Genomic DNA, 57671 nt, shown 5'->3' with positions numbered 1-57671 from the left:
TCAATCCGCTGCAGTCGCGGACGCTGTCCGAGGTGGCGGCGCGGCTGGAGGCCACGCCGATGCAGGTGGCGCTGGCGTGGCTGCTGGCCCGGTCGCCCAACATCCTGCTGATCCCCGGCACGTCGTCAGTCGCCCATCTGCGGGAGAACCTGGCTGCGGCCGGCCTGCGGCTGGGCGATGAGGTGATGGCCGAACTGGATGGCATCGGTCGGGGCTGATCGGTTTCCGGCCTTGCCGCGTCATGCGGGCGAAGGCGCCGTGACCTCGCGTCGCGGCGCTAGCGGTTGTCCGGATCGGACTTCACCGCCAGGTTCAGCAGCTTTCCCTTCGCGTCCAGTTCCACCAGCATGATCCGCGTATCGCCTTCCGGGCCCACGCGATACACCGAGCGCACGGCGCCGTCGTGTTCGCCACGCTTGATCAGCCGCAGCGGCGCGGCGTCCCACTTCGCGGGCAACTGGCTGCGCATGTCGATCGCGTCGTTGGGATCGAAGGCGTAGCCGGCGTCGGGGGCGAACTCGCTGGCGAGGTTCTTGCCGGCCAGCATGCGTAGCAGCACGTCGCGGGCGTGGGCGGCGATCTCGGGCTTGTCGTCCTTGCTGGCGGGATTCGGCTTCGGCATCAGCGCCGGTTCCACCAGGCCGGCGATGACGTGGGACATGTAGACGGGGCTGGCGTGAGCGGCGTCCAGGTTGGTCAGCACCACCACGGTCAGCTTGTCGTCGACGTAGCGGTTGATGGTGCAGGTGAAGCCCTGCCATGCGCCGCTGTGCTGGACCACCCGATGGCCGTTCATGCTGTCGCTGGCCCAGCCGAAGCCGTAGTGGCTGGCGTTGGGCTGGCCGTCGTTGAGCACGAAGGGCGTCCACATCGTGTCCAGCGATTTCTTGCTGAGCAGGCGGGTACCGTACAGCGCGCGGTCCCACTTCTCCAGGTCGACCACGTTGAAGTAGAGCGTGCCGTCCGCGGTGGAGTTGAGGCTGGGCGACACCCAGGCCTGGTTCTTCAGCTGGCTACCGACGATCTGGTAACCGGCTGCGCGGCCGGGGATGATGTCGCGCTCGGAGATGCCGCGGGTGGAGACCATGCCCAGCGGCGCGAAGATCCGCTGATGCATGAAGTCGCGGTAGTCCTGGCCGGTGACCTTGTGGATCAGCACGCCGAGCAGGGCGTAGTTGGTGTTGCGGTAGTCCCAGCGCTCGCCCGGCTTGAACTCGATCGGCAGGGTTTCGATCTTCTTCACCAGCTCGTCTTCGGTGAAATCCTTGCGCGGGTCGAACAGGCCGCCGGGCTGCATGCGCGAGGGATCTTCGTACTCGGCCAGGCCGGAGGTGTGCGACAGCAGGTTCTTCACCCTGATCGGCTTCCAGCTCGCCGGCGCATCGGTGAAGTATCGGGTGATGCTGTCGTCCAGGCTCACCTTGCCCTGTTCCACCAGCATCATCACCGCGGTGGCGGCGAACTGCTTGCCGACCGAGCCGGACTGCATCAGCGTGGTCGGCGTGACCGGCGCCTGCCATTCGATGTTGGCCAGACCGTAGCCTTTCACCAGCAGCGCGTGGCCATCGCGATAGACGCCCACTTCGGCACCGGGAACATGCTGGCGCGCCATCTCGGCGGTGACATAGCGATCGATGGCCGCGATCTGAGCGGGCTTCAGCTCGGCCGCGGGTGTAGGTGCCGGCGTCGTGGCGCCGAGGATCAGTGCGGCAAGCAGCAGGTTGCGCGTCAGGGACATGGTGGGTGCTCGTCGCCGGAGGTCTGAAAGGTTCGCATTCTGACCGAAAGCGGGCGCGCCCGGTGGTCGTCCAGCGGCTTGCCGCTGCCGTCGGGTTGCGCCAACGGATAGACCTTTCGCCGAATGGAAAGCCCGCCGATGGGCGGGCTTCCGGGCTTACCTGCCGTGCACCGGAGGTGACGGAGCGGGCGAGTTGCGCGTGGTGTTGCTGATGGGTGGCGTCGGCGATACGTGCTGGCTGCGCTGATAGGCGGGCTGATAGCGATCGTGGTGGTAGAAGCGCGGTGACCGGCGGAAAAGGGGGTCACGTTCGGCCAGGGCGAGTCGATGGCCATCGATGTGCACCCAGTACCAGGAGCCCGCCGGCACGGGTGCGGTCGACAGGTAGGTGAAGTGCGCGTTGTAGTTGCCGTTGTCCAGCGGCGATGCCTGCAGGACCAGGTTGATCACGAACTGACTGGAAACCGGGCGCCCGTGCTTGTCGACCGCGGGTTTGGTGATCATCTCGTCCAGGTTCGCGCGGAGCAGTCGGTTGACCTTGGGCGAGAGTTCGATGGCCGGCGAGGCGCCAGTGACCTTGCCGTGCGAATTCACCTGCACCAGCACCGGCATCACCTTGGGCGGAAACTCGTTGAGCGAGGCGGACCCGGCGGTGGCCACGCCGGAGCAGGCCAGCAGGGCGCCAAAAACGGCGGATCGTGGTATCGATTTCATGGTGCCCTCGCTGAAGCAGCCTGGTGCTGCTTCTGTTGTCATCGCGACGGTGCCCCCGGCGCCGGAAAGAGTCAAGCTTCGGGGCGTGACGACAACGGCAACCCGGCTACTTCGGCAGCGACGCCAGCCACGCGAGCACGGCTTTCGAAAGTTCGATGCGCCGGTCGGAATAGGCGTGGTCGGTGGAAAGGTGCACGGTGGTGACGTGGCTGTCGCCGGCCTTGCGCAGATCCGCGGCGAACGCCTGGTTGTCCGGGGCGAGACCGTCGTCGGAGGTCACGATGAGGGCAGTGCGGTTCTTCAGGGCGGCGACTTTCGCGGGGAAGACCCAGCCCGCTGCGTGATCGACCAGTTCGCGCGCCAGGCCGTCCGGGGTGCAGCCGCTCAGCGGCGCCATGCCTTCGTTGGCGAGGCCGCTGGCCATGGCCTTGAGGCCCGCGCTTTCGCCGTCCTTGCCCACGAGCCGGGTGGCGTGCCCCGCCATGTCCGCTGCGGAAAGTGTGGCGAAGGCCTTGATCGCGGGATCGGCCGCGGCGGCCTGCACCGTCATGAAGCCGCCCATGCTGTGGCCGATCAGCACGACGCGCGCGGGATCGAGCCGCAGCTTCCTGGCCACCTCGGGCTGGCGCAGGTAAGCCAGCGCCGCGGCGGTGTCCTCGATGCCGTGCGAAAACGAGAAGTCGCCCGGCGTGCCCCAGGAGCCGCGGTAGTTGAAGTAGAGAACGTCCCAACCGGCGCGGCGCATGTCCTGCGCCAGGTCGAGGTTGCGTTCGTTGCCGGGGAAGCCGTGCAGCAGGATCACCGCCGGATGCGGGCCGGTACCGGAGGCGACGTAGACCAGCGCATTCATCAGGGCGCCGTGGCTGGGGATCTGCATCGTCTCCATCGTCGCCCGCGTGTTGGCTGGCGCGGCGGATTCCAGCGGGGTGTCGGCGTGCTTTGGGGCAGCCTGTGCGTGGCACGGGCTCCATGCCACGCCAGCGACAAGGCAGGCGGCCAGCAACGTATGGATCGAGCGGCTGTTCATGCGTTTTTCCCCGGGTGGATGCAGCGGTTCGCGAAGCGTATTCCTTTCGCGGGCGATACGGAGCACCCCCGCGCCCTGCGGCGGTGAAGAGGTGTCACGGAGGCGGGCATCTGGCGTTACCCTTCGACTTCCCCAAGGCCAGTCACGGAGACCCCCCATGTCACAGCACGCCACCACCTTCCGCCAGATGCATGGCGGCCCCGGACTCCTGCGCTTTCCCAATGCCTGGGATGCCGGCAGCGCCCGCCTGTTCGAGAGCCTCGGCGCACGGGCCATCGCCACCGCCAGTGCGGGCGTGGCGTGGGCGCTGGGCTACCCCGATGGCGGAAAGATGCCGGCCGATGCGGCGATCGGCGCCGCCGTCAACATCGCGCGGGTATTGCGCGTGCCGTTGTCGGTCGACATGGAAAACGGTTATGCGGACGACGCAAAGACGGTGGGTGAAACCGTCCGCCGCCTGATCGACGCGGGCATTGCCGGCATCAACATCGAGGACGGCCGCGATGCGCCGGCGAAGCTTGCCGCGAAGATCGAGGCCATCCGGAACGCTGCCGCGAACGCCGGCGCGGACATCTTCATCAATGCCCGCACGGACGTGTTCCTGGCCAGCCTGGTCGACGCGCCGCAGCGGGTCGGGGAAACGCTGTCGCGTGGCGCGACCTATCGCGCGGCCGGCGCCGACAGCCTGTTCGTGCCGGGTCTTCGTGATGCCGGCGAGATCGCCGCCGTGGTGGAAGGCGCCGGCTTGCCGGTCAACCTGATGGCGTACCCGGGGCTGGCGCCGGCGGCCGAGCTGGAGCGGTTGGGCGTGCGGCGATTGAGCGCGGGCTCGGGCATTGCGCAGATGCTGTGGGGGCAGGCGGGGAAGCTGGCGCAGGATTTCCTCGACAGCGGCCGCTCCGAATCAATGGCCGAAGGCGCGATGCCGTACCCGCAGTTGCAAGCCCTGTTCGCCGGCAGGTGACAGCGGACGAAACGATGCTCCGCGCCGCTGGTCGTGCTGATCGCGGCGTTTCCCTGTACTCGCTGCCGAGCCGCCTGCGCTGCATCCATCTCGGGCTGGTCGTCATCGGCGCGAGCCTGATCGTGCAGGCATTCATCCGGGGCGAGTGCACGGAAGCCGCTCTCGACTAGCGAAGCGCAGCCTGTCGACGTTTCCGGATGAACCCGTCGACCGACCAGGGGCCGGAGCCCCCCAGTACCAGCGCGGCCAGTCCGGCCAGGTACAGCAGGTCGCACTCGTATCCCGGTTGGCCGAAATGCGCGCCCGTCGCGGTGACCGCCAGCAGCTTGATCGAGCTGAAGCCGTACGGCAGGTGCACGGTAAAGATGGCCACCAGCAGCACCACCGCCATCGGCAGGCTTGCCAGCGCCACGAAGGCGCCAAGGAGGATCGCCAGGCCGCCGAACACTTCGACCAGGATCGTGAGCCATGCCATCAGGTGCGGTGCCGGCACGCCCAGCGCCTGCAGGATGGCGGCGAATCCCGCCGGACCGTGGATGATCTTGGCGAACCCGTGCTCCATGAATCCGTAGCCGACGATCAGGCGTAGCGGAAGGGGCGCCCAGCGGGCGATCAGCGGGTTGTTCATGGTCCGGATTCCGGGCAGATGCTCGCTAGAGCAGCAGGCTTCCACCGGAATTCGCTGCGGAACCCGTCCCGGTTACCCGTGCGTGCCGAGCAGGTCGATGATTTCGCCGGTGCTGCCAATTTCACCCAACCTCGGGAAGATGCGGGCGATGCTGTTGGCGTGGGCCTCGGCACTCATGTCGGTCATCGCGTCGACGGCGAGGGTGACGTGGTAACCCAGTTCGTGCGCCTGGCGCGCGGTGGATTCGACCCCGATGCTGGTGGCGATGCCGGCGAGCACGATCTGGGTGACGCCCTGCGCTTTCAGGTACGTGTCGAGGCCGGTGCCGGTGAATGCGCCCCAGGTGTGCTTGGTCACCACGTGATCCTGCGGCTGCCGACCCAGTTCGGGCACCAGCTCGGCCCAGTCGGCGGGCAGATCATCCAGGTTGCGCGGGCGTTCGGTCCGCCCCGGCGCGCCGCCGCTCACGTTGACCAGGATCACCGGCAGGCGGTGGCGGCGAAACGCCTCGGCGAGCGCGCCGGCATGGGTCACCACCTCGGCGGCCGGATGGGCGGTGGGATAGGCGACGATGCCTTTCTGCAAGTCGATGACGATCAGCGCGGTGATCGGGTCGAGCGTGGTGATGGCCATGAGGGCGTCCTTGGGGGAGGCGGGCTTACTTTTCGCGGAGGGGAGATGTGCCGCGGCCTTGCCGTCACGGCTCGACGAGACGCTTGAGCAGGGCGACGGCGCGGACAAGCCGGGCCTGCTCCTTCGGCGCCAGCCGGGTCTGGATGGCGTGGAACAACCAGTCCTCCCGCGCCGCGCGGCTGGCCTTGATCAGCTTGCGGCAGGCGGGGGTCAGCGACAGCAGGGTTCGCCGCCCGTCGTCGGGATCGGGCGTGCCGCGCACCAGCCCGGCTTCCAGCAATGCCGCAACGTTTGCACCCATGGATTGCGGGCGCATGCCTTCGGCGTGGGCGAGCGCGGTGATGGTGGCGGGCCCGTCGCGCTCCAGGTGCCCGATCACCGACACCTGCGACCACGGCAGGCCGCCCAGGTTGATCTGTTCGCGCAGGCGCCGCCGCAGCTTGCCCACCAGCACCCGCAACTCGACGGCCGTCGCCATGGCATCGGCCGCCGCCGGATTGACGGATGGCTTGTTCATCCGCGCAGTCTGTCAGATGGAAAGCCAAACTACAAAGGCAAACTTCATGAATGAATGGCGGTCGATCGACCGGTTCGCGCCGCCGTGGATGACCCTGGCCATCGGTGCCGGGCAGGTGGCGACAAGCCGTTTTGATATGAAAATATCATTGACACGGTGATGTTAATGGAATAACACTGTGGATCGTGGGCTGTCCACGCGACCATCTCGGGGGAGAGAGTCATGGATTTTCGCTATCTGCAGCATGCTCGTCGGGGAATCTGCGTTGCCATCGCGGTGGCCCTGTGGTCGCCGCTGGGCATCGCGGCCCAGCCATCGTCGCCGGATGGTTCCGATGCCGGCGCGCCCGCGTCCGGCAGCACCCCGCCGGAGGATGCCTCGGGCGCCGGGGCGGGTCAGCAATCGTCACCGGCCTCCGCCAGTTCCGCACCCACCGACCTGGGCACGGTCATCGTGACCGCGAACAAGCGCAGCGAACGCTTGCAGGATGTGCCGATGGCGGTGTCGGCGCTGCAGGGCCTGCAGCTCGAACGCGAGAGCGCGGTCAACTTTGCCGACTACGCCACGCGAGTGCCCGGGCTCAACGTGATTTCCAGCGGGCAGGGCAGGACCCAGCTGGTGCTGCGCGGCATCACCTCCGGCAGCGGCCAGCCGAACTCGACGGTGGGCACCTACATCGACGACGTGCCGTTCGGCTCCAGCACCGTGTACGCCGCCGGCAGCGTGCTGACGCCGGACATCGATCCGGCCGACCTGGAGCGCGTCGAGGTTTTGCGCGGGCCGCAGGGCACGCTGTATGGATCGAACACGCTGGGCGGGCTGGTCAAGTTCGTCACCACGCCGCCGGACGCCACCCGCGCCTACGGTCGCCTGCGTGCCGGCGTCAGCAGCGTCGAGGATGGCGGCACCGGTTCGGACGTGCATGCGATGTTCAACGTGCCGCTGGCTGCGGACAAGCTGGCCTTGCGGATCAACGCGTACGAACGCCACGATCCCGGCTATGTCGACAACGTCCTCACCGGCAAGCACGACGTCAACCGCGCCAAGGTGAGCGGCACGCGCGCGCAGTTGTTGTGGACGCCGAGCGACACGGTTTCGCTGCGCCTGTCGGCGCTGGCGCAGAACCTGGCCAGCGACGGTGCCGGCCTGGTCGATGGCGGCGTCGACGTCGATGCGCTGACGCTGAAGCCGATCCACGGCGACCTGCAGCAGGTGCGCTCGCCGGGCACCGGCCAGTTCCGGCTGAAGTACCGGCTCTACGACGCGTCGCTCAACGCCGACTTCGGCGGGGCGAAACTGTTTTCGTCGACCAGCTACGGCACGCTGGACATGAACTCCAACGCCGACATCACGGCGGCTTACGGGCCGTTGCTGAATCCGCTGTTCGGCCTGCCCAACGGTGGCTATTCGCTGGTCAACCCGATGACGCTGGACAAGTTCACCCAGGAATTGCGGCTGCAGTCGCCGGAGACGCAGACCGTGGAATGGCGCGCCGGCGTGTTCTACACGCGCGAAAAGACCACCGCCCACCAGAACATCCTGAGCTTCGACGCCAGCACCGGTGAACCGATCGCGCTGCCGACGCTGGCCGACCTGTCGATGGGTCCGGCGATCTTCACCGAGTGGGCCGCCTATGGCGATGTGACCTGGCACGCCACCTCGCGTTTCAGCGTGCTGGTGGGTGCGCGCTACAGCAGCGACCGCACCACCTACGCGCAGACCGGCGATGGGCTGATCCTCGGGCCCACGCAATTCACCATCCGCGGATCGGACAACCCGACCACGTACCTGCTCAATCCCAGTTTCCGCTTCAGCGACGACCTGATGGTCTATGGGCGCATCGCCTCCGGCTTCCGTCCGGGCGGCCCGAATGTCGGCGTGCCGCCGGGGCTGGGCGCGCCGCTGACGTTCGGTCCGGACAAGCTGGTGAGCTACGAGCTGGGCCTGAAGGCCACCACGATGCAGCGGCGCATGACCTTCGACGTGTCGGCCTTCTACATCGACTGGAGCCAGATCCAGCTCACCGTCGTCTCCGGCGGCATCGGCTTCATGGGCAATGGCGGCAAGGCCAGCAGCCAGGGCCTCGAGGCGGCCTGGCAGTACGCACCGGTGCGGGGCCTGCTGCTGTCGGCCAATGCCAGCTGGACCGACGCGAAGCTGGACGCGGACACGCCGCCGGGCCTGTTCGGCTACAAGGGCGATCGGCTGCCCTACGTGCCGAAGTGGAACGCCAGCGTCGGCGTGGATTACGACTTTCCGCTGGCCAGCGGCTGGTCCGGCTTCGTCGGCGCGGGCTATCGCTACGTGGGCGAGCGCAAGACCGATTTCGTCGCCGCGCCTGGTCCGCGCCGCGACGTGCCCGACTACGACGGCATCGACCTGCGCGCCGGCGTCAACTTCGGCAACTGGACGGTCAAGGCCTACGTCAAGAACCTGACCAACGAACGCGGCATCACCTCGCTGGCGTCGGAAACCACCGATCCCCACGCCAGTCCGTTCGCCGCCGTCTACGTGATGCCGCGCACGGTGGGCCTGTCCGCCAGCGTCGATTTCTGAGCATGCCCTTCCACCGAACCGTATCCGGAGTGCGTCCATGAACCGCTATGCGAAATTCGCCGCGGCATTAGCGATCACCTGTGCCGTCGGCATCGCGATGGCGCAGGTGCCGTCGTCGCCGAACCCCGCACCCGCCAGCTCGATCCTGCCGGTGCCGGCCGTGCCCGTCGCCGCCGTGCCAGCCGCGGCGCTGGCGCCGCCGGTTGGCGTCGCGCATGCATTGACCGCCGACGACCTGGCCACCTTTCTCGACGGCATGGTGCCGTACATGATCCAGCGCGGCGATGTCGCCGGCGGGGTGATCTCGGTGGTCAAGGACGGCCAGCTGCTGTTCGCCCGCGGCTACGGTTACGCCGACCTGGCCAGGCGGACGCCGGTGTCGCCCGAGACCACGCTGTTCCGTCCCGGCTCGACCTCCAAGCTGTTCACCTGGACGGCGGTGATGCAGCAGGTGGAGCAGGGCAAGCTGGACCTCGACCACGACGTCAACGAATACCTCGACTTCACCATCCCGGCGCGCGACGGCAAGCCGGTGACGCTGCGCCAGCTGATGACGCACACCGCCGGCTTCGAGGACACCGCCCGCGGGCTGCTGCCGACGAAGCCCGAGGACGTCGATCTGGAGCGCTACCTGAAGACGCACATCCCCGCGCGGATCTATCCGCCGGGCGAGATCGTGGCGTACTCCAACTACGGTTGCGGACTTGCCGGCTACATCGTGCAGCGCGTCTCCGGCGAGCGCTTCGAGGATTACATCCGGCAGCACATCCTCGACCCGCTGGATATGCATCATTCGAGCTTCGCGATGCCGCTGCCGCCGCAGCTGGCACCGCTGATGGCCAAGGGCTACAAGAGCGCATCCGACGGCGAGCCGCAGCCGTTCGAACTGGTCGATCCCGCGCCGGCCGGCGCGCTGAGCAGCAGCGCGACCGACATGGCGAACTTCATGATCGCCCAGCTGCAGGGCGGCCGTTTCGGCGACACCCGCATCCTCAAGCAGGCCACCGCCGAGTTGATGCACAGCCCGCAGTACACCGCGGCGCCGGGCTTGAACGGCTTCGACCTGGGCTTCTACCAGGAGGATCGCAACGGCCAGCGCATCATCGGCCACGGCGGCGACACCATGGTGTTCCACAGCGACCTGCATCTGCTGCTGGATGCGAACGTCGGCATCTTCATGTCGTTCAACAGCGCCGGCGATGCGGGCAGCGTGCACGTGATCCGCAAGGCGATCTTCCAGGCCTTCCTCGACCGCTATTTCCCCAAGGAAGCACCGGCACCCGCAACGGTGGCCACGGCGAAGGCTGATGCCGCGCGCGTGGCCGGCTGGTACCAGGCCAGCCGCCGCAACGACAGCGCGCTGCGCATGCTGTACTTGTTCGGCCAGGTCAACGTGGCGGCGAAACCCGACGGCACGCTGGCGGTGTCGATGCTCACCGACTACGCGGGCAAGCCGCTGCAGTGGCACGAGACCGGGCCGCTGCACTACCGCGAAGTGAACGGCAAGTCGCAACTGGCCTTTGTTGCCGACGCGAACGGCGGCATCCGTTATTGGGCTACCGATGCCGAGGTGCCGGTGTTCCTGTTCCAGCGCGTGTCCGCGGCTCGCAGCCTGGGCACGGTCGGCCCGCTGCTGGGCGCGTCGGTGGCGATCCTGCTGGCAACGCTGCTGAGCTGGTTCGTCGGCGGCTGGGTGCGCCGGCATTACCGGCGGCCGCTGCAGCTGACGGCGCTCCAGTTGCGCACGCGCCTGCTGTCGCATCTCGGCGTGCTGGCGTTGCTGGTGGTGGTGCTGGGCTGGCTGACCTTCATCGCGGTGACCTCGGCGGACGAGTCGAAGCTGCTGGACGGCTCGGGCACGGGGTGGCTCTACCTGCTTTACGTACTCGGCGTGTTCGGCCTGCTCGGTGCGCTGGCGGTGCTGGTGCATGCGGTGCGTGCCTGGATGGCACCGCGGCGCGGCCGCTGGGTGCTTGCCGGCGAAACGCTGCTGGCGCTGGCGGCGATCTACCTGGCCTGGTTCATCGTGGCGTTCGGGCTGGTCAGTTTCAACGTGAGGTTCTGACGGACCGCTGCGCATCGACATCAATCAGGCAGGAGAGATCATGGGTACCGAGGGACACGCACGGCTGCAGTTGCACACGCGGCTCGAGAAGTGGGCGTTGAAGGAGCCGTTCCACATCACCGGTTACACCTTCGACGAGTTCGAGGCGCTGGTGGTGACCCTGCACGAGGGCGACCGGTTCGGTCGTGGCGAGGCGCTGGGCGTCTACTACCGCAACGACACGCCGGCCGCGATGCAGGTGCAGGTCGAGGCGCTGCGCGAACGGATCGAGGGCGGCCTGACGCGGCAGGAGCTGCTGCAGCTCCTGCCGGCCGGCGGCGCGCGCAATGCGGTCGACTGCGCGCTGTGGGATCTGGAGGCCAAGCGCAGCGGCCGGCCGGTGTGGATGCTGGCCGGTGGCGAGGCGCCGCAGCCGCTGGTGACCACCTTCACCCTCGGCGCCGACGCGCCGACGACGATGGCCGGGATCGCGCGGGGCTTCCCCGGTGCCCGCGCGCTCAAGCTCAAGCTCACCAATGACGAGCTCAACGCCGAGCGCGTGCGTGCGGTGCGCGCGGCGTGCCCCGATGCGTGGATCATGGTCGACGCCAACCAGGGTTTCACCCGCGACTCGTTCGCGCGCCTGCTGCCGGCGCTGGTCGAGGCGCGGGTGGCGGTGGTGGAGCAGCCGTTCCCGATCGGCAATGAAGCCTGGCTCGACGGGCTGGACAGCCCGATCATGATCGCCGCCGACGAGAGCGTGCAGGATCATCACGACCTGCCGTCGCTGGTGGGCCGGGTCGGCATGATCAACATCAAGCTGGACAAGTGCGGCGGCCTCACCGAGGCGCTGGCGATGGCCGCCCAGGCACGCGAGCTGGGCTTCGAGCTGATGGTGGGCAACATGTCCGGCTCGTCGCTGGCGATGGCGCCGGCCTTCGTGCTGGGCCAGTCGTGCAAGGTGGTGGACCTGGACGGGCCGATCTACTTGCGGCGTGACCCGGCACCGTCGGCGATCTACGAGCATGGCCGCATCTGGTGCGACGATGCGATATGGGGCGGGCCGCTGGCGGCGGCCGCCTAGACCACAGGGGAGCGACATCGCACCGTGTCCGACAGCATGATTCCAGCACGCGAGAAAAACTGGTTTGGCCATCCGCGCGGCCTGAGCGTGCTGTTCCTCACCGAAATGTGGGAGATGTTCTCCTTCTTCGGCATGCGCGCGCTGCTGGTCTACTACATGACCAAGCACCTGGACCTGGACCAGCAATACGCCTCGCTGATCTACGGCGCCTACGCGGCCTTCGTGTATTTCACGCCGGTGTTCGGCGGCATGGTGGCCGACCGCTGGCTGGGCAAGCGCAACGCGGTGATGATCGGCGGCGCCACGATGGCCTTGGGTCATTTCATGATGGCCTCCGAGCCGCTGTTCTATCCGGCGCTGGCCACCATCGCGTTGGGCAACGGGTTGTTCCTGCCCAGCCTGGCCAGCCAGATCGAAGGGCTTTACCGCGATGGCGATCCGCGCAGCAAGAGTGCCTACAACATCTACTACGTGGGGGTGAACCTCGGTGCGTTCCTGGCGCCGCTGATCTGCGGCACGCTGGGCGAGGCGTACGGCTGGCACTGGGGTTTCGCCGCGGCCGGCTTCGGCATGCTGCTGTCGCTGGTGATCTACCTGGCCGGCGCCCGTTACCTGCCGCCGGAACCGAAGCGCGGCGCCGAGGCAAGGGCGGCGCGGCCGCCGGTGGATCGGGCGGTGATCGATCGTTTCGCGCTGCTGCTTGGCGTCGCCGCGATCGTGGTGGTGTTCCGCGGCGCCTACGAGCAGGTCGGCAACACCATCGCGCTGTGGATCGACCAGGGCGTGGACCGCGAGCTGGCCTCGGGCTGGGTCATCCCGATGACCTGGTTCCAGTCGATCAACTCGGTGGTGGTGTTCGCCTTCACCCCGCTGCTGGTGGCGCGCTGGGCGCGGCTGGCGCAACGCGGCGTGGAGACGCCGCTGCTCGGGCGGATGGCGTTCGGCGCCGCCATCGTGGGTGGTTCCTACCTGATGCTGGCCGTGCTGTCGGCGTGGTGCGAGGCGCACGGCGTGCGCGCGCACTGGGGCTGGCTGGCGGCCTGGTTCGTGCTGATGACCACCGGCGAGCTGTACATCCTGCCGGTGGGGCTGGCCCTGTTCGGGCGCATGGCGCCGGAGGGTTTTCGGGCCACCAGCATCGCCACCTGGTTCTTCGCGGGCTTCTTCGGCAACCTGCTGGCCGGTGCGCTGGGCACGCTGTGGAGCCAGCTCGGCCACGCCTGGTTCTTCGCCCTGATCGCGGCGGTGGCCGGCGTGTCGGCCGTGCTGTTGTATATGCTTGGCCGTCGCCTGGGCGACGTGGAAACCCATGGAACGGAAGGCGCCGCCATGGCGCTGGCCAGATAAGCGGACGACGATGACCAAGGACCTGCAAAAAAAGCTGAAGAGCCGCTGGGACAGCTTCACCACGGCCGAGCAGAAGATCGCCAGCTACCTGCTGCACAACATCAGCGGCATCCCGTTCGAGACGGCCGCGTCGCTGGGCAAGCGCGTGGGCGTGAGCGCGATGACGGTGGGCCGGTTCCTGCGCAACCTGGGTTATGCCGGAGTCGGCGACCTGAAGGAGGAACTGCGCGGCGATGCACCATGGATGCAGCTGTACAAGACCTCCGAACCGGCAGCCGACGCCGACTACATCAGCGAGAGCCTGCAGGCGGAGATCCGCAGCCTCAACGATGTCTACGCACTGGCGCGAGGCGAGGAATGGGCGCCCATCGTGAAGATGCTGGTGTCGGCCGATCGCGTGTCGGTGGCCAGCTTCCAGCACGGCTCCTTCCTGGGACTGGGCTTCGCTTCCTCGCTGCAGCACGTGCGGCCGCGAGTGTCGTTCGAATCCGGCGCCGACGGCTCCTATACCGGCATGCTGCTGGATTCCACCGAGCAGAGTTGCGTGGTGCTGATCGACATCCGCCGCTATTCGCGCCACTTCCGCCTGCTGGCCGAGGAGGTGGTCGAGCGCGGCATTCCGCTGCTGATCATCACCGACACGCAGTGCTACTGGGCGCGCCAGCTGACTCCGCACGTGCTGATGATCCCGATGCAGACCGGCCGCGCCTGGCACAGCTTCGGCACGCTCACCAGCCTGTTCAGCCTGTTGATCAACGCGGTGATCCGCGAGATGGGCGACATCCTCGGACGGGTCGGCGACATCACCGAGTTGCGCCAGAAATTCATCGGCTACGACGGGCCTTCGATGTCGGGCGAGGGCAAGCCGGCCCGTGCCGGACAGCACAAGAAGGCGAAGAAGCCGGCAAAACGGCGCTGACATGGGCGACATCATCGAGCGAGGCAAGAGCATGACCTGCAGGATTCCGCGACTGTCGCTGCGCCGTTGCCTCTCCGGGTTGCTCATCGCGCTGGTCGTCGCCGGCGCCCCGGCGCTGGCTGCCGCGCCGGCGCAGGATCTGGACGCCTTCGCCGCGCGGGCCATGAAGACCTTCGGCACACCGGGCATGGCGGTGACCATCGTCGATGGCCAGACCATCACCACGCATGGCTACGGCGTGCGCAAGCTGGGTGAGGCCGCGCGGGTCGACGCGCACACGATCTTCCCGATCGGTTCCAACACCAAGGCCTTCACCGCGGCAGCGCTGGCGATCCTGGTCGACCAGGGCAAGCTGCACTGGGACGACCGCGTGGTGGACAAGCTACCGGGCTTTCGCATGTACGACGCCTATGCGTCGGCCGAGATGACGGTGACCGACCTGCTGGTGCATCGCAGCGGGCTGGGCCTGGGCGAGGGCGACCTGATGATGTTTCCCACCAGCGACCGCACGCGCGCGGAACTGGTGCATGACATCCGCTACCTGAAACCGGTGCGCTCGTTCCGCGGCGGCTACGACTACGACAACGTGCTGTACATCGTCGCCGGGCAACTCGTCGAAGCCGTTTCCGGCCAGCGCTGGGAGGACTTCGTGCAGCAGCACATCCTCGACCCGCTGCAGATGCGCGACACGCAGACCAGCATCGATGCCCGCACCGCCGACCAGGCCGCGTTGCACGGCAAGAACACCACGCCGGTGCGCGGCGTCGGCCCCCAGCGGGTGCTGACCACGGTGATGACCGGCAGCGTGTTCGCGGCCGCCGGTGCGCTGCAGGTCAGTGCGGCCGACATGGGGCAATGGTTGCGGCTGCAGCTCGATGGCGGTCGGCGGAAGGACGCCAGGCCGATCTTCAGCGCCGCGGCCGCGAAGATGCTGTGGACGCCGCAGACGCTGATCCCGATCGCTCCGCTGCCGGCCGAGGTCGCGCTGGCGCAACCGCAATTCAACGCCTACGCACTGGGCTTCGAGGTGCAGGATTACCGCGGCCACCGGATCATCACCCATCTGGGCGGCGTGCTGGGCGGCTATTCCGCGGTGGTGATCATTCCGGAACGACACGCGGCGTTCGCCGTGATGCTCAACGCCGAAGATCCCGCCACCTTGCTGGCGATGCGCGAGCATCTGCTCGACAGCCTGCTGGGACTTCCCTCGCCGGACTGGATCGCCGGCTACGGCAGGATGTTCGAGGGGATCAGGGCGAGCGCTGCGGCGGCGCTGAAGGCTGCGGGCAGTGACACGCAGTCCCGCGGTGCTCCGTCGCTGCCGCTTTCGGCATACGCCGGCGTGTATCGCGACCCGTGGTACGGCACGGCCACCCTGCGCCAGGATGCGAACGGCGCGCTGACGATCAGCTTCGATCGCTCGCCCGGGTTGCACGGCGTACTGGAGCACGTGCGCCACGACACCTTCCGCACGCACTGGGCGATGCCCGACGTGGAGGATGCCTACGTGAGCTTCGCGCTGAACCCCGATGGCAGCATCGCGCAGATGAGGATGAAGGCGGTGTCGCCGATCGCCGATTTCAGCTGGGACTACCAGGACCTGTGCTTCGTCCCGGTGGCTGCCGGCAAGTAGCGCGCTTCGTCCGAAGACCTTGCTGCCGCGGCGACTGGCGGCCTGAGCTGGTTCCTTGCGTGTTGGCGTTGGATACTCGGCGCACTGACCGCAACGGGGCACGCCATGTTTCCACGACTTCTGCTGATGCTGCTGTGCCTGCTGCCGGTGGCGTCAATCGGCGCGACCGAGGCGCCCGCCACGCGCACCATCGTGCTGGTGCGCCACGGCTACTACCTGCCCGATGCGAAGGCTGACCCGAAGCTGGGCCCGCACCTGGCGCCGATCGGCGTGGCCCAGGCGCATCTGGCCGGCGCGCGGCTGGCCGCCTTGCCGGAGCGCTTCGATGCGATGTACGTGAGCCCGGTGCAGCGTGCGCGCGACACCGCTGCCGTCATCGCCGGCGACTTTCCGGGCCGGCATTTCGAGGTGGTCGACGACCTGGCCGAATGCACGCCGCCGACCCGTCGCACCGAAGTGACCGCCGACGAGAAACCGGCGGACCTTGCGGCCTGCGCCCGCCAATTCGATCGCCTGTTCGCGGATTACTTCAAGCCGGCGCACGGCCACGCGCAGACCGAGCTGATGGTTTGCCACGGCAACGTGATCCGCAACATGGTGGTTCGTGCACTGGGTGTCGACAGCAAGGCCTGGCTGGAAATGTCGGTGGGCAACGCCAGCATCACCCGAATCCTGGTCGAGGCCGACGGCCGCTTCAAGGTCATCTCGGTGGGCGACGTGGGGCATATCCCGCCGAGCTTGCGCACCGGTGCCACCGGCGATGCCGAACGCAGCCTGGCGATTCCGGCGTTGCCGTAGCGAACACCGGCGTTGCGATCACGCGTGATGCCGTTTCATCCCGTCAGCTCAGCACTGCACGCGGCCACCGGCCAGCTGCTTGCACGGGTGGAACACTGGTTCCTTCGGCGGCGGGCGGTGATGACCGTCGCCATCGCCGTGGTGGTCGTGATCGCGGCCCGGACGACGGTTCGGATACGGTACCCAGTACGCCGGCGGCGGGTTGTACGCCGGCTGTTGCTGCAGCTGGTCCTGGTAGGCGTCGTTCTGCTGGCGCAGGACTTCGTTCTCGCCCTGCAGGCGGTTGCGCTCGGCGGCCTCGTCGACCAGCGCCTGCTGCCGTTCCTGCTCGGCGCGCTGCTGCGCGGCGTAGGCTTCGTCGGCCTGGCGCTGTTCCTTCTCGTCCTGCGCCTGCTGGCGGGCCTCGATGCGTTGCTGGTACAGCGCTTCGAGGTGGTGCGAATCGGCATAGCTCTTCGCCAGCTTGTCCTGGCCCAGGCGGAGGTAGCGGTCGATGACTTCGGTGTCGTCGGCCTGGTGCAGCAGCTCGCCATTGCCCTGCGGGCAGGGATGGTCGGTGTAGCTGACCTGTCCGCCGACGGTGCACTTGTAGATGTTCTGCGCACCCGCGGTGCCCGCGGCGGCCAGTAGCAGGAGCGCCAGGCATGACAGGGGAATTCGGTTCGGCCGGACTTTCATGGGGACGTCCATCCTGGGTGACTAGGAGCGTGGGCGGTAGAAACCAAGCGAGCGAGGCAAAGTGGTTTGAGTCAGGTTTTTCGATCATTTGAGGCGAATAGCCGTAGCTATTCAACGAAAGTGAGGGGAAAAGCTGGCCAAAACAACGCAGCCGCAGCCGCTTGGTTTCTACCGCTCACGCTTCTAGCATCGGCTGGATGTTGCCGCCGCGCGGGTTAGGCCGCGCTGAACGCGAGGGCGACGCGCCGACGGTAGCGCGGCCGGGTCGCGCCGTTCAAGCGGTGGGCGACGCCTCGGCCGGCTGGCGGCCGGCGCCCTGCCACGCGCGCAGGCCGATCACCGCCAGCACCACGAAGCCGGCGTACAGCACCGCGGTGATCAGCAGGTGCTTGTAGACGTACTCGCCCACGTAGATCACGTCCACCGCAATCCACAGCCACCACGCGGCCACGTGCCGCCGCGCCTGCCACCACTGGGCGACCAGGCTGAAGGCGGTCAGCGCCGCGTCCAGCCAGGGCAGGGCGGCGTCGGTGAGGTGATGCATGAAGGCGCCGAGCGCGATCGCGCCGACGCCGCCGATGGCGAGGTGGATGATCGCCTGGCGCCGCGGCAGCGGCGCCACCTGGACGAGTCCGTCTTCGCCCAGGTGTTGCAGCCAGCGGTACCAGCCGTAGCCAATGAATCCCGCGAACGCCAGTTGCAGCAGTGCATCGGAATACAGCCTGGCATCGACGAACACCCAGGCGTAGATCAGCACGGACACCAGCCCGATCGGCCAGCACCATGGCTGGCGCCGGGCGGTGAGCCAGACGCCGAGCGCGCTGACGATCGCCGCGATGAGTTCGACCCAGGTCATCTTCAGAACGCGAACGTCAGCGACAGGCGTGCCAAGCGCGGCGCGCCCGGGAACAGGTAGCTGTCGCCGCCGGAGCTGCCGGTGTCGCGCCAGTAGAAGCGGTTGAACACGTTGTCGACACTGAGCCGCCAGGTCATCGCGTGGCCGTTCCACTGGCTGGCGTAGCGCAGGCCCGCATCGAACACGTGGTAGGCCGGCACCCGCGTCACGCCGTCGGGCGTGGCCACGTTGCTGCTGGCGTAGCGCCAGCCGCCGAGCAGGCTGAGCCGGTCGGCGAACGGCAGGCGATAGTCCAGGTACACCGCACTGCGCAGGCGCGGCACGTTGACCACCTGGTGGTCTTCGTAAGCGGGCGCGCCGGTGTCTTGCGCACGTGCGCGGATGAGGTTGACGCTGGCGGTGAGGCGCAGGCGATCGGTCAGCTGGCCGGCGGCGTTGAGTTCCAGTCCGGCATGCGCCTCGTTGCCCTGCTGGACGAAGGTGAAGCCCTCGGCGCTGCTGTCCGGTCGGGCGAACTGGTATGGCTGGCTGATGCGGTACAGCGCCGCGGACAGACTCAGGGCATCGCTGGCGGCGTACTTCACGCCCGCCTCGGTCTGGCGCGCCAGCAGCGGGGCCAGCGTGGTGCCCCCGTTGGCGGTCCAGTACGGCGCCTCGTTGCCCAGCGACAGGCTTTCGCTGTAGCTGAGATAAGTGGTCAGCCGCGTGGTGGGCTGGTACAGCACGGCCGCCTGCGGCAGGAACTTGCCCAGACGCGTGTCGCGTTCGGGCACGCCGTCGGAATCATTGGCGCGTTCGTGCAGGCGCACGAAGCGCCCGCCGGCCAGCAACTGCCACCGCGTGCCGAGATGCAGGCGATCCAGCGCGAACACGGAGTGCTGCCAGCTGGTCAGGCGACGCACCGAAGCGCCCGGCTGGTTCGGCGACGGCGCGAAGTACGGCGGGTCCACCTGATCGATGTTGGCGGTGCCGACGTAGTCGTACACGTCGGCGCGACGGTCGATGGTGCGGCGGAACGCGCTGGCGCCCAGGCTGATCTCGTGGCTGACCGCGCCGGTGTCGAACGCGCCCTTCAGCACCGCGCGCGCTTCGTCGTTGGCGCGGGTGTCGTCGGGGCTGCGGTAGTCGTAGACGTCGTAGTCGCCGTTGGGTGCGAAGAACCAGCCCGGCGTGGCGCCGCTGGCGCAGTCGGTCGAGTAGAAGCAGCCGTAGGCGAACGCCACGTTGTCGTCGATCACCGCGCGGCTGTGGCTGGCCGAGAGCTGGGCCGTCCAGGCATCGGCCAGGCGGTAGTCGAGGCGCAGCGTGCTGTTGCTGGCGTCGATGCCGACCGGCTGCTGCCACGGTTCGAAGCCGAGCATGCGGGTGCGGTCGGGATGCGCGGGGATCATGCGGCCGCCGAGCAACTGGTAGCCGGACACCGAACGCTGCGAGCTGGACTGGTAGTTGCTGTCCAGTTGCAGGGTCGCGTTCGGGCTGATCTTCCAGTCGGCCGCCAGCGAGACGAAGTTGCGCCGGCCATCGGCGTGGTCGACGTAGGACTGCACGCCGTCATGGGCCGCGTTGACCCGCACGCCGAACGTCGGCGACAGCCAGCCGCCCACGTCCATGGCGAGGTAGCGCGAACCGTGCGAATCGGTGCCGACGGTGGCGCTGCGCACGTCGGTCGGCCGCTTGCTGACGTAGTTGACCAGGCCGCCCGGGGCCACCACGCCCGCTTCGAGGCCGCCCAGACCCTTGAGGATTTCCACCCGCTGCTTGTCTTCCAGCGCGATCGGCTGTTCGCCGACCAAGCTCATTTCGTTGAGCTTGTAGCCGGTGGCCAGGTCGAGCGCGTAGCCGCGGATGGCGACATCCTGGTAGTAACCGACGGGCGCGTAGCTGTCGCCGAGTGCGGCGTCGCTGCGCGCCAGTTCGCTCAGCGTATGCGGCTGGCGGTCGTCGATCTGGTCGCGGGTGATCACGGTGATCGCGGCGGGCGTGTCCTGCAGCGGCGCGTTGCCGAAGCTGCCGAAGGTGTCCAGTTGCGAGTTGTCGGCGTGGTAGCCGTTGCTGCCGTTCGCGTTCACGTGGACCGGCGACAGGCGCGTGGCCTGCGGTTCGCCGGCGGTATCCGTGGCATGCACGGGAGCGATCACCGCGAGCAGGGCGAGAAGCAGGGGAGTGCGGGAAAGAAGCATCGTCATCGTCGTCGTCAAGGGAGTGCGGACGAAGCGACGGCGACCCGGCAGTCGCAAGGACGCGCCGGATCTGCAAGCTCCCTACGCCGGTACAAGCCGGATCAGGTTCCAAGGGACTCTCTCAGCCCGGCTACGCCGGGCACCCCCGCTTCAAGAACGCGTATTGAACCACGGATCGAGCGAAGCTGCTCGAGCTTCCATCGCGTGTCCGGTACATGCCCGGACGCGCCCACGCGAATCAGCTACTTGCGTGACTGCTCCGCGCCGGGCCATCCATGGCCGGACTGAGAGGTTGAAAACGCACAACCTCTCAGTCGAGGTCGCGGATGAGCTGCAGCAGGGCCTGTCCCGGCGGCGTGTGGAACCACGCGGCATGGCCGCGCAGGAAGGTGTCCCAGGCCACGTCGGCGTTGGCCGGGGACTGCGTGATGCCCTGGAAGTACTCGACTTCGGACAGCGCGAAATCCACGTGCACCAGCGGCAGCAGGCTGGCCAGCAGCTGCCGGTCGTCGCGGCTCAATGGCCGCTGCCGGTGATAGCCGTCGATCAGCGCCCGGGCGATGTCGGGGTGGGCGACGTCGTTGCGCCGATCCAGCTCCAGCCAGGCGATCGCGTTGCGCTCGATCGCGGTGGCCAGGTCGAACAGTGCGAAGTTGCGCGCACACAGGCCGAAGTCGAGCACGTCGCTGATCCGTGCGCCGACGCCGTCGTCACTCCAGTACAGGTTCGACACGTGCCAGTCGCCGTGGGTCCACAGCGGCGGCTGCCGTGCAAGCCCTGGCTGGACGGCGGCGTGCCACGGGGCCAGCAGGTCGCCCAGTTCGTCCTGCCAGTGGCGATTGCGCAGATAGGCGGCCAGCGCGGGCCGCTGCGGCAGTTGCGCGGCCAGCGTCGCGACGGGATCGACGGCGCAGATCAGTTCGCTGCGTGCGACCAGGATGTGGGTGCTGCGCTGGGCGGCGCGATAGTCGGCGGCGGCCTCGTGCAGGCTGGCCAGCATCTGTCCGGCGACCAGTGCGTGCTGGCGGTTGGACAGCGGTTCCCACGAGATCGTTTCGCGGTACAGGTCGATCCCGGCGGCACAGCGGTGCACTTCGTACACCCACTCGCCGCGTGCGGTGAACGTGCCGCCACCGGCGTGGCGCAATACCTCGGGGATCGGCGTACCGCGCTCGCGCAGGTGCGCGATGAAGCGATGTTCCTCGCCCAGCGTTTCCACGCCGCGCACGCGCTGGTGATGGCGCTTGACGAAGCACGTGCCGCGCGGGCTTTCGACCAGGCACGCCGCCGACAGCGGGCGCGGACTGTGCCAGGCAATGCGGGCCGGGTCGCCGATGGCGGGATAGTCGCGCAGCACGGCTTCGACTTCGTCCGCGCGCAGCGGTAGCCAATCCGGCGGCGTATTGTCGCCGGCCAGTCCGTGGGCGAGGTGGGTGGGGTCATTCATCGGGGCCATGGTGCCACGGGCAATCGCAAGCGGCGGATTATCGCCGACGGTTCCGCGATGGCGGCTTTCCAGTCGTGCCCGCTTCGCGTCTAATTGCCGGACTTTCCCCGCGGCACCCGTTCGATGAGTGCGATGTTGTTGCTGTTCGTCTGCCTGATTCTCGGCACCCTGGTGGCGCGCTACGCGAAGCCGCCGGCCGGCATCGTGCAGGGCATCAACTGGTGGGTGCTGAACGTGGCGCTGTCGGCGCTGGTGCTGGAACTGATCCCGAAGGTCAGCTTCGATCCCCAGCTGTGGTTCCTGGTGGCGGTGATGTGGCTGACCTTCGGCGGCGCGTGGCTGCTGTTCGGCCTGCTCGGGCCGCGGCTGGGCTGGTCGCGCCAGCGCACGGGCGCGCTGATCCTGGTGTGCGGGCTGGGCAATACCTCGTTCATGGGTTATCCGCTGATGGAGGCGCTGCACGGCAAGCAGGGGCTGGCGCTGGCCGTGGTGGCCGACCAGCTGGGCTGCTTCCCGGTGCTGGCGATCGGCGGCATCGTGGTCGCCTCGCTGTATTCGGGGCGCAAGCCGGAGCTGGGCCTGGTAGCCCGCCGCATCTTCACCTTCCCGCCCACCATCGCGCTGCTGATCGGCATCGTGGCCGGTATGTGCGGAGGTTGGCCGCCACTGCTGGACGGGGTGTTTGTGCCGATCGGCGCCACGCTGACCCCGCTGGCGCTGTTCTCGGTCGGCCTGCAGTTCAGGTTCCACCCCGGCCAGCGGCAACTGGGCGCAGCCAGCTGGGGTCTGGCCTGGAAGCTGTTGCTGGCGCCGGTGCTGTGCTGGGCCATGGGGGCTGCCGCCGGCGTCGACGGACTGGTGCTGACCGTGGGCGTGCTGCAGGCGGCGATGGCGCCGATGGTCTCCGCCACGATCCTGGCCGACGAATACGGGCTGGAACCGACCCTGGCCAATACCGTGTTGGGCGCCGGCATCGTGCTGTCCCTGCTGACCATTCCGCTGGGCAACGCGTTGCTGGGCGGGTAACGCATTTCTTGCGTCCGGCGCGGAGTACGTCGAAACTAGCCCGAACGGGGCAGGGGAGCTCGGGGCATGGCTGGTTTCGAACTGATCAAGCGGCTGTTCGGCAGCGAACATGGCGAACGTCGTGCCGTGCCGCGCACCGGGGAACCCAAGAGCGCGTGCATCCTGGTCGTCGACGATTCGGCCACCATCCGCGCGGTGATCGGCAAGATGCTGATGCAGAACGGCCACATGGTGTTGAAGGCGGCCGACGGCGAGCAGGCACTGGCGACGGCGCGTCGGGAAAGCCCCGACCTGATCTTCCTCGACATCGTGATGCCCGGCATGAGCGGCTTCGCGGTGCTGCGCGCGCTGCGCCACGACCCGCTGACCCGCGACATCCCGATCGTGATGATCAGCGGCAACCTGCAGGCCACCGAGCAGTTCTACGTGCAGCGTTTCGGCGCCGACGATTTCATGAAGAAACCGTTTGGCCGCGGTGAGGTGTTTGCCCGCATCGAACACCTGACCCGCAGCGGACGCCTGGTCGTGCGCCCGCGGGCGGAGGTGGAAGCGCCCGCGGGCGAGCCCGAGCACACCGAAGCCGAGCATGCGGCGATTCCCGATATCGCCATGCCCGACCCGCACGACATGGTCGCACCGGCCGCCACGCACGACTGAAGCACGTCGATGGCGCGACAATGGGCGCCATGAACAAGTCTTCGCCGCCCGAAACCGTCACCCTCCGTGTCGACGTGTGGCTGTGGGCCGCACGTTTCTTCAAGACCCGCAGCCTCGCCAAGCAGGCCATCGACGGTGGTCGCATCGACGTCAATGACGCCGGCTGCAAACCGGCAAGAACGCTCCATTCGGGCGACCGCCTGAAGATCAGCCGCGGTGAGGAACGGATGGAAGTCGAGGTGCTGGCGTTGTCCGATCGGCGGGGGCCGGCCAGCGCCGCACAGCTTCTCTATCGTGAGACCGAGTCCAGCCGCGTGGCACGCGAGGCGGCGCGCGAGCTGCATCGCCTGATCGGTGCCAGCGGTCCGCCGAAGCGACCGGACAAGCAGGCGCGGCGTGATCTGCGCCGGCTCAAGCATGATCGTTGAGCCGCCGCGGATCAGACGCCAGTCGAGGCGGCACGGCCTTCAATAGTCGCGAATTCGCGGGTAGAACCCGTGGAAAACGGCGTTTCTTCGTGGGCTCTGAGCAGTGCATCGCAGAATGCCCTGCGTGGATGGAGGACTATCCCTTCAAATCCACCGGGTTGGCGACATCCAGCCACCACATGGCCGCGGAGGCTTGCATGGACGGACACGCACTGAAGAATGGCATCGGCTTTTTCAAGCGCCTGCTGGGCAACCATGTCGAGGCCATCCATCGCGTTGAAGCGCAGGCACCGCTGGGTGTGCGCATGCTGGTGGTCGACGATTCCCCCACGATCTGCGCCGTGCTGGGCAAGATGCTGCGGCAGGACGGTTACGCCGTGTTGAAAGCCGGCGACGGCAAGGCGGCGATCGAGCTGGCGCGCAGCGAGCAGCCGTCATTGATCTTCCTGGACATCGTGATGCCGGGCATGAACGGCTTCGCGGTGCTGCGCGCGCTGCGCCATGACCCGCTGACACGCGACATCCCGATCGTGATGATCAGCGGCAACCCGCAGGCCACCGAGCAGTTCTACGTGCAGCGTTTCGGCGCCGACGACTTCATGCAGAAGCCCTTCGACCGCGACGAGGTGTATCTGCGCATCGGCCAGCTGGTGCAGTCGGGACGATTGCCCGCACGTCAGGATTCGCCATTGGTCGAGCAGCAGCCCGCTGCGCTGGAGGCGGTCGAGTTGACCGCCGAGGACCTGACCGACATTCCGGATATCGCCATGCCGGATGCGGACGTGACCGCGCAGCTGGCCGCGCCGGCAACACCGCCACCGCTGGTCCTGAAGCTGGCCCACGGTATCGGTTGAGCGCGGACTGTTCCGCAACGGCCTCGGGGCCGGTGAGGAAATTCGCTGCCCGCGGTCCGGAATGATCGCAGCTCTCAGCCTTCATCCGCCTCGCGGTAGATCGGCACGTCGGGATTGCGCCGGAAGGTGAAGATCAGACTGGTCTCGATATGCGCCACTTCCGGTCGCGTGGTGAATGCATCCAGCGCGAAATCGCGCAGATGGTCGCTGTCGGCCACCGCCACGTGCAGCAGGTAATCGTTGGCGCCGGCCACGTGATAGAACGCCAGCACTTCGCGCAGGGTCAGCAGGTAGGCGTGGAAGGCGTCCAGATCCTCGCGCGAGTGGCGCGCCAACCGCACGCTGATCATCGCCTGCAGGCCGATGCCCACCGCCGCCGGGGCAACTTCCGCGTGGTAACCGCTGATCGAGCCGCTTTCGCGCAGCCGGCGCACCCGCTCCAGCGCCGTCGAGGGGGCCACGCCCACCCGTTCGGCCAGTGTCTTGTTGGGCAACCGAGCGTTCTTCCGCAGCTCGCGCAGTATGGCGAAGTCGATTCGGTCCAGGCGCATGATTCGGGCTTTGGCGAAATTAAATTCGGTGATGGATTTTCAGCATAGCGGATGATTCTAGTATCCGGCCATTCCATCGAATGGGGCTGGACTGATGCCGCGTCTTGAAACACTGGGTGTACATGCCGGTCGCGAGGATTTCGGCGAGCTGGGCGTGCACGCGCCGCCGCTGGACCTGTCCACCACCTATCCGGTGCGCGACCTGGCCGAGGGCACCACCAGCTTCGATGCGCTGGTGGGCGGCGCGGCGACGGCGGCCAATCCGATCTACGCGCGTCTGCACAATCCCACCGTGGCGCGCTTCGAGCATGCGCTGGCGCAACTGGAAGGCACCACCGACGCGGTCGCGTTTGGTTCCGGCATGGCGGCGATGTCGGCCTGCCTGCTCGCGGCGGGGCAACGCGGCAAGCATGTGCTGGCGGTGCGCCCGCTGTACGGCACCAACGATCACCTGCTGAACTCGGGCCTGCTCGGGATCACCACGCACTGGGTCCAGCCGCACGAAGTGGCCACGGCGATCACTGCCGATACGGCGCTGGTGATCATCGAGACGCCGGCGAACCCGACCGTGGACCTGATCGACATCGTGGCGGTGGTGAAGGCTGCCGGCACGGTGCCGGTGCTGGTCGATTCCACCTTCGCCACGCCGGTGTTGCAGCAACCCGCTGCGCTGGGCGCCACGCTGGTGTTGCACAGCGCTACCAAGTTCCTCGGCGGTCATGGCGACGTGATCGCCGGTGTGGTCGTCTGCAATGCCGAGTGGGCTTCCGCCCTGCGCCAGGTGCGCGCCGCCACCGGCGGCCTGCTGCATCCGCTGGGCGCCTATCTGTTGCATCGTGGCCTGCCCACTCTGTCGCTGCGCGTGCTGAAGGCGCAGGACAATGCGCAGGTGCTGGCCAAACGACTGGCGGCGCATCCTGCCGTGGCCAAGGTTTGCTATCCCGGCCTGGGCACGGTGGCGAATGCACATCTGGTGGATACGCAGATGCGCGGCCCGGGCAGCCTGATGGCGTTCGAGATGCATGGTGGTCATGCCGCCGCGAGCGCGGTGATGGCGGCAGTGAAGCTGGCCACGCCGGCGGTGAGCCTGGGCTCGGTCGATACGCTGATCCAGCACCCGGCCGGGCTGACCCATCGCGTCGTCGACGCCGCCACCCAGGCGCAGCACGGCATCACGCCGGGTCTGCTGCGTCTGTCGGTGGGCATCGAGCATGTCGACGACCTGTGGGCCGATCTGAGTCAGGCGCTGGACGCGGCGCGGCTCAGCGCAGCGCAGCGGCCTGACGATTCCAGCCGCACGCAGGCGGCAACAGTTGGGGAGGGGTATCGCCGATCCTGATCATCGGCGATGGGTCGGGAGGGCCTGGAAAGGCCGGCGTCACAGGGCGCCGGCCTTTTTTCATGCGCTCAGTTCAGCGACTTGAGGCGGTACAGCGCCTCCAGTGCCTCGCGCGGGGTCAGTGCATCCGGATCGATGTCTTCCAGCGCACGCTCGGCGGCCGACGGCTGGGCGGGGGCGAACAAACCCAATTGTGGCGAGGATTCGGCTGCGCGCGCCGGTGCGCTGGCGTGCTGGTGCATGCCCCGTTCGAGTTCGGTCAGGGTGCGTTTCGCATCGGCGATCACGGACTTCGGCAGGCCGGCCAATGCCGCCACCTGCAGGCCGAAGCTGCGGTTCGCCGGACCTTCCTTCACCGCGTGCATGAACACCAGTTGCTCGCCCCGCTTCTGATCGTGCAGTTCGACGGCGTCCAGGTGCACGTTGGCGATCGACGGGAATTCGCCGGCCAGTTCGGTCAGCTCGAAATAATGCGTGGCGAACAAGGTGTATGCACGGCAATGGCGTGCCAGATGCACCGCCGCGGCGCGTGCCAGCGACAGGCCGTCGTAGGTGCTGGTGCCGCGGCCGACCTCGTCCATCAGCACCAGGCTGTCGGCGGTGGCGTTGTGCAGGATGTTGGCCGTCTCGCTCATCTCGACCATGAAGGTGGACTGGCCGCGTGACAGGTCGTCGCCGGCGCCGATGCGGGTGAAGATGCGGTCGATCGGGCCGATCACCGCGCGGCTGGCCGGCACGTAGCTGCCGATGTGGGCAAGCAGCACGATCAGCGCGTTCTGGCGCATGTAGGTGCTCTTGCCGCCCATGTTGGGGCCGGTGATCACCAGCATCCGGCGCGCGTCGTCGAGCTTCAGGTCGTTCGGCTCGAACGGCTCGTCGCGGACTTTCTCCACCACCGGATGGCGGCCGCGTTCGATGCAGATGCCCGGCTCGTCGGTGAGTTCGGGCGCGCTCCAGTCCAGCGCCTCGGCACGTTCGGCCAGGGTGGCGAGCACGTCGAGCGCGGCGATCGCGCTGGCCGCGGCCTTCAACGGTTCGAGCTTTTCGGTGAGCGTGTCCAGCAGCGCTTCGTACAACGCACGCTCGCGCATCAGCGAGCGTTCCTTCGCCGACAGCACCTTGTCCTCGAAGCTCTTCAGCTCCTCGGTGATGTAGCGCTCGGCGTTCTTCGTGGTCTGTCGGCGCGTGTAATGCGTGGGCGCCTTGTCGGACTGTCCCTTGCTGATCTCGATGTAATAGCCGTGCACGCGGTTGTAGCCGACTTTCAGGGTGCTGATGCCGCTGGCGGCCTTTTCGCGCTCCTCCAGTTCGACCAGATACTGGTCGGCGTGGGTGGACAGGCGGCGCAGTTCGTCGAGTTCGGTGTCGTAGCCGTCGGCGACCACGCCGCCGTCGCGCTGCAGTACCGGCGGCTGTTCGACGATGGCGCGGGCGAGCAGGGCGGCAGTGTCCGCGTGGTCGCCGATGCTCTCGACCAGGGTGTGCAGCAACGGGCTGTCCAGCGTGGCGATCTGTTCGCGCAACCTGGGCGCGGCGGCAAGGCCATCGCGCAGGGTGGACAGATCGCGCGGTCGCGCCGAGCGCAGCGCCACCCGCGCGAGGATGCGTTCGAGGTCGCCGATGCCGCGCAGCTGTTCGCGCAGGGATTCGTGGCGGCGACTGTCGATCAGCATGCCGATCGCCTGATGACGCCGGCGCAGTGCCTGGCGCGAACGCAACGGGCGGGTCAGCCAGCGACGCAGTGCGCGCGCGCCCATCGGCGTCACGGTTTCGTCGAGCACGCCGAGCAGGCTGTGTTCGACGCGGCCGCTGGGATGGGTGTCCAGTTCCAGGTTGCGCCGGGTGGCGGCATCCAGCGCGATCGTCTCGCTGGCGCTTTCCACCGCCATGCCGGTGAGGTGGGGCAGCGCGCTCTTCTGGGTTTCCTCGACGTAGCCGAGCAGGCAGCCGGCAGAAGCGACTGCCAGCGGCATGCCGTCGACGCCGAAACCGCCCAGGTCGCGCGTGCCGAAGAAGCGATTGAGTTCGCGCTTCGCCGCATAGGCATCGAAATGCCATGGCGGCCGCTTGCGCAGTCCGGGCAGGGCGCTGACCAGTTTCGGCCAGGCCACGTCCTCGCCGACCAGGGTCTCGGCCGGCTGCAGTCGCGCCAGTTCGGCAGCCAGCGCCTCGGCGCTCGGTACTTCGCTGAGCAGGAAACGGCCGCTGGACAGGTCGACCCAGGCCAGGCCGTAGTCGCCGCGGGTGCCGGCGGCGATCGCCAGCAGCAGGTTGTCGCGGCGATCCTCGAGCAAGGCTGCATCGGTCACCGTGCCGGGCGTGATGATGCGCACCACCTTGCGCTCGACGATGCCCTTGGCCAGCGCCGGATCACCCATCTGCTCGCAGATCGCCACCGATTCGCCCAGCCGCACCAGCCGCGCCAGGTAGTTCTCGGCCGCGTGGTAGGGCACGCCGGCCATCGGGATCGGCGCACCACCGGATTGCCCGCGCTGGGTCAGGGTGATGTCGAGCAGCCGCGCCGCCTTGCGGGCGTCGTCGTAGAACAGCTCGTAGAAATCGCCCATGCGGAAGAACAGCAGCACGTCCGGATGCTCGGCCTTGGCCGAAAGGTACTGGCGCATGAACGGGGTGTGTTTGGTGAGATCGTCTTGGCTCATGCAATGCAAGTCTTGGCGTGGTCGCGCGGAACGGGTAGAACGGTGCCTCTGCGCGTGGCGCAAAGCGTTCAAGTCCGGGAGTCTCGCATGGAGTTGTTGTCTGTTCCTACCGATGCGGAGTTGCTGGCGCTGGCTGCAGAGGCCGCGGCCGAGGTGCAGCGCTGTCGGCTGATGCTGGTGACGGCGGAATCCTGCAGCGGCGGCTGGATCGCCAAGACACTGACCGACCTGCCGGGCAGTTCGGCCTGGTATGACGCGGGCGTGGTGACCTACAGCTACGAGGCGAAGGAGGCGCTGCTCGGCGTCAATCCCCGCACGCTGGAGCATGCCGGCGCGGTCAGCGAGGAAACCGTGCTGGAAATGGTCTCCGGCGCACTGGCGCGTTTCGGCGCCGGCGTGGCGGTGGCGGTGACCGGCATCGCCGGGCCTTCCGGAGGCATGCCGGACAAACCGGTGGGCACGGTCTGGATCGGCTGGAAGCGTCGTGGCGGCTACGCCCATGCGCGGCTGTTCCATTTCCCGGGCGACCGCGAGGCGGTGCGCCGACAAACGGTGGCCGCCGCGCTCATCGGCTTGCGCAAAACGCTGACGGAGTGACACGCGATCGGCCGCCAGACCGGCTTGACCAGTGTGGGATACTGGCCGCGTACACGTCGCTCCGCGCCGATGGCGCAGATCGCAGCCCGTGAGATTCGACCCGGGCATCATGCTCCCCATTCACAGCCCAACCGGAATACCTACGATGGATGACAACAAGCGCAAGGCGCTCACCTCCGCCCTCGGCCAGATCGAAAAGCAGTTCGGCAAGGGTGCCGTCATGCGCATGGGCGATCGCGTCAACGAGGCGATCGAGACGATCTCCACCGGCTCGCTGGGACTGGACATCGCGCTGGGCGTCGGCGGCCTGCCGCGCGGTCGCGTGGTCGAGATCTACGGCCCGGAATCCTCCGGCAAGACCACCATGACCCTGCAGGCGATCGCCAGCTGCCAGCGCGCCGGCGGCACCGCCGCGTTCATCGACGCCGAGCACGCGCTCGACCCGACCTATGCCGAGAAGCTGGGCGTCAAGGTCGACGACCTGCTGGTGTCGCAGCCGGATACCGGCGAGCAGGCGCTGGAGATCGCCGACATGCTGGTGCGCTCCGGCGCGGTGGACATGGTGGTGGTCGACTCGGTCGCCGCGCTGACCCCGAAGGCGGAAATCGAGGGCGAGATGGGCGACTCCCACGTCGGCCTGCACGCCCGCCTGATGAGCCAGGCGCTGCGCAAGCTCACTGCCAACATCAAGAAGTCCGGTTGCCTGGTGATCTTCATCAACCAGATCCGCATGAAGATCGGCGTGATGTTCGGCAGCCCGGAAACCACCACCGGCGGCAACGCGCTGAAGTTCTACGCCTCGGTGCGCCTGGACATCCGCCGCATCGGCGCGGTGAAGAAGGGCGACGAGATCATCGGTTCGGAAACCCGCGTCAAGGTGGTCAAGAACAAGGTGGCGCCGCCGTTCCGCCAGACCGAGTTCGAGATCCTGTACGGCGAGGGCACCTCGCGCGAGGGCGAGATCATCGAGCTGGGCGTGGCGCAGAACCTGATCGACAAGTCCGGTGCCTGGTACAGCTACAACGGCGACCGCATCGGCCAGGGCAAGGAGAACGTGCGCCAGTTCCTGCGCGACAACCCGGCGATCGCCAACGAGATCGACAAGCAACTGCGCGAACGCCTGCTGGTGCCGGTCGGCCGGCCGGCGGCCGCCGCCGCTGAAGAGGCGCTCGAGGAAGCGTGAACCGTGAGGGTTGACGGTCTGTTGCATGCACATGGCCCGGCTTGCCCGGGCCATGTGCGTTTTGGTCCGGTGTCGTTGGCGTATTCGGGCGCGACAATGCAGGCCTTCCCGGTCGTTGCTCCTGAGCGTGTATCCGCAGGGGTGGAGTCGAGGGGCGCCCTTTGACTTCGCTGCGCTACGCTCAGGGGGAACCGCGGGGGAAATCCGCTCCTATCGGGTGCCCGTATGCATGGCGATGAAGATGAAAAAGCGTCCTGGCCCAAATGACCCGGCCAAGCCGAAACGCAGCGCCTACGACAAGGCGCTGGGCCTGCTGGCGCGGCGCGAGCATTCGCGCAAGGAGCTGAAGACCAAGCTGCGCCAGGGCGGCTACGAAGGTGACGAAGCCGTCGCTGCGCTGGATCGCCTCGGCGAGCAGCACTACCAGGACGATGACCGCTTCGCCGAGGTGCTGCTGCGCAGCCGGATCGCCCAGGGCTATGGGCCGATGCGCCTGCGCCAGGAGCTAAAAAGCCATGGCCTGGGCGATGCGCGCATCCGCGAGCTGATGGATGAAGCCGAGGTCGACTGGGACGCCTCGGCCGCAGCCCAACTGCGTCGCCGCTATGGCGGGGCGGGCAGCGCGGATCCCACCGAACGCGCCCGCCGGGCGCAATTCCTCTTGCGTCGCGGCTTTGCCGCCGCCACAGTACGGAATGTTACCCACGCCGATGTGGACGACGCCGACGATATTTCCTGACATCCATCGCCCCGCGGCCATGGGTTGACGGAGCGATTGGCCCGGTCTCGGCGTGGCCCGTTGCCGCCAGCCATCGCGATCCGCATGAAAACCTCCGAAATCCGCTCCGCCTTCCTCGATTATTTCCGCTCCAAGGACCACACCATCGTGCCGTCCAGCTCGCTGGTGCCGTCCAGCGATCCGACCCTGCTGTTCACCAACTCCGGCATGGTGCAGTTCAAGAACGTGTTCCTGGGCAGCGAAAAACCCGGTTACGTCCGCGCGGCCGACGTGCAGCGCTGCCTGCGCGCCGGCGGCAAGCACAACGACCTGGACGCGGTGGGCTACACCGCGCGCCACCACACCTTCTTCGAGATGCTGGGCAACTGGTCGTTCGGCGACTACTTCAAGCGCGACGCGATCGCCTACGCGTGGGAGCTGCTGACGGAAGTCTTCAAGCTGCCGGCGGACAAGCTGTGGGTCACCGTCTACCACACCGACGACGAAGCGTTCGACATCTGGAACAAGCAGGTCGGCGTGCCGGCCGAACGCATCGTGCGCATCGGCGACAACAAGGGCGCACCGTTCGCCTCGGACAATTTCTGGCAGATGGCCGACACCGGCCCGTGCGGCCCGTGCACCGAGATCTTCTACGACCACGGTGCGGATATCGCCGGTGGCCCGCCCGGCTCGCCGGACGAGGACGGCGACCGCTACATCGAGATATGGAACCTGGTGTTCATGCAGTTCGACCGCGCGCCCGACGGCACGCTGAGCCCGCTGCCGGCGCCGTGCGTGGACACCGGCATGGGCCTGGAGCGCCTCGCCGCGGTGCTGCAGCACGTGCATTCGAACTACGAGATCGACCTGTTCGCGCACCTGATCCGCGTCGCCGGCGAACTGACCGGCACGCAGGACCTGGGCAACAAGTCGCTGCGGGTGATCGCCGACCACATCCGCGCCTGTTCCTTCCTGATCGTCGACGGCGTGCTGCCGTCCAACGAAGGCCGCGGCTACGTGCTGCGCCGGATCATCCGCCGCGCTCTGCGGCACGGCTGGATGCTCGGCGTGCGCGGCGACTTCTTCTGGAAGATGGTGCGGCCGCTGGTCGAGGAGATGGGCACGGCTTATCCGGAGCTTTCGGCAAAGCAGGCCTTCGTCGAGGATGCGCTGCGCACCGAGGAACAGCGCTTCGGCGAGACGCTGGAGCACGGCATGCGCCTGTTCGACGACATCGCCGGCAAATCCGGCAAGATGATCCCCGGCGTCGATGCGTTCCGTCTTTACGACACCTACGGCTTCCCGGTCGACCTTACCGCCGACATCGCGCGCGAGCGCGGGCTTGAGGTCGACATGGCCGGCTTCGAGCAGGCCATGAACGAACAGCGCGAGCGCGCCCGCGCCGCGGGCAAGTTCGAGGCCAAGGGGCAGATGCCGGCCGAGCTGGCCAGCCAGCTCAAGCCCACCGTATTCCTCGGTTACGAGGCGCTGCAGGGCAGCGGCAGCAAGGTGCTCGGCATCGTGCGCGGCGGCAAGCAGGTCGACCAGCTGGGCGAGGGCGAGGAGGGTCTCATCATCCTCGATCGCACGCCGTTCTATGCCGAGTCCGGTGGCCAGGTCGGCGACACCGGCACGCTGTCCAGCGCGTCCGGCCGTTTCGACGTCGGCGATACGCTGAAGATGGGCGGCGTGTTCTTCGGCCACGCCGGCACCTGGCATGGCGGATCGCTGCGCACTGGCGACACCGTCGATGTCTCGGTCGATGCCTCGCGCCGCCAGGCCATCGTGCTCAACCATTCGGCCACCCATTTGCTGCACGCGGCCCTGCGCCAGGTGCTGGGCAGCCACGTCACGCAAAAGGGCTCGCTGGTGGCGCCGGAGCGGCTGCGCTTCGACTTCTCGCATCACAAGCCGATGAGCCACGACGAGCTGGCCCGGGTCGAGGCCCTGGTGAACGCCGAGGTGCGCCGCAACGGGGCGGCCGAAGTGCACAACATGGGCTACGACCAGGCGATCGAGTTCGGCGCGATGGCGCTGTTCGGCGAGAAGTACGGCGACGAAGTGCGCGTGCTGAAAATGGGCGATTTCTCCACCGAGCTGTGCGGCGGCACCCACGTGGGGCGTACCGGCGACATCGGCCTGTTCAAGGTGGTCAGCGAGGCGGGCGTGGCCTCCGGCGTGCGCCGCATCGAGGCAGTCACTGGCGCCGGCGCGCTGGCCTACGTCGCCGACGAGGAGCGTCGTCTGGCCGAATTCTCGCAGCTGCTTTCCAGCAGCGGCGACGATGCGGTGGAAAAACTGCGCCAGCTGTTCGATCGCCAGAAGAAACTCGAACGCGAACTGGAATCCCTGCGCAGCAAGGCCGCCGGCTCGGCGACCGCCGACCTGGCCGGTTCGGCCACGGATGTCGATGGAATCAAGGTGGTCGCGGCCCGGCTGGAAGGCCTCGACGCCAAGTCGCTGCGCGACAGCGTGGACCAGCTCAAGCAGCAGTTGGGCGACTGCGTGATCCTGCTGGCCGGCGCGGCAGACGGCCGGGTCTCGCTGATCGCGGGAGTCCACGGCAAGGCCTTGGCCCGGATCAAGGCGGGCGACGTGGTGGCACACGTGGCGAAACAGATCGACGGCAAGGGCGGCGGCAGGCCCGATATGGCCCAGGGCGGCGGCACGGATGCGCCGGAGCTGCCGACGATCCTGTCGGCCTTGCCGGAGTGGATCTCGGCCCACTGATCCCTATCAGCTTTTGCGTGTGCCATTCGTCACGACCCTGGCAGATTGCACAGGGGAATCGTGCTCAGTTACTATCGAAACAGTGTCGACGCGGTCGGAAACGCTCGTGTCGCCAGTCAGGACGCCAAGGAGTGTTTTGGCTGTGAGCCGGGAAGGCGGGGTAGGGCCTTCGACGGATCATTCGTCGAACTGCGGAAAGACGGACGCTCAGGGGTGAGGCAACGTCGATCTGCAGGCCTGTGACCAACAGCTTTTATGGAGTAGCAAAATCATGTTGATTCTGACCCGCAGGGTCGGTGAGACCCTGATGATCGGCGACGAGGTGACCGTCACCGTTCTTGGTGTGAAAGGCAATCAGGTACGCATCGGCATCAATGCACCGAAGAATGTGGCGGTGCATCGCGAAGAGATCTATCAGCGCATCAAGGGCGAAAGCGAGCCCGGCAGTGGTCCCGACGAGTCCGTCGAACACTGATCGAGTGAATTAAGCCTTTACCTCGACCGCGCCGGTCAGTATCCTTGCCGGCTCCGCAGCAATGCGGAACAAAAACCCCGGAGAGATGCCCGAGTGGCCGAAGGGGCTCCCCTGCTAAGGGAGTATCGGGCTAAACACCTGATCGAGGGTTCGAATCCCTCTCTCTCCGCCAATGAAGTAATGTAAGTTATTGATTTAAATTAACTTACTCGTAAATCAGGACGGCTGGTATGCCATTAGGTATGCCAGCCGTCGTTGTTTCTGGTTCTGTCTCGTTGAGCGTTATTGGACCCACATCAGTAATACTGCCGAACATAGCCGAACGCTTTCTCGAACAGCTCTTCATCCGCGTGCAGCTTGTACTTGAACAGCGCCTTGCGCAGCGCCTTCTTCACCTCACGCTCGCCCGCCTGGGTGCCTTGCCATCCCGGGAAGCGGACCAGGCGCACGATCTCGTCGATGTCTGCTACCACGCGCTCCACCATGATCGGCGTCTCGGGAGTCTTGACCTCGTTGAACAGTTCGCTCAGCGCTGCCTTGCCGCGATCCTCGTCCTCTTCGGGCGGAACCTCCTTCTCGGCCTGCAAGGTCTCCTTGGCGATTTGCAGCAACTGCTTCAAGAATTCCACGCTGTTGATCTGGCCGGACTCGAAGCGGTCTTTCAGTGCATCGAGCCGTTCCGACAGCTGCTTGAACTTGGGGTTGCCACCATGGCCGCGGAGCCGGCGCTTGAGCTTGATTTCGATCTCCCTGGCCTTCTTCGGGTCAGGGTTCGATAGCACGGCCTCCAGCAGGTCTGCGTCCAGCACCAAAGTATCCAGATCGTCGCGTACGGCATCCACGTGCACGTTCTGATGGATCAACTCAATCGTCTTGGCGCCCAGCGAGTGCCAGATCAGCTTGCCGTGGCCGCTGGAGGGCTGCACCGACTGGTACACCTGCGACAGCCACTTGTAGTCCTTCTCGAACGGGCCCAGCACCGTGTCGGGTGACAGTGCCTCCCAGATCTTGTTGAGCACGCTGAATTCGGCGGCGAAGTTGTCGCGCACGGTGTTGTTGGGCAGACACTGCTGTGCGGTGATCAGGCCCTCGTAGCCTTGCAAGGTCCGGTCACATCCGGCAAAGAAGGCGAGGCATTTCTGCATTGCTTCGGGCAGTTTGTCTTTCAGCTCCTGGATGTTGCTAACCACCTGCCGGACGCTCTCGTCGTCGAACTCCAGCGCCGCCGCCACGTCATCGAAGATGCCGAGGTAATCCACGATCAATCCGTGGGTCTTCTGCTCGGAATAGGTGCGGTTCACCCGGCAGATCGCTTGCAGCAGCGTGTGGTCGCGCAGCGGCTTGTCCAAGTACATCGCCTGCAGAATCGGTGCGTCGAAGCCGGTCAGCAGCTTGGCGGTCACGATGATCAGCTTTAGCGGATCGGCCGGATCACGGAAGCGGTCCAGCAGTCGTTCTTCCTCGTCGCGCGAACGGTCGTAGGCCGCGTACTCGGGGTGCTCCTTCTTGTCGGACGCCTGCACCGACATCACAATGTCGGTGGCCTCCGGCGGCAACAGCTTGTCGAGTTCGGTCTTGAACAGCACGCACGACTCGCGGTCGAAGGTAACGATCTGGCCCTTGAACCCGTTCGGTTCCACCTTGGTCTGGAAATGCTCGGCGATGTCCTCGCACACCTTGCGCACGCGCTCAGGCGTCTTCACCAGCACGGCCATCTTGGCCGCGGTCTTGGCGAGGTTGTCCTTGTCCAGGTCCGACAGGCCGCCAGTCAGATCCTTGTAAGCAGCATCAAGGGCAACCTTGTCGATGTGCAGATCGATCAGGCGCGGCTCGAAGTGCAGCTTCAGCGTGGCGCCGTCGCGGATCGATTCCTCGAAGCCGTAGCGGCTCATGTAACCCTTGTCATCCTCGTCCGCACCAAAGGCATAGAAGGTGTTGCGGTCGGCGCGGTTGATCGGCGTTCCGGTCAGGCCGAACAGAAACGCATTGGGGAGTGCCTCGCGCATCTTGCGACCCAGGTCGCCTTCTTGTGTGCGGTGGGCTTCATCCACCAGCGCAATGATGTTGCTGCGATCGTTCAGGCAGCCGGTGGCCTCGCCGAACTTGAAGATCGTGGTGATGATGATCTTGCGCACATCCTGTGCCAGCAGTTGCTGCAGCTTCTCGCGCGTGTCGGCTTTTTCCAGGTTGGGGATGTCCGCCCCAGTGAAGGTACCGGTGATCTGCGTGTCCAGATCAATCCGGTCCACCACGATCAGCACTGTGGGGTTCTTCAGGCCGGCGTGCATGCGCAACTTCTGCGCGGCAAATACCATCAACAGCGATTTTCCCGAACCTTGGAAGTGCCAGATCAGGCCCTTCCTGGGGTAGCCCGCCAGCACCCGCTCAACAATCCTGTTGGCGGCCTCGTATTGCTGATAACGGCAGATGACCTTGCTGCGACGCTTCTTCTTGTCTGTGGCAAACAGGGTGAAGCTGCCCAGAATGTCCAGTACCACATGCGGTCGCAACATGCTCTCCGCTGACAGCTTGAGTGATTTCAGTGGATGATGCTGGCCGTCTTCGCCGTTGCCCTCCAGATGCCACGGACCCCAGTCCTTGACCGGCAATCCAATGGAGCCGTAGTGGTAGGCCTTGCCTTCGGTGGCTACGGAAAACACGTTGCAGACGAACAGCTCCGGCACGAACTTCTCGTAGTCGTCGTGCACCTGTATCGCGCCATCGACCCAGCTGATGCACTTCTTCACCGGCGTCTTGGCCTCGATCAGCACCAGTGGAAGTCCGTTGACTAGTAGCACCAAGTCGGCACGCCGTTCTGTAGCGCCGGCGCGGTAGGTGTACTGCTGGGTCACGACGTACTGGTTGCGCGTCTGGTCGTCCAGATCGATCAGCCGCACCGGCACATGTTCGTTGTTCTGCCCGAACGGCATCGAGCGTTCGCCGCGCATCCAGGCAGTCATCTCCTCGTTGGCGCGGATCAGGCCATCCGAGCGCACCGACAGCACGATGGCGCGCAGCTTGTAGAGCACCTCGTCGGCGCGGTCGGGCTCGGCGGCGATTTCCGGGTTCAGATGGAGCAGCGCGTCGCGGAGCCAGGATTCGGCCAAGACTTCCTGAGTCTGCCGCGGTACTTCCGAGGGGGCCGCGTAGCGCCAGCCGATGCCTTTCGTGCCGGAGCCATAGCTGGCTTGAGGGTCTTGGATGGCGCTGGCTGGCACAGCCTTGACGGGTCCAGCGAGCAGGTCGCGGACGTAGGCTTCAACGGTATTGGATTCGTTAAACATCGCGCCTCCCATTGCACTCGTTCATTGCTAGAGAAAGGGTGCGAGACGCAAAGCGTCGCCGATCTTCTAGGGTTGCAATTGCTGAGTCGAGGCTTTCGATCTCTTCAGCGATTTCGACTTGCTCGCCCAGCGTCGGAAATGGAAAGAACATCGCCCTGAAGCGTTCCGCGGGAAGGTGCGGAATCGTTGTCTCCCCGGTTACCGCCACAAATCTCCCAGTCCACGAATAGTATTGAAGACAGTGGAGCAAGTACCGTGGGTCGTCCTCATCAGACAGCCGTCGAAGCCTATGTAATGCTTTTTGATAGCAAGCGCCGGGAATCTCATCTTTCCACATGGCGGATTTGCCGACGTGCCGGCCTTCACAGGCAAGAATGTCCCCGTAACGGAGAGAGAACTTCTCCTTCTCCCTGGGGCTGAAGGCCATCTCGGCGACATCGTCGAGGTCCAACCTGTTCCATTGAACATTAGCATTTCGAATGTAGAGAGTATGACCAGGGGCTGATCTCGCGTTCTCAGACATCATCTTTCCGAGCTGCACCTCATACCTGTTTCCCAGAGAGGCTACGGCCCACGACTTGGGAAGTTCGCCAATAGGCGTGGATACCCTTTTCTCATGACGAACGCCCCTCCCAAAAAATTGGTTGAAGGCAGCGCGTCGCATGCGGTGTGCATCAGCGATCGCTTCTGTGCCCGCCTCAAAGACCTCACGCCACGCCTCAAGCAACGGCAGAAGGCGAAGTTGCTCCTCTATAGGCGGAACGGCTAACTCGAAATCCGCCAAACTGGACCAGTTAGTGCGCGGGCTCAGCGAACCGGCCGACGTGCTTACCGCGTGATCGAAGAAGGCGTCGGTCTCACAAATGAATGGCAGCAACTCAGGTAGCAGGGCCCGCGCATCCTTGGTCTCAAAAACGTAGATGTCACCAGAGCACACGCCTGAGAAATCTGCCACAGCCACCTTGCGCTGGTAGGCGCGGCGCTTGCCGAACAGTACCTGTCCAGGTCGAAACACGTTGGTGAAGGTCACGCCGTCAACGACATTGCCCCAACTGCGAATGCGCAAATCGCCAGGTTCCAGGTGTTCGAGGCCAACATAACGTTCAAGGCCATCGGCGAGTGGCTCTGGGCTGCGTGCCTTGGAGAGCCGCACGACATCACCAAACTTCGCCCGACGCCAGCCCGGTAGCAGAGGTTCATTTTTCAATGTTGTTGCCTCACAAACGGCATGGCGTAACCAAGGTATTCATTTTGAGCAGAGCGATGCAAATCCCATCGTTTGGCGTATCCAGCAGGGCGCTCCCGTTGATCTGCGTGGGTAAGAATCAGTCGCTTCTTGGCGCGCGACACTCCGACAAAAAACGCGCAGCGGTTTTCATCTTTGTTGCCAAAAAATATTTCGTTTTCGACAGCCATGATGATCACTGAGTCGAACTCGAGACCTTTGCTTTTGTGGATGGTCAGTATGCGTACCGCTTGATCATCCGAAAATCGTTCAAGGGCCTTGGGCAAATCGGGCTCGATCTTGAGCAACTCCTCGATGTGTGCCTTGGTGTCCCGGATGACTTCCTTGAGCCGATCATGGGATTCGTAGTCCGGCGACAGCGCGACGAGGGTTTCGATACTGATCTGTTTCAAGAAAGTTCGCACAAACTCCCACCAGCCTGCGAAAGGCTCCACGGCCAGATCAGCCATGGCAGCTTCTTTTCGCTGCTGCTTGATCAATCGATCAATATCTTTCCGTGCATTGGACTGGATTTCGTCATCTGCAAAGGGGATCAGCTGGTTCATCAACCGAACCCAGGCTTTGGGCTCACGCCTGCCATACAGGCAAGACAGGTAGTCGACAACCAAGCGGGCAACTGGCTCTACCGTGATGTCCTGCATCTGTTGCTCGTTGCGGAAGGGGATGCCATGTGCCTCCAGAGCAGCCATGAGGTGGTCGGCATAGAGATCCAGTTGCTTGGAGACCAGGACGGCAATCTCCGAAGGCGGCAATTGTTCTTCGTTTACCCATCCTGCGATCAGATCCGCCAAATGTTCCGCCTCTTCGCGGCTGTCGTCGAAGTGCCACACGAAAACCTCGCCTTCATCGCCGATCAGCTCCTCATCGGGCATAACGGACGCTGGATCGAGTACCCGAATGATTTCGTTTTGCATGCGCAGCAAGCGCGGCTTTGAGCGAAAGTTGCGGTACATGCTGAGCGGTATCGCAGTGAAATCGGCTGCGAAGGTCTGGAAGATACCGTCCATGGCACCCGCCCAGCCCATGATTTTTTGCTTGGTATCGCCCACGGCTGTAAGACGAACGTGAGTGCCTTGGAAGGCGAGCTTTACCAGTCCGTACTGGAAATTGGTGCAGTCTTGGAACTCATCCAGAAAGACATCGCTGTAGGCTTGTCGGATTGCATTGCGTGCGACGTTCGACTTCTCCAGGATCTGAATAGCCAGTGGAACCAGATCTCCAAACTCAATCTCGGTGCGGGAAGGCCCCGCTTTCCTGCCGACGATTTTGTAGCCCACATCCAACGCATACTCGCCCGTGAGTGCGGGCCGGAAACGATCAATGATGCGTTTGGCAAAGGCATGAAAGGTGTAGCTGTCAAAGCGTGAGGCCAGCTCTGAGCCACAACGGCGCTGCACCCGACCTTTCAAATTTCTGCTGGCATCGACCTTGAACGAGATAGCCAAAATTCGCTTGGGGTAGAAACAGGTGCCTGTCCGCAAAAGAAAGTCTGCGCGCTGTGCAAGCATCTCTGTCTTGCCCGCGCCAGGGCCGGCCGTTAGGGCTAGGCAGTGCTCTCCCTCTGTTGCGGCACGCAGCGCGCTCGGCTCAAGTATCAGGCCAGCCGCAGGCTGCCAGGTTTCGACAGCAATCACTCGGGCAACTCCGCGAGTCTTGCGATCACCGCATCGGCCAAACGTCCGAGTGATTCGGGCATGTGTGCAAGCACGTCCGCATCACTGAGATTGGCTAGCGCCTCAAGGTGCGCAGCCGGTTTGCTGCCAAGTTTAAATTTGCGGTGATAGGTCCCAAACAGCTTCAATTCCTCTTGACTGTACTGTGATGCGCCGTAGTGGCTTTTCCCTAGAACAGCCTTGATCGTCGCATCATCCGGGACCTCCTCAAGTACGTCGTAAGCGTCCGGAAAGGCGATCAGCATCGCGAAATCTAGATCCATGGGAGCGGAGAAAAATATCCCCCGACTCTCCAGTTCAATAAAGACGTTCCTTTTTCCGTCATCAAAAAAGTGATGTGTACGGATCGGTGCTTCGGCCGAGTTCCACGGCGGTAACGGCCAATCGGAAGGAAGGATCTTTGTTGGTTCGAACTTCGCGAGTTGGTCATTCACGTACTTCACTCGCCCCCAGCCCGCCTGATGTCGCGCAACGTCCAGATCCAGCAGCGTCAGATAGGGAATCTGCAGAGCCGACAATAAGCGCCAGAAATGATTGACGTGGCGACCGCCCAAAGGTGCTATCGAGACAGCCGACTCATCGACTGGTGCACCTTTGGCTTGCAGGAGTCGGGGCAGCACGATTTCTTCGCTATCACCTTCTCCCAGGACCACCAGCCGGGAGAAATAGATTTCCGGGAAGGCCTGCACAGCTTCACGCACAAACTTGTGTGCTTCGTCTGTTTTGCTTGGCAGGTGAATATGCGTGATGCGTGACGTTCTTGCATCTGAGATACGCAGGTATCGAATGCGTTCGGGAGCAACGCGACGGAGCATAGACGGCGCATGGGTAGCGATCAGTGCTTGCGCGTCGCCATTTCCGGTCATCAAGTTCAGTGCACTGATGATCCGCCCGAGGTACTGAGGCGAAAGGCTGTTCTCAGGCTCCTCGACGGCGATCAACGTAAAGACGGGTGGCCGCAACTTGTCAGCATCGAATGATTTGTCTTCTTCTGCTAGAACAGCCCGACCGATTGCCTGAGACGACAGCACGAGGGACAGATAAAGCATCGATTTCTGGCCATCGCTCAACCGAGAGAAGTCGACAAGGTGCTCATCGTGCCCAGGTGAGAATGAGACCGACATGTGCCGCAACAATGCTTCGATCTCAGAGGCGACAAACGTGATCTTAGGATCAGAAAAAAAGTTACCCTTGTGCAACGTTCCCCACACTGTCTTCAATCTCGTGCTGAACGCATTTACAGCAGGGTTGGACGCGAGACTGTCACTGATTTTATTTGTGAGATCTCGGATATCCCCACGTTCTGCATCCCAGTTTATGGCGCGGAGCATGCGCCCGAGGAGCGCGTTGGCACCATAGGTGATGTGATCGGCCGGGTCGCGGCGAGCAGGCAAATAGTGAACGTGGATATGGTTGCGCTCCGCGCGCTGTACTTGTGCGACCGTGAGCGGTGAACCGTCGGGATTGATGTCCAACACATAAACCAAGGTTTCTTCGATATCGCCATCCAACCCCATGGTGGCACTGAGCCGAAAGCGCACGCGCGGAATGCCATCTGCCTCGTCCAGTCGCATATGGCCAAAGTGTGGGGCGACTGTGCTGTTGTCATGATTCTCTGCCAATTCCGGAAACAGGAAATCGGCTTCTATCCAAAGCTGGCGCTCTTCGGGTACACCCGTTTCGTCGAATGGAACATGAAAGTCCGAGCGTTGGATGCGACGCAAGGACGGATCGAAGGCGAAGAGGCGACACAGCGATTGGAGCGCCGCGGTCTTGCCTGATCCGTTGGGGCCGATCAGGTAGGTGATGTCTTCCAGCGTGAGCTCGGTTGGCTTTTCGCCAAAAGAATGGAAGTTCGACAGCCGAATCGTTTGAAGCTTCATACGGCATCCTCTGCTTTAGCCAAGCCATCCAGCGTTTCCACCAGCGCGTCCATCTGCTGCCAGAAGGCACGACCGTCGTTCTGCCAATGCGCCCACGAGGAGCGCAGCGAGACTGCATCGCCATTGCTGTCGGTGGCGATGGCTGCGGCAATGCGCTTCACGTACATCGGGATCGAGAGGTTGCCCGCATTAGCAGCAATCTCGGCCAAGGTGGCAACCTTGGCGAAACCGGGTACATCCGCAAAGGTCTTGTAGGCAGCCAGGATGCGCTGCTGGTGTTCGGGTTTCAGAAAGCTCTGCGCACGTTCTCGGGTGACCTCGTTCAACGCGTCGATGAAGATCACCTTGCCTTTGCGAGCTACCGTCTTCTTGCGATTGCAGATGACGATGCACGACTCCATCGGGGAGTTGTAGAACAGGTTGGGCCCCAGGCCGATTACGGCTTCTACCCAGTCCTGCGCGATCATCTTGGCGCGCATCGATTGTTCTTCGTTGCGAAATAGCACGCCGTGCGGCCAGAGCACGGCGCAGCGTCCCTTGGCCGTGAGGCTGGTCAGGATGTGCTGCTGGAAGGCGTAGTCAGCGCGGCCTTGCGGCGGGGTGCCCAGTGAATTGCGACCCCACTTGTCACTGCTCCAGGCATCGCGGTCCCATTGCTTGATGGAGTAGGGCGGATTGGCCAGAATTACATCGAATTGGCGCAGGCGGTCGCCCTCGATGTGCTTGGGGTCGGCCAGGGTGTCGCCCCGGATAATCTCGAAATCCTCCACCCCGTGCAGGAACAAGTTCATGCGGGCGATGGACGAAGTGATGAGGTTGCGCTCCTGCCCATAGAGCTTCAGCGTGCGGTATTCGCCGCCGGAGCGCTTCACCTCATCCAGCGCCGAGATCAGCATGCCACCGGTGCCACAGGTGGGGTCGTAGATCGACTCACCCGCCTGCGGGGCCAGCAGTTGCGTCATCAAATGCACAACGGTGCGGTTGGTATAGAACTCGGCGGCCGTATGGCCAGAGTCATCCGCGAACTTCTTGATCAGGTATTCGTAGGCATTGCCCAGCTCATCCTCGGGCACGTTGGCCACTGACAAGGTCTGGGTGGAGAAGTGCTCGATGAGGTCTTTCAGCGTTTCGTCGGGCAGCCGCTCCCGATTGGTCCACGGCGCATCGCCGAAGATTCCATCAAGCTGATCCGGGTTGGCCGTTTCAATCGCACGCATGGCCTTCTGGATTGCCGCGCCGACGTTCTTGGATGCCTGACGTACATCGTCCCAGTGCGCTCCCTCAGGTATCTGGAAGCGATGGTTCTCGGCGAACTGGGCGTAGGAGAGATCACCCTTGGAGTTGGCTAGCGCAGCCTGGTATTCCTCTACCCACACATCCGACAGACGCTTGTAGAAAAGCAACGGGAAGATGAATTGCTTGTAGTCGCCCGCGTCGATGAGGCCGCGCAGCAGCACGGCGGCGCGCCAGAGGTAGCTTTCGAGTTCTTGCTGAGTGATTCGCTCTGTCACGCCTACTTCCTTAAGCTCGCGAATTTTTCCATTTTTATGTTCAGCAAATCGTTCGGAAATCCGCGCACAAGCAACGCTTCAAGGTCCTCGATCATTTCGTCATCAACTTTATATGCGCTGAAGTAGAAGGCTAAATCGCAAAGCTTCAAGTTCGTAGCCTTTGGCTGTCTGAGCTTTTCGGAACCTGGTTGGAATTCCTGATTGCGATCAGGGTGATGCACCAACGTGACCATCTGGACGTCGCGTTTTCTATTGAACGCGAGATTCATTTCCTTCCATACGGTTTGAAGGCGTGCCTTGCCAACATAGAGTGCCTTTCCCTGGGAGTCGTAGAAGACATAGATTCCGTAGCTCTTCTCAAGCGCTGCTTTGAGACCACGCGCGTACAGCGTGTCTTGAGATCCACCATCGATTACTTGCCAGCCGCTGCCTCGTGCTGTTTCACAGCAGTTGATCGCGTACAACTCTACGATCGGCTGAATCGTTTGACGCTGTGAGGTGAGCACGGCGGCAGATCTGGACTTTGCAAGTGCCGAGGCGACCTGCAATGGGCTAAGGTCCTCATCGCGTTGTTTCCAGTTGATCAGCGTCTGTACGGTCACTCCTAAAACACCAGCAAGTTCGTACTGAGAACCGGTTTCCAGTTTCTTCGCAAGTGCATCGAGGAGCGCTTTAGCTTTCATCGTTCTTCCCCTTGTTCGAGCCAACCGCCAGTGGTTAAAGTCTTCTCCAATTGCCTCTCCGCTTCACGGCATCGAGTTAGCGCATCCTTGAAGGCCGCAACCGCCTCGCGCAGTGGCGGGATGTCTTCTTGCAGTGGCGGCTGAACGTAGCGCGAAATGTTCAGCGTCCAATCTTCGGCCTTGATCTCGTCGAGGCTAACCACCCGGGCTGCATCCTGGACATCGGCAAATCCGCGATACCAGCTGAGGATGTCGGTGGCGTGTTCGGGTTCCAGATAGTTCTGCGCACGGCCACGGCGAAACAGCCGTGAGGCATCGGCGATCAGCACCTTCTTCTTGTGCATGGCCGGCTTGCGCTTGCGCAGGACCAGAATGCAAGCGGCGAGACCCGTGCCGTAGAACAGATTCGGCGCCAGCCCGATCACGGCCTCGATCAGATCCATCTCCAGCAGCTTCTGCCGGATGCTCCCCTCCGCGCCCTTGCGGAACAGCGCACCCTGGGGCAGTACCACGGCCATACGACCGGTGACATCAGCCATCGACTTGACCATGTGCTGCACCCATGCGAAGTCGCCGCTTGAGGAGGGTGGCAGACCAGCAAAGTTGCGGCCGAATGGGTCGTTCAGCCATTGCTCTTCGCCCCACTTTTCCAGCGAGAACGGCGGATTGGCGATGACGCAGTCGAAGCTGGCCAGACGATCAACCTCGAAGAAGGCCGGGTTGCGCAGGGTGTCGCCACGCACCACCTGAAAATCCTCGATGCCATGCAGGAACAGGTTCATCCGCGCGATGGACGAGGTGGTGAGGTTCTTCTCTTGCCCGTACAGCTTGCCCCACAGTCGCTTGACGTCACCGTGCTTGTCTTTGACGTGCTGCACGGCAGCCAACAACATACCGCCAGTGCCGCAGGCGGGGTCGTAGATGGTGTCGGTCTCTTTGGGATCGAGCATGTCGATCATCAGCCGCACCACACTGCGTGGCGTATAGAACTCGCCAGCTTTCTTGTTGGTGGCATCGGCAAACTTCTTGATCAGGTACTCGTAGGCGTCGCCGAGAAGGTCTGAGCTGACGTTCTGGTTACCGATCGGCAGCTTGGAGAAGTGCTCGATGAGATCCTTCAGCAGCGCATCGGACAGACGATCCTTGTTCGACCAGTGCGCGTCGCCGAAGACGCCATACAGAGTTTCCGGGTTGGCCTTCTCGATCTCGCGCATGGCACGCTGCAGCGCCGTGCCGACGTTGCTGGCCTTGGACCGTACATCGTTCCAGTGACAGTCTCCCGGCACCTGGAACCGATGCGACTCGGGATAGCAGGCCAACTGCTCATCCCCTGTGTCGTCGACAATCTCCTGGTACTCATCGTCCCATACGTCGCAGATGCGCTTGAAGAACAGCAGCGGAAAGATATAGGTCTTGAAGTCCGCTGCGTCCACCGGGCCGCGCAGGATGTTTGCGGATTCCCACAGGTGACTTTCGAGTTGGCTCAGAGTGACTTGTTTGGTACTCAATTGCATAGTCCTTTTGCACTCGCCCTTTTGATCTGAATTTCGTCGATGCACTCAAAGCGCTCTACGCCATCTTCGATGACCGAACGCAGGCGCTCTATGAGCACCGCTTGCTCGCTTGAACAGGACGCTCTGCGCCGAGTGACGTTTGTCACGTAATCGCCTGATATGCCTAGCGGCCGATGTGCATGGCCGTGTTCTCCAGAAATATAATTTCTTACCGATCCCTGCCCATTGTATGTCGACGAACTCACCCAACGTCGGCCGGGTGTCAGTTGCAAGCAAGAATTCCGTAAGGATCAATAGAGCTAAGTAAATGGGGAAGCGAGGGGCGAGGCCGAAGGCGAGCCTTAAGCTTATTAGCAGCCCGCCGCAGGCAAGGGCTGACAGATTGACAGCGTACGCGATGCTGAAAGCGAGCCGTACGCTTTTTACAGACCGCCGTAGGCAGGGCTGACAAATGCCGAGTCGCCAGCCGCAGAGCTAGCGACGACCGGTTTTTATGCCGACAACTGAAGGAGGCAAGGAAGCCAAGTGCAGCAGTACGCCAGCCAGGCTTTTCAAGTCTTGACTGTTATGCATCAAAACGCGTCTCAGGTTCACAGCAGATCCTCCGCGCAAATAGCTGAGCCACGCGGCTGGAGCCTCAGAGCCCGGCAGATCATCTTCCCGCACCACTCCGAGCAGCTCGCGCTCAGCGGTCGCTGAGTGGGCAGTTCTCCCGGATGCCCTTCCAGCGTCGACGCACGGGGTGAAGTAGATCCAGATGACCCAATCCGGACAACGGGTCTGGCAGCCTGGCCAAACGGTATCGTGTCTTCAGTAAAGGCGAGTCATAGGACTTGGCGTTGTAGCTGACGAGCACCGTGTTTGGCTGAGGGAAGCAGTGAATCGAGGAGCCATCTCATCGGGTGAGATGGCTTAGGGTGACGCTGGCGCTGAAGTCGCCTTCGAAGGCGAATGCGATCACCGCGCTAAACCCTTGATCTGTCTCAAGTGATCTGGCGAAGCCTTTTTACATCTTCCATTTTCACCCATTTAGGTGAAACTATGCGAACTATGACCATCCAGATCACGCACCGTCAATCGAACGTCCTCGCCTTCATCCGCGCCCGGATTGCGCAGGACGGACAGTCGCCCACCCTCGAAGAAATCGGCGAAGCATTGGGGATTGGCAATGTCAGTGCGGTGCTCAAGCACGTTCGGTCGTTGGAAGCGAAAGGCCGGCTGACGATCGAGCCCAACCACGCCCGCAGCATTCGGCTGGTGCGCGAGTCTGACCCGATGGATGCCGATACCTTGGAGCTGCCGCTGATCGGTCGCATTGCGGCCGGTGAACCGTTGTTTTCGGAGTCACGGGTCGATCGCAGCCTACGCGTCTCGCGTTCGCTATTCCGGTTGCGACCGGACTATCTGGTGAAGGTGGTCGGCGATTCGATGCGCGACGAAGGGATTCTGGAAGGTGATCTGGTGGCCATCCATGCCACGTCGGTGGCGAGGCACGGGCAAGTTGTCGCCGCGCGTGTGGATGGTGACCGCTTCACGATCAAGCGACTGCATTGGAAGGGCGATGTGATTCGGCTGATGCCGAACAGCCCGGGTTTCAAACCCATCGACGTCGACCCCACCGAAGACTTTGCGATTGAAGGTCTGTTTGCAGGCCTGCTGCGGGGCAGCTGATGAACGCCGTGGTTCCACTGTCCGCGTTGCTCGACGCCCGTCAGGTCTGGCGTGGTCGTGCTCCCGAGGTGCCGGTCGGTGATTACCCCACCGGCTGGCGCGCACTCGACGAGGTATTGCCCGCAGGTGGTTGGCCCGAGGCCTCGCTGTCCGAGATCCTGTTGCCCGTCGATGGCGTGGGTGAACTTCGCCTCGTGCTCCCGACGCTCGCACGGTTGACCCAAAGCCAGCGCCACGTGGTGGTCATTTCGCCACCGTATGCGCCGTGTGTCGCTGGCTGGCGCCAACAAGGCGTGGACATGCGCCGTGTCGAATTCGTGGATGCCGGCGAGAAGGATGTGCTTTGGGCTACCGAGCAGTGCTTGCGATCAGGAAGTTGCGCCGCGGTGTTGGCATGGCCGCATCACGCGGACGATCGCGCCTTGCGTCGTCTGCAGGTCGCCGCGGTCACCGGGCAGGCCCTCGCTTTCGTCTTCCGCGATCGCTCCCATCTTTCCAACGCATCGCCTGCCGCGCTGCGTCTGGAACTGGAAGCACCGCCGCATTCGCAGATCTGGGTGCGCAAATGCCGAGGCGGGGCCGTGCCCGCGCAAGCCATTCCCTTGCCGCGTTCTGTTCATTGATGGCACTCAGAGATGCTTTGGGCCTGCATCAACCTGCCGAGTCTGGCGCTGGATGGGATTCTCCGACGCCGTCCCACGGAAGGACCGTTGGTGCTGGTCGACGGGCCAATCAACGCGCGCATGATCGTTTCGGCAAATGAAACTGCCCGAGCGGCAGGTTTGCATGTCGGGCAGCGACTGAGCGCTGCGCAAGCGCTGTTGTCACAGTTCGAGGCGATCCCGTATGACCACGAGTCGGTGGAGCGGTGGCATCGGTTCCTGGCCGCCGTGGCTTACCGCTACAGCTCCGAGGTCAACCTGTTGCCGCATGCGATCGTGCTGGAAGTCAGCAAGAGCATGGGCCTCTTCGGGCCGTGGCCTCGGCTTGAGTCCATGCTGCGTACGGACTTCACCGACCTGGGATTCCGTCATCGCATGGCGGCGGCGCCGACCGCTCATGCCGCGCATGTGCTGACGACGGTGTCTGATGGGCAGGCGGTCCTGTCATCGGACACGCTGCGCAATGCCCTGGAGCGTGTGCCGATCGCGAAGAGCCGATTACCCGCGAATGCCATCGCTGCGCTGCCGAGCATGGGTATCCGTACGTTGGGTCAAGTGCTGGCGTTGCCGCGCGATGGCCTGCGTCGACGTTTCGGTGCGGAACTGTTGGCGTCACTGGATCGACTGACCGGAGACCTTCCATCTGGCCTGGAGTTGTATCGGCCGCCGGACACGTTTGATCTGCGCATCGAATTGCTTCACGAGGTGGAGAACCAATCCGCACTGATCTTTCCGGTGCGACGCATGGTCGATGATCTGGCCGCGTATCTGGCCGGCCGCGATGGTGGAGTGCAGCGCTTCTTGCTGCGCTTGGAGCACCGCGAGGGTCGTTTCACTGATGTGCCAGTGGGCTTGCTGGCCTCGGAACGCGACGGTGCTCTGCTGTTCGAGTTTGCGCGCGGTCGGCTGGAACACGTGACGCTGCCCGAGCCGGTGCTGGCGTTACGCCTGATCGCCCGCGATTTGCCGGCGTTCGTACCCGCGGGACGCGACCTGTTCGACGAGCGGCCCGCGAATGCACTGCCGATCGAGCAGCTGCGCGAGCGATTGCGCGCGCGGCTGGGCGATGGGGCGGTCTATCGGTTGGGCAGCACTCAGGACCCTCGGCCTGAGCGTGCGCAGCGTGAAGCCATGCATGATGAAGTGCCCATTGACCCGCACCCACGCCCGACGTGGCTGCTGCAACGTCCCGTTCCCCTGCGCGGTGGGAACCCGGTCATCCTGTCCGGTCCGGAGCGTGTCGAAACGGGGTGGTGGGATGGGGGCGAAGTCTGCCGTGACTACTACGTCATCGAGACCTCACTAGGGCAGGAAGCTTGGGCGTTCTGCGCACCCGATGAGCAGACCGGCTGGATGATCCATGGGTGGTTCGCATGACGTCGTATGCCGAACTTCACTGTTTGTCGAACTTCTCGTTCGGCCGCGGCGCATCCAGTGCACGCGAGTTGTTTGAGCGCGCAAAGACGTGCGGCTATAGCGCTCTGGCGATCACCGATGAATGCTCACTCGCCGGCATCGTCCGCGCATTGGAAGCGTCCCGCGCCGCGGGCGTGCCGTTGATCGTCGGTTCGGAGATCCAGCTCGACGATGGCCCGAAGGTCGTCGTGCTGTGTGAAACGAAGGAAGGGTACACGTCGCTGTGCCGTCTGATTACCACGGGGCGACGTGCATCCGAGAAAGGCACCTACCGCCTGACTCTCGCCGACGTGGCCACCGGCTTGCCAGGCACGCTAGTCCTGTGGGCACCTGACTTAGTCGTCGACATGAATCACGGTCGCTGGGTGCGACAGACGTTCGGCGATCGCGCCTGGCTGGCCGTCGAACTGCACCGTGGACCGAACGATGCACGGCGGGTGCGTGAACTGGAAGCGATCGGCCGTGAGCTGGATCTGCCGCTAGTGGCGGCGAGCGACGTGCACATGCACGTCCGGCGACGGCTGGCCTTGCAGCACACGCTCACGGCGATTCGGCATCGTGTGCCGGTCGCGGAGGCAGGCGGATTGATCGCGCGCAATGGCGAACGGCATCTGCGTCGCCGGCATGTGCTCGCCAAGCTGTACCCCGAGGCATTGCTCGAAGAGAGCGCACGGATCTCGGCGCGGTGCACCTTTACGCTCGACGAGCTGCGCTATCGCTATCCGGCGGAACTTGTCCCGGTGGGCCATACCCCCACCAGCTGGCTGCGCCAGCTGACGGAGGAGGGTGCGCGGTGGCGCTGGCCCGATGGCGTGTCAGAGAAGGTGCGCAAGCAGCTAGAGCACGAACTGGGGTTGATCGAGTCGCTGCGTTACGAGCCCTATTTTCTCACCGTGCACGACATCGTGCGTTTCGCGCGAAGCCAGGGAATCCTCTGTCAGGGCCGGGGATCCGCAGCGAACTCCTCGGTGTGCTTTGCCCTCGGTGTGACTGAGGTCGACCCAATGAAGATGAGCCTTCTGGTCGAGCGTTTCATCTCCAAGGAGCGCAACGAGCCGCCGGACATCGACATTGACTTCGAGCACGAGCGACGCGAAGAGGTCATCCAATACATCTATCGGAAATACGGGCGGGAGCGTGCCGCTCTGGCGGCCACCGTCATCTGCTACCGCGGCAAGAGCGCCGTGCGGGACGTGGCCAAGGCCATGGGGTTGCCGCTGGATCAGGTCGACCAGTTGAGCCAGGTATTCGCATGGTGGGACGGCGACGAGTCACTCGCTGAGCGGTTGCGCGAGCGCGGGTTCGACCCCGAGAGCGCGGTCATCCGACGCATCATCAAGCTGACGGCCGAGATCCTGGACATGCCGCGGCACTTGTCGCAGCACGTTGGCGGATTCGTGGTCTCTGATGCGCCATTGAGCGAACTGGTACCGGTGGAGAACGCCGCGATGCCCGATCGCACGATCATCCAGTGGGACAAGGATGATCTCGACACGATGAACCTGTTGAAGGTCGATTGCCTCGCCCTGGGCATGCTCACCTGCGTGCAGAAATGCCTGAACGTGCTGCGCGACCAGCGCGGACAGGATTACTCGATGGCTACGCTGCCACCCGAAGATCCTGACACCTACGCCATGATCCAGCGGGCGGACACGGTGGGCGTGTTCCAGATCGAGTCACGCGCGCAGATGGCCATGCTGCCACGGCACCGACCGGAAAACTTCTTCGATCTGGTGGTGCAAGTGGCCATCGTTCGACCCGGCCCCATCCAGGGCGACATGGTGCATCCGTATCTGCGGCGGCGTAGGGGCGAGGAGCCCGTCGACTACCCGTCGGAAGAGTTGAAGGAGGTGTTCGAACGTACGCTGGGCGTACCGCTGTTTCAGGAACAGGTGATGAAGCTGGCCATGATCGCGGCTGGGTACACAGCCGGAGAGGCGGACGGGCTCAGGCGCGACATGGCCGCATGGAAGCGGCGAGGCGGATTGGAGAAGCACCGCGAACGCATCCTGACCGGCATGGCCGATCGCGGCTACACCACAGCCTTTGCCGAAACGCTGTTCGAGCAGATCAAGGGCTTCGGATCGTATGGATTCCCCGAATCACATGCCGCTAGCTTCGCCGGCATCGTCTATGCGAGCTGCTGGCTGAAGTGCCATGAGCCAGCGGCCTTCACCTGCGCGCTGTTGAACAGCCAGCCCATGGGCTTCTATGCGCCCAGCCAGATCGTACAAGACGCCCGACGCCACGACATCGACGTTCTCCCAATCGACGTCCAGTGCAGCGATTGGGACAACACGCTGATCACGCGACGGGACGAGGCACCGGCCATCCAGTTGGGCCTGCGCCAAGTGCGTGGGTTCAGCGAAGAGGTCGCACATCGGATAATGGTGGCCCGCGCGCAGCGCCCGTTCGCCGACATCGCGGATCTCTGCGCGCGAGCGGCCGTGGACAAGCGTCACCAGGACTTGCTGGCGCAGGCCAGCGCCCTGCGGGGTTTGTCGCGGCATCGGCACCATGCACACTGGGAGATCGCCGGTGTAGAAAAGCAGCTGCCGCTCTTTGGCAATATCAGCCCGGCAGAAATCGCGGTTGAGTTGCCGAAGCCGACACAGGCCGAGGACACGCTGGCGGATTACGCGCGGACCGGCCTGACGCTGGGTGTGCACCCCTTGGCACAGATCAGGGATCGGTTGCGCGCTGCTCGGTGTACCGACTCACGAACGCTGCGCAAACGACCCCACAACAGCTATGCGCGCGTAGCGGGTATGGTCACGATGCGTCAGCGACCGCAGACGGCCAGTGGGGTCACGTTCCTGACGATGGAAGACGAGCACGGCATGATCAACGTCATCGTCTGGCGTGATGTCGCCGAAACCCATAGGCGCGTGTTGCTGGAATCGGAATTGCTGGGAATCGACGGACGTTGGGAAGCGGTCGATGGCGTATGTCATCTGATTGCCAGTCGCCTGCTCGACATGAGCGAGCTGCTCAGTGGGCTGGACGTGCGGTCGAGGGACTTCCACTGAGAGGCAACGGTGAAACACGCAGGCGCCCAAGGAAGGGCAAGATGTCTCTGAATAGCGTGGGAAGCACACCGGCGATGACGACATCAAGGCTATCCAGAATCAGCTGCGTGCACTGGATTGAACGCATCACACACCGATCGACGATGACCAGCCCGCCGGCCAGTATGATCAGCTGCAGATCCACGTCGGCCGGCGGAAACCGACCCAAAGCAGATATGGCCATGCGGACATTCGCCGCCCTGGCGTCGACCCGCTCACTAGTAACGACCAGCGCGCCCCTGTGCTGGTCGTTACTAGCTTTATTTGGCGGTTTGCGCCGCTTCGACCTTCGCGGCATGGGCTTCGAACGTGGGGCGAAATGATTCCTTCTTGAGGCGCTGCAAGGCTACATCGATCGCGGCCTTTGCTTCGGGCAGTCGACCAAGCGCCAGATAGGCGCGCGACAAGCGATGCTGGCCGAAGGCGGAGTCCGCGATTTTGGGTAGAGCCTCGAGATAGTCGAGCGCCTCCTGGGGACGGCTCATTTCGATGAGAAGCTCGGCGACCCGCTCCGTCTGGTAGCCGTCCAAGCTCTTCAGGGCCTTATATGTGGCCAACGCGCGCGCCTGCAATTCGGTGCGGTCGCCTGACTTCAGGCGGCTGGCTTCGAACAGTAGCTCGCCATAGGCGAAGAGGTCCCCGTCTTCGTCCGCAGCATCCGGTTCCCTGGGCGGCACCATATCGAAGACGCGCAGAAAGGCTGGGTCTTCCCGTCGCGCCCAGTATCGACCTATCGACGCCAGCGTCCGATAGGCCTGGCCAATGCCGAGATTGGTCAGGCGGACCAATACGTCCTCGATCGTGGGGCCATGCGCTTTGACGAGTTCATTCCGCCACGGGTCGTCTCGCCAAGGAAGGTTTTCGACGGCGGCTAAGAAGACCGAGGTCGTCACATCCCCGCGGCCGCCGTAGCCCTCGAGAAGGGCGCGGGTCATGGTCTCGACCTCCGCCGCCTTTGTCGGGTCTCTAGCCAAGAGTTTGACGAGTTGCAGGCGCGCCTCGTTCAACGGATGCGAGCCATGCAGTACAGCTTCGAAACGCGCGATCGCCGCCGGCTTGTCTCCCAGCCGGAGCAGCGCCTTGCCCCGGTGGTGCTCCAATTCCGCGTGCTGCTGGAGGGTGAGCCTGCAATCGGTTTCAAGGCGATCGAAGACGGTCATCTGCGACGCCAGCGCCGTCTCCGCGGCTGTCTTGCCATCGCAGGTCTTGCGGTAGAGATAGCCGGCTTCGATGGTTTCGATGACGGCCATAGTGTTGATAGCGGGCACTCTGTCGCCGGGTGTCGCGAGAATGCGATCGACCATGGCGACGGGGTCTTCGAGAAGGTCGGGATCGAGGCTGGCCGACGGGCTGGTCTCGAGGAGTGCGTAGACGAATGCCGACCGTCGGTCGCCCGCGGCGATCGCTGCCCGGAGCCGGACGTCCAAGCTTCGCGATACGGTCCAGAACGGGAGGCCGTCCCCCGATGTGGCTGCCTCTTCGATATAGGCCGCCAACTGATCGGTGAAGGCGCCAGCGAAGTCGGGCAGGCTGCCTGTAAGCGTCTGAAGGCTCGCGAAGACGACATCGTGGAGGCGCACGACATTAGGTCGGTCCGGCGTTGTGAGGCAGGCGTCGCTGAGCTTGCGCAGGCCGACATGACTCAGGGCCCGAACGGCAATGCCCCTATCGCAGTCGGCCTTCCCGACCCAGAAGAAGAAGGCGAGCTCCCGGCCCATGACGTTCAGGACACGAGCCAGCAATCGGTCGGCTAGACGGTACGACCTGTCCGGAAGTTCGCCGATGACCCGGCAGTCGTCGCGAATGTCGGCCCAGCTTGCACCGTTCCGGACAGTGCCGTTGATCAGGCCGTAGGTAAGGGGATGGCCCCCTACCGCGTCCCAGATCGCTTGGAAGACCTCGTCTGGGCATGGCTCCTTTATGTTGCGATTCACGACCTCCCGGGCTTCGACCTGGTCAAAGGGCGGCTGGACGTAGCCGCCGTCGCGCCGGGACGTAACGATGATGTGTGATTCTGGCCCGCACAGAGCGGCCAGTTGGTCTAGCGCCAGATCAGGATCCACGTCGTCAATGATGAGTAGGGTCGGGCGTGACTTCAGCAAGTAGGCGACGTTGCGGCTGTCGCCGGCCCGGACCATGGCTACCGCGTTGAGACTCTCGACCGAGGGGACGTCCGTGCCCTTGAGCCAAAGCTGGTTGTGGTAGGCATCGATGTGCCGCTTCGCGAACGCTGCCGCAGCGACGGACTTGCCGGCGCCGCCGTGGCCGGAGACAACCAGGCAGGGCGATTTCGTGAGCTCGGCCTCGAATGCGGCATCGATGGCCGGCCTGAACAACGCACCTTCGCCGGGCGATGGAACCTGCAGGGTGGCGGCCTGCTCGTCCCGGAGCTGCGCTAGGACTGGCAGGTACGGGCTAAGGAGGCTCACCGCCCGGTCGCTTGTCAGAAGATAGTCGACAATATTGGCGGCGATGTCCTCACAGTCCCATATCTCCACGACGCGATCCCGCATGTCGGTACGGGCGCTTACCTCCGCCTTAAACTGTCGTTCGGCGGCGTTCACCCGCTTCTGCGCCGAAAGCAACACGATCGCGCATGCGTTCGGCTTCTTCGCCAGCGCGTGGTTCAGGTCGTTGGTTGCCTTGGGCATGTCGCTAGTGAAGTAGCCGGCCTCCGCCGAATACTCCGCTACAAAGGTTTCGTCCGGTGAATGGGTGTCGACGTCGCCACCGACCGGAAAGCCAGCGAGATTTAGGCCCCGGTGCGTCAGGGGGATGCCAAGAAGCTGGCCCATTAGGATGCCACCGAAACGCTCAAAATCAGGGCCGATCACCCGAATGCCGTCGATCAGACGATTGACGTGGGAGGCGCGGAGCTTGGCGTTTATGGACTCGCTCATGGGGCGCTCATTGAAGTCTGCTACAGAAGGACCGTCCAGATCATCGTCGCGGCTGAGTGGTAATGGTCGCTCGAGTTCATTCAGTCCCTGAACCGGTGAATGATATCTGGCGGCCAAGCCACTTGGGCGGGCTCAACCGCAATTGATCAAGACTGCTTTCGAAACGCCGGTCAAAGTCCGCTCTTGGCCGATGACAGCCCTTGCGGATCCGATGACGCGCGGGCAAGCGCGATAGGCAGAGATCGACCCATTTCAGCCGTTCGGCACGACTATCCATCCGGCAGGCACGTGGCCGATCTAGCGACCGCGTTGTTCTCGCCCCTGTTACACGCGCACATTCGCCTGCGTAACTCATACACCCTCAAAAGTGTCGGATAACACGGCATCGCGCACCGCGACCCACGCCGACCTTGCAGCGCAAGCGTATGGTCTACCGCAAGAATTCGACGATTGAACGGTTAGAAACGGCGCTGCATACTCGGTGCAACACCCCGCTTTTGGGGTCTACTAAGCGTTAGGCCTTTCATGCGAACACGCCAAGACTTTGATGCGGGCCTTTCTATAGTCGCTTCGGTTGTGCGGTCGTGGGATCCATATCGTCTCCTAGATTCAGGCGCGCCGTCTGACGAGTTCGACGCGGAGATCGCCAAAGTGGTTGCCTGCATTCCTCGCATCTCAAACGCAGCGGCAGCAGCTGCGGCTTTGTCATCGGCCTTCTCAGCATCGTTCGAGCCGGAGTTGTTCTCTCCTGCTCAATGCGCAGTTCCTGGGCAAGAGCTCTTTGCTAAGCTGTCGGCAGCGGGCCTTGTGGCATCGGCCTAACCACTCGTCCAAGCGGACGCGCGAAAAGCCGCGCGCCGCTTAACTCCAGCGTTAGGCGGTTGCTCGTGTTGGTTCTTCGCGTCGTGTGTTTCGCTCAGCTTTGCGGCAGCTTGTAGCTCTTCGCTTCGGCAACATTTTTCCGTGGCGTTGCGGCAAGTCTTCAGCCTTCAGAGCTGGTAGTTTTGGGGTAGTCGGTTGCTCAAGCGGTGCGCTCGTCCAGGCTCAACACCGTCGCCCGAGCGTGTCGCGGCGCACCCGTCTAACATTTCCTTAGGAGACTTCCCGTCAATACCACGCGCTTGATGCTCTTGCCTTGAGCTTTCAGGCTTTCGCTGGTGGCGGTGTTGTCGTTGATGC

At 64.5% G+C, this 57671-nt stretch carries 44 protein-coding genes, 1 tRNA gene, 1 pseudogene and 1 riboswitch (1 of these 47 running past the window's edge); of the genes and pseudogenes, 25 read left to right on the top strand and 21 right to left on the bottom strand.

Going from position 1 to position 57671, the window contains the following annotated elements:
* A protein-coding gene (locus tag ASD55_RS15290) for an aldo/keto reductase family oxidoreductase (protein ID WP_056767488.1) crosses the window boundary here: on the top strand, positions 1-218 show its end. It extends 652 nt beyond the left edge of the window; the window shows 218 of its 870 coding nt (coding positions 653-870); its start codon lies off the left edge, out of view; the stop codon is at positions 216-218.
* A 59-nt stretch (positions 219-277) separates the two neighbouring features.
* On the opposite strand, the gene ASD55_RS15285 is transcribed toward ASD55_RS15290, so the two are convergent.
* From ASD55_RS15285 to ASD55_RS15275, 3 genes are all read right to left on the bottom strand, one after another.
* Positions 278-1738, bottom strand: a complete 1461-nt coding sequence (locus tag ASD55_RS15285) for a serine hydrolase domain-containing protein (protein WP_056767485.1) — start codon at positions 1736-1738, stop codon at positions 278-280.
* Between the two features lie 156 nt (positions 1739-1894).
* On the bottom strand, positions 1895-2452 hold the full coding sequence (locus ASD55_RS15280) for a hypothetical protein (protein WP_056767481.1): 558 nt from the start codon (positions 2450-2452) through the stop codon (positions 1895-1897).
* 106 nt (positions 2453-2558) lie between these two features.
* Positions 2559-3479, bottom strand: a complete 921-nt coding sequence (locus ASD55_RS15275) for an alpha/beta hydrolase (RefSeq protein WP_056767478.1) — start codon at positions 3477-3479, stop codon at positions 2559-2561.
* Positions 3480-3636: 157 nt separating this feature from the next.
* On the opposite strand from ASD55_RS15275, the gene ASD55_RS15270 reads away from it, so the two are divergent.
* Both ASD55_RS15270 and ASD55_RS18555 read left to right on the top strand, forming a co-directional pair.
* Positions 3637-4443 carry an isocitrate lyase/phosphoenolpyruvate mutase family protein gene (locus ASD55_RS15270; protein ID WP_056767475.1) on the top strand — a complete coding sequence of 269 codons (807 nt, stop codon included), beginning with the start codon at positions 3637-3639 and terminating at the stop codon, positions 4441-4443.
* A gap of 14 nt (positions 4444-4457) precedes the next feature.
* The gene (locus ASD55_RS18555) at positions 4458-4613 is read left to right on the top strand and encodes a hypothetical protein (RefSeq protein WP_157599029.1); all 156 of its coding nucleotides are present in this window, start codon (positions 4458-4460) and stop codon (positions 4611-4613) included.
* Here ASD55_RS18555 and ASD55_RS15265 read toward each other — a convergent pair.
* The 3 genes from ASD55_RS15265 to ASD55_RS15255 all read right to left on the bottom strand — a co-directional run bounded on the left by ASD55_RS15265 (position 4610) and on the right by ASD55_RS15255 (position 6221).
* A complete protein-coding gene (locus ASD55_RS15265; protein WP_056716752.1) occupies positions 4610-5071 on the bottom strand; it encodes a DoxX family protein in 462 nt (153 codons plus the stop codon). The two genes, ASD55_RS18555 and ASD55_RS15265, sit on opposite strands and share 4 nt — an antisense overlap.
* 72 nt (positions 5072-5143) lie before the next feature.
* Complete coding sequence (locus tag ASD55_RS15260) at positions 5144-5704, bottom strand: isochorismatase family protein (protein WP_056767472.1); 561 nt, start codon at positions 5702-5704, stop codon at positions 5144-5146.
* A gap of 64 nt (positions 5705-5768) precedes the next feature.
* Positions 5769-6221 (bottom strand): MarR family winged helix-turn-helix transcriptional regulator, encoded by a 453-nt coding sequence (locus ASD55_RS15255; protein ID WP_056767469.1) that lies wholly within the window; start codon positions 6219-6221, stop codon positions 5769-5771.
* A gap of 222 nt (positions 6222-6443) precedes the next feature.
* Between ASD55_RS15255 and ASD55_RS15250 the strand changes: the two genes are divergently transcribed.
* The 7 genes from ASD55_RS15250 to ASD55_RS15220 all read left to right on the top strand — a co-directional run bounded on the left by ASD55_RS15250 (position 6444) and on the right by ASD55_RS15220 (position 16602).
* Entirely contained in the window at positions 6444-8777 is a 2334-nt protein-coding gene (locus tag ASD55_RS15250) for a TonB-dependent receptor (protein ID WP_056767466.1), read from the top strand.
* A 37-nt stretch (positions 8778-8814) separates the two neighbouring features.
* Positions 8815-10842, top strand: a complete 2028-nt coding sequence (locus ASD55_RS15245; protein WP_056767463.1) for a serine hydrolase domain-containing protein — start codon at positions 8815-8817, stop codon at positions 10840-10842.
* A 40-nt stretch (positions 10843-10882) separates the two neighbouring features.
* Positions 10883-11905, top strand: coding sequence for a dipeptide epimerase (locus tag ASD55_RS15240; RefSeq protein WP_056767459.1), 1023 nt, complete (start codon positions 10883-10885; stop codon positions 11903-11905).
* Between the two features lie 36 nt (positions 11906-11941).
* Positions 11942-13252: a peptide MFS transporter gene (locus tag ASD55_RS15235; protein ID WP_056767456.1), complete on the top strand. Its 1311-nt coding sequence runs from the start codon at positions 11942-11944 to the stop codon at positions 13250-13252.
* Positions 13253-13262: 10 nt separating this feature from the next.
* Positions 13263-14171, top strand: a complete 909-nt coding sequence (locus ASD55_RS15230; RefSeq protein ID WP_056716787.1) for a MurR/RpiR family transcriptional regulator — start codon at positions 13263-13265, stop codon at positions 14169-14171.
* 1 nt (position 14172) lies between these two features.
* Positions 14173-15804 carry a serine hydrolase gene (locus tag ASD55_RS15225; protein WP_056767454.1) on the top strand — a complete coding sequence of 544 codons (1632 nt, stop codon included), beginning with the start codon at positions 14173-14175 and terminating at the stop codon, positions 15802-15804.
* Between the two features lie 105 nt (positions 15805-15909).
* Complete coding sequence (locus ASD55_RS15220) at positions 15910-16602, top strand: histidine phosphatase family protein (protein WP_056767452.1); 693 nt, start codon at positions 15910-15912, stop codon at positions 16600-16602.
* 48 nt (positions 16603-16650) lie between these two features.
* Here the strand turns inward: ASD55_RS15220 and ASD55_RS15215 are convergent, their stop codons facing one another.
* The 4 genes from ASD55_RS15215 to ASD55_RS15200 form a co-directional block, all read right to left on the bottom strand.
* Positions 16651-17280 (bottom strand): DUF4124 domain-containing protein, encoded by a 630-nt coding sequence (locus ASD55_RS15215; protein ID WP_200946224.1) that lies wholly within the window; start codon positions 17278-17280, stop codon positions 16651-16653.
* A 274-nt stretch (positions 17281-17554) separates the two neighbouring features.
* Positions 17555-18136, bottom strand: coding sequence for a nicotinamide riboside transporter PnuC (pnuC, locus tag ASD55_RS15210; protein WP_056767451.1), 582 nt, complete (start codon positions 18134-18136; stop codon positions 17555-17557).
* A 2-nt stretch (positions 18137-18138) separates the two neighbouring features.
* Positions 18139-20322, bottom strand: a complete 2184-nt coding sequence (locus tag ASD55_RS15205; protein WP_056767448.1) for a TonB-dependent siderophore receptor — start codon at positions 20320-20322, stop codon at positions 18139-18141.
* Between the two features lie 55 nt (positions 20323-20377).
* Positions 20378-20473, bottom strand: a riboswitch (TPP riboswitch).
* A gap of 153 nt (positions 20474-20626) precedes the next feature.
* Positions 20627-21763, bottom strand: coding sequence for a phosphotransferase (locus tag ASD55_RS15200; protein ID WP_056767445.1), 1137 nt, complete (start codon positions 21761-21763; stop codon positions 20627-20629).
* A 132-nt stretch (positions 21764-21895) separates the two neighbouring features.
* Here ASD55_RS15200 and ASD55_RS15195 point away from each other — a divergent pair, with 132 nt between their 5' ends.
* The 4 genes from ASD55_RS15195 to ASD55_RS15180 all read left to right on the top strand — a co-directional run bounded on the left by ASD55_RS15195 (position 21896) and on the right by ASD55_RS15180 (position 24728).
* On the top strand, positions 21896-22789 hold the full coding sequence (locus ASD55_RS15195) for an AEC family transporter (protein WP_056716783.1): 894 nt from the start codon (positions 21896-21898) through the stop codon (positions 22787-22789).
* Positions 22790-22855: 66 nt separating this feature from the next.
* On the top strand, positions 22856-23446 hold the full coding sequence (locus tag ASD55_RS15190; protein WP_056716731.1) for a response regulator: 591 nt from the start codon (positions 22856-22858) through the stop codon (positions 23444-23446).
* A gap of 29 nt (positions 23447-23475) precedes the next feature.
* Positions 23476-23874: an RNA-binding S4 domain-containing protein gene (locus ASD55_RS15185; protein WP_056767821.1), complete on the top strand. Its 399-nt coding sequence runs from the start codon at positions 23476-23478 to the stop codon at positions 23872-23874.
* Positions 23875-24071: 197 nt separating this feature from the next.
* Entirely contained in the window at positions 24072-24728 is a 657-nt protein-coding gene (locus ASD55_RS15180) for a response regulator (protein WP_056767442.1), read from the top strand.
* 74 nt (positions 24729-24802) lie between these two features.
* Here the strand turns inward: ASD55_RS15180 and ASD55_RS15175 are convergent, their stop codons facing one another.
* Positions 24803-25279 carry an Lrp/AsnC family transcriptional regulator gene (locus tag ASD55_RS15175; RefSeq protein WP_056716724.1) on the bottom strand — a complete coding sequence of 159 codons (477 nt, stop codon included), beginning with the start codon at positions 25277-25279 and terminating at the stop codon, positions 24803-24805.
* 94 nt (positions 25280-25373) lie between these two features.
* On the opposite strand from ASD55_RS15175, the gene ASD55_RS15170 reads away from it, so the two are divergent.
* Complete coding sequence (locus tag ASD55_RS15170; protein ID WP_082542816.1) at positions 25374-26618, top strand: aminotransferase class I/II-fold pyridoxal phosphate-dependent enzyme; 1245 nt, start codon at positions 25374-25376, stop codon at positions 26616-26618.
* Positions 26619-26686: 68 nt separating this feature from the next.
* Here the strand turns inward: ASD55_RS15170 and mutS are convergent, their stop codons facing one another.
* Entirely contained in the window at positions 26687-29278 is a 2592-nt protein-coding gene (gene mutS, locus ASD55_RS15165) for a DNA mismatch repair protein MutS (protein ID WP_056767440.1), read from the bottom strand.
* A gap of 87 nt (positions 29279-29365) precedes the next feature.
* Here mutS and ASD55_RS15160 point away from each other — a divergent pair, with 87 nt between their 5' ends.
* From ASD55_RS15160 to ASD55_RS15135, 6 genes are all read left to right on the top strand, one after another.
* Positions 29366-29875, top strand: a complete 510-nt coding sequence (locus ASD55_RS15160; RefSeq protein WP_082542815.1) for a CinA family protein — start codon at positions 29366-29368, stop codon at positions 29873-29875.
* A gap of 145 nt (positions 29876-30020) precedes the next feature.
* Positions 30021-31058 carry a recombinase RecA gene (gene recA / locus ASD55_RS15155; protein ID WP_007806195.1) on the top strand — a complete coding sequence of 346 codons (1038 nt, stop codon included), beginning with the start codon at positions 30021-30023 and terminating at the stop codon, positions 31056-31058.
* A 235-nt stretch (positions 31059-31293) separates the two neighbouring features.
* Positions 31294-31797: a regulatory protein RecX gene (locus tag ASD55_RS15150; protein ID WP_056767437.1), complete on the top strand. Its 504-nt coding sequence runs from the start codon at positions 31294-31296 to the stop codon at positions 31795-31797.
* A gap of 84 nt (positions 31798-31881) precedes the next feature.
* Entirely contained in the window at positions 31882-34506 is a 2625-nt protein-coding gene (gene alaS, locus ASD55_RS15145) for an alanine--tRNA ligase (protein ID WP_056767436.1), read from the top strand.
* Positions 34507-34777: 271 nt separating this feature from the next.
* On the top strand, positions 34778-34981 hold the full coding sequence (gene csrA, locus ASD55_RS15140; protein ID WP_056716714.1) for a carbon storage regulator CsrA: 204 nt from the start codon (positions 34778-34780) through the stop codon (positions 34979-34981).
* Between the two features lie 79 nt (positions 34982-35060).
* A tRNA-Ser gene (locus ASD55_RS15135) sits at positions 35061-35153 on the top strand.
* A gap of 124 nt (positions 35154-35277) precedes the next feature.
* Here ASD55_RS15135 and ASD55_RS15130 read toward each other — a convergent pair.
* The 8 genes and pseudogenes from ASD55_RS15130 to ASD55_RS18170 all read right to left on the bottom strand — a co-directional run.
* Positions 35278-38265 carry an HsdR family type I site-specific deoxyribonuclease gene (locus tag ASD55_RS15130; RefSeq protein ID WP_056767433.1) on the bottom strand — a complete coding sequence of 996 codons (2988 nt, stop codon included), beginning with the start codon at positions 38263-38265 and terminating at the stop codon, positions 35278-35280.
* Positions 38258-39472: a restriction endonuclease subunit S gene (locus tag ASD55_RS15125; protein WP_056767430.1), complete on the bottom strand. Its 1215-nt coding sequence runs from the start codon at positions 39470-39472 to the stop codon at positions 38258-38260. Before ASD55_RS15125 ends, ASD55_RS15130 begins: the two co-directional genes overlap by 8 nt.
* A complete protein-coding gene (locus tag ASD55_RS15120; protein WP_056767427.1) occupies positions 39469-41145 on the bottom strand; it encodes an ATP-dependent helicase in 1677 nt (558 codons plus the stop codon). Before ASD55_RS15120 ends, ASD55_RS15125 begins: the two co-directional genes overlap by 4 nt.
* Positions 41142-43067, bottom strand: coding sequence for an AAA family ATPase (locus ASD55_RS15115; RefSeq protein ID WP_056767425.1), 1926 nt, complete (start codon positions 43065-43067; stop codon positions 41142-41144). The genes ASD55_RS15120 and ASD55_RS15115 overlap by 4 nt, the downstream gene beginning before the upstream one ends.
* Complete coding sequence (locus ASD55_RS15110) at positions 43064-44578, bottom strand: class I SAM-dependent DNA methyltransferase (protein ID WP_056767422.1); 1515 nt, start codon at positions 44576-44578, stop codon at positions 43064-43066. The genes ASD55_RS15115 and ASD55_RS15110 overlap by 4 nt, the downstream gene beginning before the upstream one ends.
* 2 nt (positions 44579-44580) lie before the next feature.
* Complete coding sequence (locus tag ASD55_RS15105; protein WP_056767419.1) at positions 44581-45261, bottom strand: hypothetical protein; 681 nt, start codon at positions 45259-45261, stop codon at positions 44581-44583.
* Complete coding sequence (locus ASD55_RS15100) at positions 45258-46769, bottom strand: class I SAM-dependent DNA methyltransferase (protein ID WP_200946222.1); 1512 nt, start codon at positions 46767-46769, stop codon at positions 45258-45260. Before ASD55_RS15100 ends, ASD55_RS15105 begins: the two co-directional genes overlap by 4 nt.
* Positions 46770-47249: 480 nt before the next feature.
* Positions 47250-47640 (bottom strand): annotated as a pseudogene (locus ASD55_RS18170) (ribonuclease H-like domain-containing protein); the annotation flags it as partial.
* A gap of 185 nt (positions 47641-47825) precedes the next feature.
* Between ASD55_RS18170 and lexA the strand changes: the two are divergent.
* The 4 genes from lexA to ASD55_RS15080 are packed head-to-tail and all read left to right on the top strand — an operon-like array spanning position 47826 to position 53553.
* Positions 47826-48446 (top strand): transcriptional repressor LexA, encoded by a 621-nt coding sequence (gene lexA / locus ASD55_RS15095; RefSeq protein ID WP_056767414.1) that lies wholly within the window; start codon positions 47826-47828, stop codon positions 48444-48446.
* Positions 48446-49069 (top strand): translesion DNA synthesis-associated protein ImuA, encoded by a 624-nt coding sequence (gene imuA / locus ASD55_RS15090; protein WP_056767412.1) that lies wholly within the window; start codon positions 48446-48448, stop codon positions 49067-49069. The genes lexA and imuA overlap by 1 nt, the downstream gene beginning before the upstream one ends.
* Positions 49070-49081: 12 nt before the next feature.
* Positions 49082-50485: a DNA polymerase Y family protein gene (locus tag ASD55_RS15085; protein ID WP_056767409.1), complete on the top strand. Its 1404-nt coding sequence runs from the start codon at positions 49082-49084 to the stop codon at positions 50483-50485.
* A complete protein-coding gene (locus tag ASD55_RS15080; RefSeq protein ID WP_056767405.1) occupies positions 50482-53553 on the top strand; it encodes an error-prone DNA polymerase in 3072 nt (1023 codons plus the stop codon). The genes ASD55_RS15085 and ASD55_RS15080 overlap by 4 nt, the downstream gene beginning before the upstream one ends.
* A 299-nt stretch (positions 53554-53852) precedes the next feature.
* On the opposite strand, the gene ASD55_RS15075 is transcribed toward ASD55_RS15080, so the two are convergent.
* The gene (locus ASD55_RS15075) at positions 53853-56492 is read right to left on the bottom strand and encodes a hypothetical protein (protein WP_056767403.1); all 2640 of its coding nucleotides are present in this window, start codon (positions 56490-56492) and stop codon (positions 53853-53855) included.
* Positions 56493-57671 lie beyond the last annotated feature (1179 nt).

Origin of the sequence: Rhodanobacter sp. Root561, assembly GCF_001427365.1 — a bacterium.
In the GTDB taxonomy this organism is placed as follows: Bacteria; Pseudomonadota; Gammaproteobacteria; order Xanthomonadales; family Rhodanobacteraceae; genus Rhodanobacter.
Note: the sequence above shows the minus strand (reverse complement) of the source record. Positions and strands in the feature narration are given on the sequence as shown.

Coding starts and splice junctions, on each gene's coding strand:
- ASD55_RS15285 (WP_056767485.1), bottom strand. CDS start 1,738: ATGTCCCTGACGCGCAACCTGCTGCTTGCCGCACTGATCCTCGGCGCC.
- ASD55_RS15160 (WP_082542815.1), top strand. CDS start 29,366: ATGGAGTTGTTGTCTGTTCCTACCGATGCGGAGTTGCTGGCGCTGGCT.
- ASD55_RS15085 (WP_056767409.1), top strand. CDS start 49,082: ATGCTTTGGGCCTGCATCAACCTGCCGAGTCTGGCGCTGGATGGGATT.
- ASD55_RS15275 (WP_056767478.1), bottom strand. CDS start 3,479: ATGAACAGCCGCTCGATCCATACGTTGCTGGCCGCCTGCCTTGTCGCT.
- ASD55_RS15105 (WP_056767419.1), bottom strand. CDS start 45,261: ATGAAAGCTAAAGCGCTCCTCGATGCACTTGCGAAGAAACTGGAAACC.
- ASD55_RS15255 (WP_056767469.1), bottom strand. CDS start 6,221: ATGAACAAGCCATCCGTCAATCCGGCGGCGGCCGATGCCATGGCGACG.
- imuA (WP_056767412.1), top strand. CDS start 48,446: ATGAACGCCGTGGTTCCACTGTCCGCGTTGCTCGACGCCCGTCAGGTC.
- ASD55_RS15115 (WP_056767425.1), bottom strand. CDS start 43,067: ATGAAGCTTCAAACGATTCGGCTGTCGAACTTCCATTCTTTTGGCGAA.
- ASD55_RS15225 (WP_056767454.1), top strand. CDS start 14,173: ATGGGCGACATCATCGAGCGAGGCAAGAGCATGACCTGCAGGATTCCG.
- mutS (WP_056767440.1), bottom strand. CDS start 29,278: ATGAGCCAAGACGATCTCACCAAACACACCCCGTTCATGCGCCAGTAC.
- ASD55_RS15195 (WP_056716783.1), top strand. CDS start 21,896: ATGTTGTTGCTGTTCGTCTGCCTGATTCTCGGCACCCTGGTGGCGCGC.
- ASD55_RS15075 (WP_056767403.1), bottom strand. CDS start 56,492: ATGAGCGAGTCCATAAACGCCAAGCTCCGCGCCTCCCACGTCAATCGT.
- ASD55_RS15280 (WP_056767481.1), bottom strand. CDS start 2,452: ATGAAATCGATACCACGATCCGCCGTTTTTGGCGCCCTGCTGGCCTGC.
- ASD55_RS15200 (WP_056767445.1), bottom strand. CDS start 21,763: ATGAATGACCCCACCCACCTCGCCCACGGACTGGCCGGCGACAATACG.
- ASD55_RS18555 (WP_157599029.1), top strand. CDS start 4,458: ATGCTCCGCGCCGCTGGTCGTGCTGATCGCGGCGTTTCCCTGTACTCG.
- ASD55_RS15150 (WP_056767437.1), top strand. CDS start 31,294: ATGAAGATGAAAAAGCGTCCTGGCCCAAATGACCCGGCCAAGCCGAAA.
- ASD55_RS15185 (WP_056767821.1), top strand. CDS start 23,476: ATGAACAAGTCTTCGCCGCCCGAAACCGTCACCCTCCGTGTCGACGTG.
- ASD55_RS15175 (WP_056716724.1), bottom strand. CDS start 25,279: ATGCGCCTGGACCGAATCGACTTCGCCATACTGCGCGAGCTGCGGAAG.
- ASD55_RS15235 (WP_056767456.1), top strand. CDS start 11,942: ATGATTCCAGCACGCGAGAAAAACTGGTTTGGCCATCCGCGCGGCCTG.
- ASD55_RS15240 (WP_056767459.1), top strand. CDS start 10,883: ATGGGTACCGAGGGACACGCACGGCTGCAGTTGCACACGCGGCTCGAG.
- ASD55_RS15080 (WP_056767405.1), top strand. CDS start 50,482: ATGACGTCGTATGCCGAACTTCACTGTTTGTCGAACTTCTCGTTCGGC.
- ASD55_RS15180 (WP_056767442.1), top strand. CDS start 24,072: ATGGACGGACACGCACTGAAGAATGGCATCGGCTTTTTCAAGCGCCTG.
- ASD55_RS15220 (WP_056767452.1), top strand. CDS start 15,910: ATGTTTCCACGACTTCTGCTGATGCTGCTGTGCCTGCTGCCGGTGGCG.
- ASD55_RS15265 (WP_056716752.1), bottom strand. CDS start 5,071: ATGAACAACCCGCTGATCGCCCGCTGGGCGCCCCTTCCGCTACGCCTG.
- recA (WP_007806195.1), top strand. CDS start 30,021: ATGGATGACAACAAGCGCAAGGCGCTCACCTCCGCCCTCGGCCAGATC.
- ASD55_RS15260 (WP_056767472.1), bottom strand. CDS start 5,704: ATGGCCATCACCACGCTCGACCCGATCACCGCGCTGATCGTCATCGAC.
- ASD55_RS15250 (WP_056767466.1), top strand. CDS start 6,444: ATGGATTTTCGCTATCTGCAGCATGCTCGTCGGGGAATCTGCGTTGCC.
- ASD55_RS15230 (WP_056716787.1), top strand. CDS start 13,263: ATGACCAAGGACCTGCAAAAAAAGCTGAAGAGCCGCTGGGACAGCTTC.
- ASD55_RS15245 (WP_056767463.1), top strand. CDS start 8,815: ATGAACCGCTATGCGAAATTCGCCGCGGCATTAGCGATCACCTGTGCC.
- alaS (WP_056767436.1), top strand. CDS start 31,882: ATGAAAACCTCCGAAATCCGCTCCGCCTTCCTCGATTATTTCCGCTCC.
- csrA (WP_056716714.1), top strand. CDS start 34,778: ATGTTGATTCTGACCCGCAGGGTCGGTGAGACCCTGATGATCGGCGAC.
- pnuC (WP_056767451.1), bottom strand. CDS start 18,136: ATGACCTGGGTCGAACTCATCGCGGCGATCGTCAGCGCGCTCGGCGTC.
- lexA (WP_056767414.1), top strand. CDS start 47,826: ATGACCATCCAGATCACGCACCGTCAATCGAACGTCCTCGCCTTCATC.
- ASD55_RS15215 (WP_200946224.1), bottom strand. CDS start 17,280: ATGAAAGTCCGGCCGAACCGAATTCCCCTGTCATGCCTGGCGCTCCTG.
- ASD55_RS15270 (WP_056767475.1), top strand. CDS start 3,637: ATGTCACAGCACGCCACCACCTTCCGCCAGATGCATGGCGGCCCCGGA.
- ASD55_RS15170 (WP_082542816.1), top strand. CDS start 25,374: ATGCCGCGTCTTGAAACACTGGGTGTACATGCCGGTCGCGAGGATTTC.
- ASD55_RS15130 (WP_056767433.1), bottom strand. CDS start 38,265: ATGTTTAACGAATCCAATACCGTTGAAGCCTACGTCCGCGACCTGCTC.
- ASD55_RS15205 (WP_056767448.1), bottom strand. CDS start 20,322: ATGACGATGCTTCTTTCCCGCACTCCCCTGCTTCTCGCCCTGCTCGCG.
- ASD55_RS15190 (WP_056716731.1), top strand. CDS start 22,856: ATGGCTGGTTTCGAACTGATCAAGCGGCTGTTCGGCAGCGAACATGGC.